A 57671-nucleotide genomic window follows, 5' to 3' on the forward strand; every position below is an offset into this window, starting at 1 on the left:
AACAATAACAATCCTTGTCTTAGATCCTTAATATCTCTTTATTCTATCTTATCAGCACGTCAAAGAACTCTTTTATCAAAAAATCGAATCAATCAATCTTCTAATATCGCCGTCAAAACTCTTTCGTCTTAACTCTTATTTTTTTACTCTCTCATCGTTTGGGAGTGCAAAGGTAAGAAGCTTTTTTTTAAAAACAAAAAAATATTTAAAATATTTTTTCAGCCTACCCTCTCTATCTCGCTCTCCTAACCCGCTAAACCTATTCTCTCTCTCCTCAACCTCTCTCGTTCCCGCCGTTTGGGAGTGCAAAGATTCACCTCTTTTTTTTATCCACCAAACCTTTTTAAAAAATATTTGCAACTTTTTGACCTAACAAAATCCAACTCCCTAAGAAACACTCATTTACACCTTGAAAAAAAATTGAACTTTTTTGCAACAAGAACACTCCCTACCACACTACCTTTTTCAACCATTATATTTATTCTCAATTTTCTCCTGTTTCTATCCCCCCCCACCCTCCATTTACCACAACATCAACCTCTCTCTATACCTAATAAAAATACCTAATACTTCCTCTTTTAACAATCCCCACAATCCAATAACCCCTGAAAAATTCAAAATCCCCACAAAAAAAATCCCCAGCTTATCGATTGCCCGATAATTGGGGGATTTTAAAATGGCTTTTCTTTTAGAAATTACGCATTAAGAAAAGGATATTTATAATCTGTCGGAGGAAGAAAGTTCTCCTTGATTGTTCTGGTCGATACCCATCTCAACAAATTCAGCATAGATCCTGCCTTATCATTGGTCCCAGAAGCACGTGCTCCACCGAAAGGCTGCTGGCCTACGACTGCTCCTGTTGGCTTATCATTAATATAAAAGTTTCCTGCAGAGTTTACCAGCTTTTTACTTGCCAGTTCTATCGCATATCTGTCCTGGGACAATACGGCACCGGTAAGAGCATAAGGAGATGTATTATCTACAATATCCAGTGTTTCTTCGAATTTATCATCCTCATATATATATATAGTAAGAACAGGCCCGAAAATCTCCTCACACATGGTTGTATAATATGGATCTGTGGTAAGGATAATAGTAGGTTCTACAAAATATCCTTTAGATTTATCTACATTTCCTCCGGCAAAGATTGTTACTTTATCTGAGTTTTTAGCATTCGTTATATATGTTGCAATTTTATCAAATGCTCTTTCATCAATAACAGCATTTATAAAATTAGAGAAGTCTTCCGTTCCTCCCATTTTTATCTCCTGCAAATCAGCTTTGATATAAGCTGCTGTTTCATCCCAGATACTTTTCGGAATGTATGCTCTCGAGGCAGCTGAACATTTCTGTCCCTGGTATTCAAATGCCCCACGAACTAAAGCAGTTGCTACCGCCTTAGGGTTTGCGGATTGATGCGCAATAACAAAATCTTTTCCCCCGGTTTCTCCCACAATTCTCGGATAAGACTTATACATATGTATATTCTCTCCAATTGTTCTCCAGATTGTCTGGAAAACTTTAGTAGAACCTGTGAAATGGATCCCCGTAAAATCCTTGTGCTTAAAGATCACTTCTCCGGCCAATGGTCCATCAGTATATATAAGGTTAATTACACCATCAGGTAATCCGGCTTCTTTCAAAACCTGCATTAATACATTTGCAGCATAAATCTGTTGCGGAGCAGGTTTCCATACAACTACATTACCCATCATGGCAGGAGCTGCAGGAAGGTTCCCGGCAATGGCTGTAAAATTGAAAGGAGTAAGTGCAAATACAAAACCTTCCAATGGCCTTTGTTCTACCCGGTTCCAGACGAATTCGGAAGACTCCGGCTGCTGAGTATATATCTGAGTGGCAAAATTCACATTAAATCTCAGAAAATCTACCCATTCACAAGCCGAGTCAATTTCTGCCTGATACGCATTTTTCGATTGCCCCAGCATTGTTGCAGCATTCAGCTTCATCCGATATTTAGTAGCTGACAAATCTGCTGCTTTCAAAAATATTGACAATCTGTGCTCCCATGATAAATTCGCCCAATTTTCCCGGGCCTTCAAAGAAGCTTCTATGGCTTTATGAACATGACTTGCATCGCCTTCATGATAATATCCAAGAATGTGCTGATGATCATGAGGGCAAATAAGCGGCTGCTTATTCCCGGTTCTAACCTCCTCTGAACCTATATACATCGGAACGTCGGCAACGCTACTGCGCATCGCTTCAATTTCTGCTTTTAGTGCAGTTCTCTCAGCCGTATTGGGAGCATAGCTAAAAATGGGCTCATTTTTAGGACTAGGTACTTTGAAAAATCCTGTTGACATTGAATGAAGTGTTTTATTTCAGGTAACAAAGGTAGCAGGTAGATTCTGGCTTTACAAATCCACAGAGCAGTGATACAAATTGATTATTTTCCTTTCAAAATTCCAAATACGGATAAATACGATCCAATGTTTTTGCATCAAGCACCTTTACTTTTTCAAGGTCTTTTCTGGATGTAAAGTTCCCGTGTTGTATGCGATACATAATAATAGCTTTAGCGATATAAGGTTTAATATAGAAATGCTTAAATTCCTCAACCGAAACCGTATTGATTTTAATAGTCTTCAGTCTCGGGTTCTGTACCCTTCCATATTTGAGCAGTTCCTCCACTACAGCTGAATCTAATCCATATACTTCTCTGATCTGGGAAACATGATAAAAACCTCCCAGGTTATCACGATATTTAATAATTCTGGCGGAAAGTTTCGAGCCGATACCTCTTATTTCTTTCAGGTCAGAGGTATCGACAGTATTTAAATCAAAAAAGACGGGCTTTTTATCTTCTTTTAAAATTTTCCTGTGTTCAACTGTCTGTAACTCCGTTCCGGAATAATTATTTTTAAGAGGGTTACTTATGTTAATGTAAGGCTCCCATTTATCATACAAACTCTTTGGGAAATTGTAGATCTTCAGTAAGTCTTCTTTTTTTCGGAAAACACCACCTTTTTCACGAAAATTAACAATCCTTCTGGCAAGCCAGTCCGGAAGTCCAAATTGCTGAAACATTTCTTCTGAAATCCTGTTAGGATCAAATAGAGATAATTGAACTTTTTTTGTTGTAAAATGCTTATTATCAATATAATTTTTCCTGAAAGAGTATGTGCTTTCTTGCTGTCTTATTTCAATACCGGCCATTATTTCTTCCAGTTTTTTCTGATCTATAAGAGATATCGGCTCTGTTTTTTCGGGAAGAAAGTTCAGTAGGAAAGGCGTCAGCAAAAGGGCGATCAGCAGGCATAATAACACTACAAATCCTTTGGTTTCTGTAGAATTAAATGCAAAATAGTTTCTGGCGTAAAACTTTATTTTCTTTAACATGTGTAGAATTTTTTACACTAATTACCTCAAAACTTTTGACATTTTCAAATGCACTGCTTTTTTTAAGAAAAAACACAATTAACTATTTGAAAATCAAACAAAAAATATTAATTTTGCAAACTATTTCAGGCTTAACCTGAGAAATTACACAAAAACAATCGACGAGTCTTTACCTGAAACACGTTTTCTTTTCGTAGGGAAAGCGCAGAGGGGTTAAAGAAATTCACTTCTACGAGGCTTCATTTTGGGTATTTTTACTCAATTTTTTCGAAAGTCAGCATTGCATTATTGCAATACAACCAATTGAAAATAAGCAACTTATTTTCACTGATTCTTCGGATCAGATTAATGTAAATTACAACTTTTAAACTTTAATAGCCTTGACTAACATCACAGCAACAGGCAGACACACGTTTGCTAAAGTAAAGAATGTGATTGAATATCCTGACTTTCTGGATATTCAGGTGCAGTCGTTTCAGGATTTCTTCCAATTAGAAACACCTGCCGAGAATCGTACTGATGAGGGTTTATTTAAAGTTTTTGCTGAGAACTTCCCGATTGCGGATTCTCGTGAAAACTTCGTCCTCGAATTTATTGATTACTCTGTTGACCCGCCAAAATATTCAGTTGATGAGTGTATTGACCGTGGTTTGACATACTCGGTACCATTGAAAGCGAAATTGCGCCTGATTTGTAACGACACTGATAACGAGGACTTTGAAACAATTGAGCAGGAAGTGTTTTTGGGAAATATCCCTTACATGACCGAACGTGGTTCTTTTGTAATCAACGGAGCTGAACGTGTTATTGTTTCTCAGTTGCACCGTTCTCCGGGTGTATTCTTCGCTCAGTCGAAGCACACAAACGGTACGAAACTGTACTCTGCCCGTATTATTCCTTTTAAAGGTTCATGGATTGAATTTGCTACTGACGTTAACAACGTTATGTATGCTTACATTGACCGTAAAAAGAAGTTCCCGGTTACTACCCTTCTTCGTGCTATCGGTTTTGGTTCAGATAAGGAAATCCTTGATTTATTTGGTCTTTCTGAAGAAATCAAAGCTGATCAGGCTAATTTGAAAAAAGCCGTTGGCCGTCGTCTCGCTGCAAGGGTTCTGAGAACCTGGCAGGAGGATTTCGTTGATGAAGATACAGGGGAAGTTGTTTCAATCGATCGTAACGAAATTTTGATGGAGCGTGACTCTACTATTTCTGCGAGCGATATTGACACCATTTTAGATGCAGGTCTTTCTACTATCATTCTTCATAAAGAAGATATGAACGTAGCAGATTACAATATCATCTATAATACCTTACAAAAAGATTCATCTAACTCGGAAAAAGAAGCGGTTGAGCAAATCTATCGTCAGTTACGTAACACTGAAGCACCAGATGAGCAAACTGCCCGGGATATTATCCAAAACTTATTCTTTTCTGACAAACGTTATGATTTAGGAGAAGTTGGCCGTTACCGTATCAACAAGAAACTGGGACATGATATCCCGATGGATACCAAGGTATTAACGAAAGATGATATCATTTCTATCGTTAAATATCTGATCGGTCTTATCAACTCTAAAGCGGTTGTTGATGATATTGACCACTTGTCAAATCGTCGTGTACGTACAGTTGGTGAGCAATTGTATGCACAATTCGGTGTTGGTTTGGCTCGTATGGCCCGTACAATCAAAGAACGTATGAACGTTCGTGATAACGAGGACTTTAAACCGGTTGATCTGATTAACGCACGTACTCTTTCGTCTGTAATTAACTCATTCTTCGGAACTAACCAGCTTTCTCAGTTCATGGATCAAACGAACCCATTGGCTGAGATTACTCACAAGCGTCGTATGTCGGCACTTGGACCAGGCGGTCTTTCACGTGAGCGTGCGGGTTTCGAGGTTCGTGACGTTCACTATACTCACTACGGTCGTCTTTGTACAATTGAAACGCCGGAAGGTCCTAACATTGGTTTGATTTCATCACTTTGCGTTCACGCAAAAATCAACTCAATGGGCTTTATAGAAACACCATACCGTGTTATTGAAGATGGTAAAGTAAAAGTTTCTACTGATGTTCAGTTCCTTACGGCTGAAGAAGAAGACGGAAAGAACATTGTTCAGGCGAATGCTCATTACGATGAATCAGGTAATTTCTTAAGCGATAAAGTTAAAGCACGCTACGAAGGTGACTTCCCGCTGGTGAATCCGGCTGAAGCGCAATTAATGGATATCGCTCCTAACCAGATTGTATCTGTTGCAGCCTCTTTGATTCCGTTCCTTGAGCATGATGATGCTAACCGTGCCCTGATGGGTTCCAACATGCAACGTCAGGCCGTACCATTGTTACGCCCAGAAGCTCCAATTGTTGGTACCGGTCTTGAACACCGTGTGGCAATTGACTCCCGTACTTTAGTAGTTGCTGAAGGAGAAGGAGTTGTTGAATATGTAGATTCATTCAAAATCATTGTTAAATATGATTTAACTGAAGAGCAAAAGCTTGTAAGTTTCGACGGAGAATCTAAAACTTATAACCTGATCAAATTCCGCAGAACCAACCAGGATACTACAATCAACCTTAAACCAATTGTTTTCAAAGGAGAAAGAGTAACCAGGAGTCAGGCGCTTTGCGAAGGCTATGCAACACAACAGGGAGAATTAGCCTTAGGTCGTAACATGAAAGTGGCGTTCATGCCATGGCAGGGTTACAACTTTGAGGATGCGATTGTAATCTCTGAAAAAGTTGTTCGTGATGATATTTTCACCTCTATCCACATTGAGGAATTTGAACTGGAAGTTCGTGATACAAAACGTGGTGAAGAAGAGTTAACTTCTGAAATCCCTAACGTATCTGAAGAAACCGTTAAAAATCTTGATGAAAACGGTGTGGTAAGAGTTGGTGCTGACATTAAAGAAGGCGATATCCTGATTGGTAAAATCACTCCTAAAGGAGAATCTGATCCAACTCCGGAAGAGAAACTTCTTCGTGCCATCTTTGGTGATAAAGCAGGTGATGTAAAAGATGCTTCCAAGAAAGCACCTCCATCATTGAAAGGTGTTGTTATTGACACTAAATTGTTCAGCCGTCCTAAGAAAGACAAAGATGAACGTGAAAAAGCAAAAGCTCAGTTAAAAGTTCTTTCTAAGCAATATTCTAAAGATCTTATTTCAATTAAAGGAGTAATGATCGGTAAAATGGTTGATTTGCTTGAAGGTAAAACTTCAAACGGAGTCAAGCATAAATTCGGAACAGTTATCGTAGAAAAAGGAACTAAATTCACAGCACGTAACATTGAAGATTCATTGTTCCCTGAGAAAAACCTTTACCGCGATGAAAGTGCTTACAACGTTCCTGAAGAAGCTAACCTTTTAGCAGATCTTATTCTTGAAGATGCTACGACTGATGCGCATACAAACGTTGTATTGTTGCAATTGGTAAAAAATTACAATGTTCGTCGTAACGAAATTTCAGGACGTTATAAGCGTGAGCGTTTCGTACTGGAAGTAGGTGATGAATTACCAGCAGGTATTGTTAAACTTGCCAAAGTTTATATCGCTAAGAAACGTAAGTTGAAAGTAGGTGATAAAATGGCTGGTCGTCACGGTAACAAAGGGGTTGTTGCCCGTATTGTACGTGAGGAAGATATGCCATTCCTTGAAGATGGAACTCCTGTAGACATCGTGTTGAACCCACTAGGGGTACCTTCACGTATGAACTTAGGTCAGATTTATGAAACCGTATTAGCCTGGGCTGGTCAGAAATTAGGTAAGCGTTATGCTACACCAATCTTCGACGGTGCCACTGAGGCTGAAGTTGCGGCGGAATTAGCATTGGCTGGTTTACCGGATTGGGGACGTACTTACCTTTATAATGGTTTGACCGGAGACAAATTCGATCAGCCAGTAACAGTAGGTATTATCTACATGCTGAAACTTGGTCACTTGGTTGATGATAAAATGCACGCACGTTCAATCGGACCATACTCACTTATTACGCAACAACCTCTTGGTGGTAAAGCACAATTTGGTGGTCAGCGTTTCGGAGAGATGGAGGTTTGGGCATTGGAGGCATTTGGTGCAGCCAACATTCTTCAGGAAATTCTAACAGTTAAATCCGATGACGTAATCGGTCGTGCAAAAGCATACGAAGCGATCGTTAAAGGAGAAAACATGCCGAAACCAAATATTCCGGAATCATTCAATGTATTGATTCACGAATTAAGAGGTTTAGCATTAGAAATTACCTTAGAGTAAGGAAATCTGCCAAAAGATATGTTATCCGGTCTAAACACCTGGTAACATATTCATTCTGAAACAGGTCTCCCAAAACAAAAGAACCATTTTCACAAAAAATCATATAGAAAATGTCATTCAAAAAGACTAAAAAATTCTCAAGTGATTTCCAGAAAGTAACGATCTCTCTGGCATCGCCTGAGTCTATCCTTGAAGGCTCACACGGGGAAGTTACTCAGCCCGAGACTATCAACTATAGAACTTACAAACCAGAAATGGGAGGTTTGTTCTGTGAGAGAATCTTCGGACCAACTAAAGACTGGGAATGTCACTGTGGTAAATACAAGCGTATTCGCTATAAAGGTATCATCTGCGACCGTTGTGGTGTAGAGGTTACAGAAAAGAAAGTTCGTCGTGAGCGTATGGGACACATCGAATTGGTGGTTCCTGTAGCACACATCTGGTATTTCCGTAGTTTACCTAATAAAATCGGTTATTTGTTAGGCCTTTCTACCAAGAAGCTTGACCAGGTAATCTATTATGAAAGATATGTAGTTGTTCAGCCGGGTGTAAAAGCTGAAGATGGTGTAAGCCAGATGGACTTCCTTACTGAGGATGAATATCTTGACATCATTGATAAGTTACCTCGTGAAAACCAATTATTACCTGACGAAGATCCAAATAAATTCATCGCCAAAATGGGTGCTGAAGCATTAGATATGTTATTGTCAAGAACTCAGCTTGATGATCTTTCTTATCAGCTTCGTCACAATGCTGCCAATGATACTTCTCAGCAACGTAAGGCTGAAGCTTTAAAACGCTTGAAAGTTGTTGAAGCTTTCCGTGAGGCAAAAGGCCGTATTGATAACCGTCCTGAATGGATGATTATTAAAATGGTTCCGGTTATTCCACCGGAATTACGCCCTCTTGTACCTTTAGATGGCGGTCGTTTTGCAACTTCCGATCTTAACGATTTATATCGTCGTGTTATCATCCGTAACAACCGTTTGAAGCGTTTGATCGAAATCAAAGCCCCTGAAGTAATCTTACGTAACGAAAAACGTATGTTACAGGAAGCTGTTGACTCTTTGTTTGACAACTCCCGTAAAGTAAATGCCGTTCGTTCTGAAGGTAACCGTGCCTTGAAATCTCTTTCAGATATGTTGAAAGGTAAGCAAGGACGTTTCCGTCAAAACTTACTTGGTAAACGTGTCGATTATTCGGGTCGTTCGGTAATTGTGGTTGGTCCGGAACTGAAGATGCATGAATGTGGTCTTCCAAAAGATATGGCCGCCGAATTATTCAAACCGTTCGTTATCAGAAAACTGATTGAGCGTGGTATTGTAAAGACGGTAAAATCTGCGAAGAAAATTGTAGATAGAAAAGACCCGGTAGTTTGGGATATTCTGGAAAACGTAATGAAAGGACATCCTGTTCTTCTGAACCGTGCTCCAACTCTTCACCGTTTGGGTATTCAGGCTTTCCAGCCAAAATTGATTGAAGGAAAAGCTATTCAGCTACACCCGTTGACTTGTACGGCATTTAACGCCGACTTTGACGGTGACCAGATGGCGGTACACGTACCACTTGGTCAGGAAGCTGTATTGGAAGCATCATTATTGATGCTTGCCTCGCATAACATTCTTAACCCTGCTAACGGTGCTCCTATCACAGTACCTTCTCAGGATATGGTTTTGGGTCTTTATTATGTAACTAAAGGCCGCAGATCAACTCCTGACCATAAAGTTAACGGAGAAGGAATGAACTTCTATGGTTTTGAGGAAGTAGTAATTGCTTTGAACGAAGGTAAGGTTTCAAAACATGCCAACATCAAAGTAAAAGCGAAAGTACGTACAGAGGATGGAACATTGGTAGAGAAAATGGTAGAGACCGTTGCCGGCCGTGTTTTATTCAACCTTTGTGTTCCTGAAGAAGTTGGTTACATTGATGAATTGCTAACCAAGAAGAAACTTCAGCAAATCATTTCTCAGGTCTTCAAGATCTCAGGAATGGCCCGCACTGCTCAGTTCCTTGATGATATTAAAGAATTAGGTTTCCAGCAAGCCTTCAGAGGTGGTCTTTCAATGGGTATTGGCGACGTTCAGATTCCTGAAGAAAAAGCTACCCTTGTAGAACAAGCTCAGAAAGATGTTCAAAGTGTTTGGGATAACTATCTGATGGGTCTTATCACAGATAACGAACGTTATAACGCTGTTATTGATATCTGGACCAAAGTTAACTCGAAAATCACCGAGACTTTGATGAAGCAGATGGAAGCTGATAATCAGGGCTTCAATGCGATTTATATGATGATGCACTCAGGAGCCCGTGGTTCCCGTGAGCAGATTCGTCAGCTGGGTGGTATGCGTGGTTTGATGGCTAAACCTCAGAAGAACTTACAAGGTTCGGTTGGTGAAATCATCGAGAACCCGATTCTATCTAACTTTAAAGAAGGTCTTGACGTACTTGAGTACTTTATCTCTACTCACGGTGCCCGTAAAGGTCTTGCGGATACAGCCTTGAAAACTGCCGATGCGGGTTATCTGACCCGTCGTTTGCATGATGTTGCTCAGGATGTAATTGTAAATGAAGAAGATTGCGGAACATTACGTGGTATTCAGGTTGCTCCTTTGAAAGATAACGATGAAATCATCGAGCCACTTTCTGAGCGTATTCTTGGCCGAGTATCTGTACATGATGTATATGATCCTGTTACCGGTGAATTGCTGATTACTGCCGGTGAGGAAATCAGAGAAGAAATCGCTCTTAAAATTGATGAAACTGCCATTGAATCTGTTGAAATCCGTTCGGTATTAACTTGCGAAACCCGTAATGGTGTTTGTGCTAAATGTTATGGACGTAACCTTGCTTCAGGTCGTATGGTTGGTATCGGAGAAGCAGTTGGTGTAATTGCCTCTCAGTCAATTGGTGAACCTGGTACACAGCTTACCCTTCGTACATTCCACGTTGGGGGTACTGCCCAGAACGTTTCCCTGGATGCTACTATCAAAGCAAAATTTGACGGTATCATTAAATTTGAAGAAGTTCGTACAGCATCTTCAACTGATCCAGACGGAAACCCGACTGAAATTGTAATGGGTCGTTCAGGTGAAGTTCAGATTCTTAACCCTGCTAATGGTCAGGTATTCATTGCGAATAACGTTCCGTATGGTTCATTCCTTCGTGTGAAAGATGGTCAGAAAGTCAGCAAAGGAGATGAAATCTGTGCATGGGATCCATATAACGCTGTAATCTTATCTGAATCTGAAGGTAAAGTTGAATTTGATGCAATCGAAGAAAACATTACTTATAAAGAAGAAGCTGATGAGCAGACAGGTTTGCGTGAAAAAGTAATTATTGAATCTAAGGATAAAACCAAGAACCCTGCTATTATCGTAATGAGTAAAGGTGGTGAGCCAGTTACTTATAACGTACCGGTAGGTGCACGTCTGGCAGTAGAAAACGGCGCTAAGATTAAAGCTGCTCAGATTCTTGCTAAAATTCCTCGTGCTGCAGGTAAAACCCGTGATATTACAGGGGGTCTTCCTCGCGTAACGGAATTATTCGAAGCTCGTAACCCATCTAACCCTGCGGTAGTTTCAGAGATCGATGGTGTTATTACTTATGGTGGTATCAAACGTGGTAACCGTGAGATCTATGTAAGAGCGAAGGATGGTGCAGAACGTAAATATCTTGTTCCACTTTCTAAGTTTATCCTGGTTCAGAATAATGACTTTGTTCGTGCAGGTATGCCATTATCAGACGGAGCTATTACTCCTTCAGATATCCTTGCAATTAAAGGACCAACTGCCGTTCAAGAATATCTTGTAAATGAAATTCAGGACGTTTACCGTCTGCAAGGTGTGAAGATTAACGATAAGCATATCGAATCAATCGTTCGCCAAATGATGCAGAAAGTAGAAATTCTTGATGCCGGTGATACCATGTTCCTGCAGGGACAAATGGTTGACCGCTTTGTTTTCCGTGAGGATAACGATAAGATTCTTGACAAAAAAGTGGTAATAAATGCAGGAGAATCTGACAGAATGAAAGAAGGTATGATTGTTTCTGCCCGTGCGTTGCGTGATGAAAACTCTTCACTAAAACGTCGTGACCTGAAACTTGTACAGGTTCGTGATGCTCAGGCTGCTGTATCTTCTCCTTGTTTACAAGGTATTACACAGGCTTCATTGGGTACTGACTCATTCATTTCTGCGGCATCCTTCCAGGAAACAACCAAAGTATTGTCTGAAGCATCTATCCGTGCAAAAGCTGATGGTCTTGAAGGCTTGAAAGAAAACGTAATTGTTGGTCACTTGATTCCTGCGGGTACCGGTGTAAGACGTTATGCAGATATCATCGTTACGCCAAAAGAAGAATTACAAACCATTCAGGAATCTGTAAATTCAAGAACGGCTCCGCTTCCGCGCGTAGGTAACTACCGCAAAGCCCGCTGGATTACAGACTAAGGAATCTGATATATTCTTAAAAAACAGAAAACCCCGGTTAGCTCGTCTGACCGGGGTTTTTCAATTATTCTGCTATATTTTTTGTATGTTTGTTTCATTAATCCTAAAATTTCAGAAATCATTTGAATTCTTCTCAGACATGGTATCTGATGAAAACTAATTATGAGAAGATCTCGTTTTACAAACAGTTCAAATGTCTGTTTAAAACATCAAACCAATGGCAAAAAATCAAGAAGAAGAACAAGACCCGAATCAAATCAATGTTGAATTGACTGAAGAAATTGCGGAAGGAGAATATGTAAATCTTGCCATGATAGCACATTCCCAAAGTGAATTTGTAATGGATTTTATCAGAATGCTGCCCGGAATTCCTAAGGCGAAAGTTAAGTCCAGGGTAATTATGACACCGGATCATGCATACAGACTTTTAAATGCTCTCAGAGAAAATATTGAGAAATATGAAGAAGCTTTTGGCTCTATTTCGGAAGATAAAGGGCAAAACGGCTTTCAGTTTCCTATGAATTATCGTGGACCAATCGGTGAGGCTTAGTGTATAAAACCCTCAGAAAAAGCATCGGAATCTCATTCGATGCTTTTTTTACCGGCTCATCTCAGATTTTCCATCAAAAATCAGTATAATTTCTACTGTCAAGGCTTTTATCAGTACAAGACAAAATTCAGATGTAATGATTAAGTCCAATTTATCTAAAGACGCAATAAGAGGAGAATCCTTTGCACCTCAAGTCAACTTATCGGTACCTAACGAGGAAATTTATAATTATCCGGAAAAGGTCCTTCAATTTGGAACAGGAGTTCTATTACGCGGTTTATGCGATTACTTTATCGATAAAGCCAATAAACAGGGTGTTTTCATAGGAAGGATTGTAATTGTAAAATCAACAGATAAGGGCGATTCCAGTGAATTTCAAAACCAAAACGGTTTGTTCACTCATTGTATCAAAGGGGTTGAAAATGGTGAAATTATAGAAGAATTTATTGTAAATGCTTCTGTTTCAAGAACCCTCTCGGCCAGTAAAGAATGGAATGCTATTCTCGACTGTGCTCAGAATCCGGAAATGCAGGTCATAATTTCCAATACTACTGAAGTTGGCATCCAGCTGGTTGCAGATGATTTAATTTCAGGAAATCCTCCAAAATCTTTTCCTGTTAAGCTTCTGGCTTTCCTGCATCATCGCTGGAAACACTTTAACGGAAGCCCGGAATCCGGAATGGTTATAATCCCAACCGAATTGATCATTGACAATGGTGATACTTTGCAGGAAATCGTTTTAGAGCAAGCTCACAGAAACGGACTGGAACCTGAGTTTATTGACTGGATTGATAAGCATAATCATTTCTGTAATTCTCTTGTTGACAGAATTGTTCCGGGAAAACCTGATGAACAAATCACTCAAAAGACGCTTGACTTACTGGGTTATCAGGATAAGCTATTGATTATGTCAGAATCATACAGTCTCTGGGCAATCCAAGGAGATGATTTTGTAAAGGAAAAGCTTTCTTTTGCACAGGTCAATCCCGGCGTTGTTATCACTCCGAATATTGATTCTTACAGAGAATTAAAATTGCGACTTTTGAACGGCACCCATACACTCATGTGCGGAATGGCTTATTTATTAGGTTTCCGTCTTGTAAAAGATGTAATGGCTAACGGATATTTAGGCCGTCTGGTTACCAATCTTATGCTTGGAGAACTGGCTTTGGCTATTCCTTATAAGATGGATTCAAAAACTGCTGACCGATTCGGGAGATCTGTTCTTGACAGATTCAGGAATCCGTTTATCAATCATAAGCTAATTGATATTACAGTTCAGTACACTACCAAAATGCGCATGCGTAATGTTCCGATTTTATTCCAGTATTACCGTGAATTTGGTAAAGCTCCTGAGCTTTTTGCAATGGGTTTTGCAGCATATCTTCAGTTTATGCACGTTGTGAAGGTAGAAAACGGGAAGTTTTACGGAGAATCTAACGGAGAATACTATCCGATCAATTGCGATTTTGCAAACTATTTTCATGAGGCATGGAAAACAGGAGAACTCGATCTTAAAAAAGTGCTCTCTGATAAAACCCTGTGGGGAGAAGATTTAAACCAGTTAGCAGGATTCAATGAAGCTATCTCTAAGTATATTTAATTCCATCCTTCCTGCGAAAAAAACTAAAAGATGAAACCTTTCTTAGATCAGAATTTTTTACTTCAAACAGAAACCGCAAAAACGCTTTATCATGATTTTGCGGCAAAAATGCCGATTATTGATTATCATAATCACCTGATACCTCAGCAAATTGCTGAAAATCACCAGTTTTCAAACATTACTGAAGCCTGGTTGTATGGCGATCATTATAAATGGAGAGCCATGAGAACGAATGGTATCAATGAACATTTCATTACAGGAAAGGCCTCTGATGAAGAGAAATTCATGAAATGGGCAGCTACGGTTCCCTATACCATGAGAAACCCATTGTACCATTGGACACATCTTGAATTACAGAGATATTTTGGTATTACTGAAGTTTTGAACGAAAAGTCGGCACAAAGAATTTATGAAGATTGCTCTTCAAAACTTAATTCTCCGGATTTTTCTGTAAAAAACCTTCTGGGAAAAATGCAGGCTAAAGTACTTTGTACGACCGACGATCCGATTGACTCTTTAATTTTTCACCAGAAAATCCGTGAGTCAAATTCAGACATTAAGGTATTCCCGACTTTCCGTCCGGACAAAGCTATGGCAGTCGATGATTTGATTTCATTCGACGTATATGTTAATAAGCTGGCGGAAGTAACCAATATTAATATTTCCAGTATTGGTGATTTTCAGAATGCTATCCGGAAAAGACATGATTTCTTTGCAGAAATGGGTTGTATGCTCTCAGATCATGGTTTGGAGCAAATTTATGCTGAGGAATATACTGAGAAAGAGTTAGAATCTATTTTTACCAAAATAAGATCCGGAAGAACTGTTTCACATCAGGAAAAATTACAGTTTAAATCCGCGATGCTGATTTTCTTTGCTCATCTTGACCATGAAAAAGGCTGGACACAACAATTTCATCTCGGGGCTTTACGTAATAATAATGATCGTTTGTTACGCACATTAGGGCCAGACACAGGTTTTGATTCTATCGGAGATTTTGAGCAGGCAAGAGCTTTGTCCAAATTTCTGAACAAATTGGATAATACTAACCAATTAGCTAAAACGATTCTATATAACCTGAATCCCAGAGATAATGAACTTTTTGCAACCATGACCGGTAACTTCCAGGATGGAACGATAGCAGGAAAAGTTCAGTTCGGATCAGGCTGGTGGTTCCTTGATCAGAAAGATGGAATGGAAAAACAAATCGATGCTCTTTCAAATATGGGCTTGTTAAGCCGGTTTGTGGGAATGTTAACTGATTCAAGAAGTTTTCTTTCATTTCCCCGTCATGAATACTTCAGAAGAATTTTATGCAATGTTCTCGGAAATGACGTTGAAAACGGAGAATTACCAAACGATATTGAATGGTTAGGACAAATGGTAGAGAATATAAGCTATAAAAATGCCAGTGAGTTTTTTGGCTTTAAATAGACATATTATCCATCGTTTTTCTTAAAATTCTGATGGCCTCTCCCATTTCCTGAATATTCATGGAAGCAAAACCCATTCTGCAAGCGTTAAGATTTCCGTTCTCCGAACGAAAAGTTTCTCCGTCATGCAGATAAAGACCATATTTACGACAATTCGGGGCTAATTCAGATAAAGGATATTTCTTGTCGAAATTAGCCCAGATTGCCATTCCTCCATCAGGTTTACGAAATTCTATTCTTTCTCCTAACTCTGATTTCAATTGCTCACAGGCAAAATCTCTTCTTTCATGGTAAACTTTTAAAGACCTTATGGCATGTCTTTTCAATGTTCCGTTCTCAATCATATCAGCAAGGCATAACTCCATTATTGTATCGCTCTGCCGGTCAATAATTCTCCTCCATTTTGATAATTCCTGAATAAAATCTTCTGAAGCAACTACATAGCCAATCCTGAATGTAGGGGCAAGCCATTTTGTGAATGATCCGATATAGATTACCAATCCGCTTTTATCAGCACTTGCTAAAGGCAATATCGGGTTGTTGGTATAATGAAAATCATAATCGTAATCATCTTCAATAATAGCAAAACGAAATCTTTCCGCCAAGGCCAGAAGCTTAAGCCGCCTTTCCGGTTTCAAAGTTACCGTTGTAGGATGGTAGTGATGTGAAGTTACATAGATTGCTCTGATTGTCTTGCGCAGACAAATTTCCTCAATAGCCTCAACAACAAGCCCATCACCGTCTACCGGAATCGTATTGATATTTGCCCCCAGAGCTGTCAAAGTCAAAGTAGCTGCCCTGTAACTCAGTTCGCCTACAATTATCTCATCATTCGGCTTAATCAAAGCCTTTCCAACCAGATAAATTGCCATTTGGCTCCCTCGTGTTGAAAGTATATTTTCTTTAGAGACAGAAAGACTCCTCGTTTCATTTAATATTCTGGCAAAAACCTCTCTGAAATGCGAATTTCCCTGAACATGCGCATATTGAAAAACCGAAGGTTCTCCATTTTTAAAGTAAAAATTATACAGTTTGGCCAATTCCTCTCTGGGAGCCAGCCGCACGTCAGGAAGTCCGTCGTTGAAAGCAAGTTTTTGTGTGATTACTTCAGGAATAACAATCTTACTTTTTTCGAAATAAAATCCTGCATTTTTAAGATTGCAGCCCATGTATCGTTCCATTTCCTGAAAAGAAACAGGCTTTATCTCCGGCAAGTTTTTGATGACAAAAGTTCCTTTTCTTGGAATCATCTCTATCCAACCCTGCGAATTCAATTCCTCAAATGCCGCAATTACAGTCTTTCGGTGAACTCCTAATAAATCTGCCAATTGCCTTGTACCTATTAACCTTGAACTCGTAGGAATCCGACCGGTCTGAATATTCTGAATAAAGCTGTTAGCGATCTGCCGATATACCGGAAGATCGGAAGACTTGTCAAAGTTGATCAGGCTCTTAAAGGGGATATCCATCTGGACTACATGATTGATTAAAATTGGATTACTATAACCATCCAATAAAAATATAGATTTGTCACAAAAAAAGAAAATGAAAACATTAGCAATTACTGAAAAAACTAAAATCAGCAGATCCGCTAAAAGAGGTAGTTATGAAATTGATACCATAAATGCTATTCTGGACGAGGGTCTGTTCTGCCATATTGCTTACGAACATGATGGTCAGCCGATGATGATACCAACTGCTTATTGCAGAATTAATGACAAAATCTATATTCACGGTTCTGTAGGTAGCCATTTTATGAGAATGCTGGCGGAAGGAAAAGACATTTGTTTTGTCGTCTCACTCATAGATGGCTTAGTATTAGCCCGGTCAGCTTTCCATCATTCTGTAAATTATCGGTCTGTGATTGCTTTTGCAAAGGCTGAGGTTGTCACCGATGAGGATGAACGCTGGAATGCGCTGGAACAAATTACTGAACATTTGGTACCAAATCGCTGGGCAGATGTAAGAGAGCCTTACAAGAATGAGATGCAAAAGACAATGATTTTGTCATTTACCTTAGATGAAGCTTCAGCTAAAATCAGAACCGGGGACCCAATAGATGATGAGGAAGATTATGCTTTGCCGGTATGGGCTGGAATATTGCCTTTGAAAGTACGGGCTTCAGCACCCATCCCCGATCCTCGTCTGATTCCGTCGGTCTCTATTCCTGAATACCTTCATAATTATAAAAGAGGGGAAAAATAATCCGATAATAATCTGTCTGCATGATCGGGTTAATAAATGCAAATGGAATCCAGACCTCTAAACCTTCTTCTTTAGGAATTTGTATGTTATTATCGATTTTTAAGCTTGAAATATTATGAAAAAGCCTGATCAGGATGAATATCCTTCAACTTCTTATTTCCCGAATTACATTAATAAAGTAGAAAATGAGAACATTTTAGAAGCTTTGACAATTCAATCCTCTATAGTTTATGATTTATTTAAAAACCTGACACCCGATCAACATTTTTACGCATATGCTGCAGGTAAATGGAGTTTACAGGAAGTTCTGGGACATATTACGGACGTGGAAAGAGTCTTTTCATACAGAGCACTTTGCATTGCCAGAGGAGAAAAGCAAAACTTACCCGGATTTGATGAAAATGACTATGTTGAAAAATCCCATTTCAGAGAAATGTCTTTTGCCTCTCTCCTGCTGCAATATAAATTAGTAAGAGATAGTTCTCTGGCCTTATTCAGTACATTTTCAGAAGAAACCGGAAACAGAAGAGGAAATACAAATGGAAATGAAGTAACGGTCAGAGCATTAATCTGTCTGATTGCAGGTCATGAAATGCATCATTTAGACATTTTAAGAGAAAAGTATAACATTTATTAAAATAAATGCAGCAAACCAGTAAAATGCTTGTCTATAGGATATAGTTTAAGGTATTTTAAAAAGAAATAGGTTAGAAAGCAAAAAGCCACAACAATCGTTGTGGCTTTTCTATAATACTTAAGCTATCAGCTAATTACTTAACTTCAACTACAGCTCCAGCTTCTTCCAAAGATTTCTTCAAACCTTCAGCTTCGTCTTTCGCTACACCTTCTTTAACAGCCTTAGGAGCTCCGTCAACTAATTCTTTAGCTTCTTTCAAACCTAGACCCGTTAAGTCTTTAACCAATTTAACTACTGCCAACTTGTTAGCACCAGCTTCTTTCAAGATTACATCAAATGAAGTTTTTTCAACAACTGCCTCAGCATCTCCACCAGCAGCAGCACCACCAGCAACCATTACTGGAGCAGCAGCAGCAGGTTCGATACCATACTCATCTTTCAAAATAGTTGCTAATTCATTTACTTCTTTTACAGTTAAGTTCACCAATTGTTCAGCGAACGCTTTCAAATCTGCCATTGTATTGAAAATTTTAAATGTTTACGAATTTAATTAATATTTAGTATTACTTGGAAGCCATTTTGAGCGAACAAAAAACGGAATAACGAATATTGTTCAGCACAAACTGACAGGTGATTACCCTTCTTTCTCAGAAAGAGTTTTAAGGATACCAGCCAACTTGTTTCCACCGCTTTGTAAGCCAGAAATAACATTTTTGGCAGGTGATTGTAACAAGCCGATGATTTCACCAATCATTTCTTCACGTGATTTCAGACTTTCCAGAGCTGCTAATTGGTCTTCACCAATGAATACTCCTCCGTCAATCGAAGCACCTTTGAAAGTGATTTTTGTTTTGCCAGCTTCTTTTTTGAAATCTTTAATAAGTTTTGCAGGAATTTTAGCATTTTCAGGTGAGAAAATAACACCTGACATTCCTTTTAAAACTTTCTCATTGAATTCAGTATAGTCATTTCCAGTAGTCTCAAGTGCTTTTGCAATAAGAGTGTTTTTGATGATGCGATATTCAACACCACGTTCAAAACACATTCTACGGAAATTGTTAACTTCTGCAACAGACAAACCAGCTGTATCAGTGATGTAGAAGTATGGAGTTGCAGCGAACTTTTCGCTCAACTCGGCGATAACTATTGCTTTTTCTTCTTTAGTCATGATTACAAGCCGTTTATTGTTCCTTTATCAATTTGAACGCCAGGAGACATAGTTGAAGAGAGATTAACAGACTTCACATAAGTTCCTTTTGCTGAAGACGGCTTCAGTTTCAACAAAGTGTTGATAACTTCCTGCGCGTTCTCTGCAAGTTTAATAGGGTCAAATGAAACTTTACCGATTGATGTGTGGATAATACCTGTTTTATCAACTTTAAAGTCAATTTTACCAGCTTTTACCTCTTTCACAGCATTTCCAACCTCTAAAGTAACAGTTCCTGATTTAGGGTTTGGCATCAAGCCACGAGGACCTAATACACGACCCAAACGACCAATCTTAGCCATAACTGTAGGCATAGTGATGATTACGTCGATATCAGTCCATCCTTTTTCAATTTTCTGAATATAGTCATCCAAACCTACATGGTCAGCACCAGCAGCTTTAGCTTCTTCCTCCTTATCAGGAGTACAAAGTACAAGCACACGTACGTCTTTTCCTGTTCCATGAGGCAAGGCAACTACACCACGTACCATTTGGTCAGCTTTACGTGGATCAACTCCTAAGCGAACATCAATGTCCACAGATGAGTCAAATTTTGTATAAGAAATCTCTTTCAAAATCTCAGCAGCCTTTACAAGCGAATAAGCCTGCGACTGATCATATTTAGTAAGAGCCTCTTTTTGTTTCTTAGTTAATTTTGCCATTTTCTTGTTGAGTGATTAGTGAATATTGATCAGAATAATCTAATCTCTATCCTACTTTTCGCTAAGTTCTTAAAAAGGTTTTTCTCCTGATACTGTAATACCCATTGAACGAGCAGTACCAGCTACCATACTCATAGCAGCTTCAACTGTAAAGCAGTTTAAATCTGGCATTTTAGTTTCAGCGATCGTACGAACCTGATCCCAAGTAACAGAACCTACTTTTTTCAAATTCGGCTGAGCAGAACCAAGTTTAACTTTGGCAGCTTCCAGAATAAGAATTGGTGCCGGAGGAGTCTTAACTACAAAGTCAAATGTTTTGTCTTTGTAATAGGTAATCAATACAGGAAGAATAACACCTGGTTTATCTTGTGTTCTGGCATTGAACTGCTTGCAGAACTCCATGATATTCAAACCCTTAGAACCCAAGGCAGGACCAATTGGTGGTGAAGGGTTTGCTGCACCACCTTTGCATTGCAACTTAACGTAGCCAGCTATTTCTTTTGCCATTTCTTTTGAATCTTTTAAGTTTTTGATTGGAGGTATTTACTTCTCTGATGAAAGACCCTGATAAAAGGACTTCATTTCAAAGTAAAAACCTGATTGAAAACTCTCTGCCAACAAGGGTGGAAGCTTCCCTGCCTGAGAATTTTCAGAAACTGAATCAAAGGTGTGTAACGAAGCCTCTGATTTACAAAGTCTTATTAACTTTTGAAGTAAAAAAGACCATCCGTCTATGAAACGGACTGCAAAATTACGGCTTTCATCTTAATTTACAAATAGTTATACAAGTTTTTGTATCAAATATTGCTAATATTCTGTGATATCAGCTCATTCTTCACAAATCCTAACCTTTCAGATACACTTCTTTGTAAAATCAGATACTCATAAAATACAAAATGCATCCCATGAAGAGATGCATTTATATCAAACCTAAAATAATAACTATTTTTCTACCTGTGAATAGTTCAGCTCTACCGGAGTATTTCTACCGAATATTTTAACCATCACATTTAATTTCTTCTTATCATCAAAGATTTCTTCAATAGTTCCTTCAAAACCGGAGAATGGCCCATCCACAACTTTAATCGTTTCACCTTTTGAAAAGGCTACTACAGCTACTTCTTCGATTGTTGCAACTTCATCAAGTTTACCTAAAATTCTTTTCACTTCTGAAGAGCGAAGAGGGATAGGTGTTTTTGAAGTTTTACCATCATTCCAGCTAAGGAAACCAATTACCCCGGGCATTGAAGTAATAATGTGGCTAACTTCACCGTATTTAATATCAGCTTCAACGAAAATATATCCGGGAAACAAAGATTTCTCACGAACGACTTTTTTGCCGTTACGCATCTCGTAAATCTTTTCTGATGGTAACAATATCTGAGGAACAAAGTCTTGTAAGCCTTGACGAGCAACTTCATTCTCAAGGTATGTTTTTATTTTTTTCTCTTGTCCTGATACTGCTCTCAGTACATACCAATTAGTTTCTGCCATGTCTTAATGTTAAATCTAAAATAGTCAGACCTTATCGTTCAATTGTAATACAATCAAAGACATCGGGCTTTACTGTTTACAACTTAACAAAGGAATGACGCATCAGGTGAATATTAGAATGATTGATAGAATAAATCTAAACCAGACTTAAATGCCAGGTCAATCAGACCTACCATCATGGCGAAAATTAAAGAAGCTATCAATACCAGAAATGAGCTTGACTGAAGTTCAGAAAATTTAGGCCATGTTACATTCTGAGTAACTTCTTCCCATGAAGCTTTAACGAAATGTGATAATTTGTCCATCGTTATAATGTATGAATGTCTTTAAATTTTTAAGTTCCAAGATTTAAAGTTTCAAGATAGTTAATTTGGCAGAAATAATGGTTACATTATTTAACTGACACTAACCTGAAACTTAAAAACCTGGAACTTAAACTAGCACGGGCACCAGGATTCGAACCCAGACCGAAGGTTTTGGAGACCTCTGTACTACCCTTATACTATGCCCGTAAATAATGCATATTCCGAAGAATATGCATTAAAAAATATTAGTCTAAGATTTCTGTAACCTGACCAGCACCTACTGTACGCCCCCCTTCACGGATAGCGAAACGAAGACCTTTATCCATAGCAACTTTGTTCAACAAAGTTACACCGATAGTCAAGTTATCACCTGGCATACACATTTCAACGCCTTCTGGCAACATAATTTCTCCTGTTACGTCAGTTGTACGGAAATAGAATTGCGGACGATATTTGTTGAAGAATGGAGTGTGACGTCCACCTTCTTCTTTAGACAAGATATAAACCTCAGCTTTGAATTTAGTGTGTGGTTTAACTGAACCTGGCTTACAAATAACCATACCACGACGGATAGATTCTTTGTCAATACCACGTAACAATAGACCTACGTTATCACCAGCTTCACCACGGTCAAGGATCTTACGGAACATCTCAACACCAGTTACTGTTGATTTCAAACCTTCAGCTCCCATACCAAGGATATCTACTGCATCACCAGAGTTGATGATACCAGTTTCGATACGACCTGTAGCTACAGTACCACGACCAGTGATCGAGAATACATCTTCTACCGGCATCAAGAATGGCTTATCAACATCACGTTTTGGAAGTGGAATCCAGGTATCAACTGCTTCCATTAATTTTTCGATAGTCTCAACCCATTTCGGCTCTCCGTTCAAACCACCAAGAGCAGAACCCTGGATTACCGGAATATTATCTCCGTCGAAGTTGTAGAATGACAACAATTCACGGATTTCCATTTCAACAAGTTCTAATAACTCAGGATCATCTACTAAGTCAACTTTGTTCATGAAAACAACCAATTGAGGTACACCTACCTGGCGAGCTAAAAGGATGTGTTCACGAGTTTGTGGCATTGGACCGTCGGTTGCAGCCACAACGATGATAGCACCGTCCATTTGGGCAGCACCCGTTACCATGTTCTTAACATAATCCGCGTGACCAGGACAGTCAACGTGAGCATAGTGACGATTTTCTGTTTGATATTCTACGTGAGCAGTATTGATAGTAATACCACGTTCTTTCTCTTCTGGAGCAGAGTCAATCGCTGAGAAATCTTTCTTTTCTGCAAGACCTTTTTCTGACAACACTTTAGTGATAGCAGCAGTCAAGGTTGTTTTACCGTGGTCAACGTGACCGATTGTACCGATGTTTACGTGGGGCTTACTACGGTCAAAATTCTCTTTTGCCATGATATTTAGTTCTTAATTAGTTATTTTTAAAAAGAATGAAAAAATTGTTCAATTTCAAAAATCTGAAATTTGTTCATTTCGAAAATACTGAAAAAACAATTCTCAAATTTTCAAACTGACTTAATTCTCAAATTGAGCCGAGCCTTTGAGCAGGATTGAACTGCCGACCTCTTCCTTACCAAGGAAGTGCTCTACCACTGAGCTACAAAGGCTTAACTTGTGAGGGATAAGCCCAAAACTTAAATTCAAAAATTCAACTTGATGAAAAATTAAGTGGTTAATCGTTAATCGTTTTTAGCTAAAACTCTTAACTATAACTATTAACAATTAACCACTTTGTGGAGCGGGAGACGGGGCTCGAACCCGCCACCTATAGCTTGGAAGGCTATCGCTCTACCAAATGAGCTACTCCCGCTTTTTACTCTAATTGATAATCGAAGAATTTACCGGGGATAAAATTACAAACAAATTATAATATCTCAACTATAAACTTTCAATTATATTGTGGGGGCGGATGGATTCGAACCACCGAAGACATACGTCAGCAGAGTTACAGTCTGCCCCATTTGGCCACTCTGGTACACCCCCTTTTTGCAGTTTCACCAAGCGTTTTGGTGAAAGAGTGTGCAAAAGTATATCCTTTTTTTCTTTTGTCAAAGCACCTCTTGAAAAAAAATTTAAAAGTTTTTTATTTTTCTCATGCTTTGAATGCCTCAAATCAGCCCGTTTTGGCGTTAAATACTCTTTTAACTATTTAATTTACAATGATTTGCTACAACTTTATACCAAAACTTATTGCTGTAACTTTAGGGCTCTTATTTTCCTGAAATAAATTTCCTAAATCATAATTCACAAACAGGTCTGGGAAATTTTTTAGTCCTAATTCCAATCGAAGACCGTAACGCACATTGTTCAGATAAAGGCTGGAATGGTCTCTCCTCAATTCATCAGATTTTTGTTCGATCGTCTTGATATAACTATCCAACCGGTATCCTACATAAACTCCCGCACCTATATAATTAAAGACATTATCTTTGCTAAATGCTATATACGGAACAATAGGCAGGTTCACATATGCTACAGTCATTTTATTCTTACTGAGCGGAATTTCCTTACCGGTATTATCCAGATAACTGGCAAATTCTATCTCATTTTGCCCCTTCAAGATATATTTATTTCCGTCAAACATAAAGTTGTACCAGGAAAATTCAAAGCCATATCCAAGTTTTAAGGCACTTTTCCCATTTCTTGATAAAGTTGCGCTTCTGGCCATTTCCAAAGCAAAATATCTTGAACCGAAGGGCGATAGTTCGTAATTAGGGTTACCTGCCGGGGAAGATGAAAATGCATTCAATCCGAAATAAATATTAAACCCGCCTCTTCCGCTGTAAGCCCGTTCATAAGCCGGAATTTTTGTACTATCCTTCCCCCAGATGACTTTAGTTTCTTCATTGCCATCCTTTACATACACACCATTCCATCCGACATGTACTTCATCAGAGCCATCTTTTACATGTACTCCCTTAATGCCGACTTTTACATAATCTTTTACTCCGTCAGACGTATTATCCCGCTTAAGGTATCCTTTATCCGAATTTCCTGAATTAATTACCTGATTTTTAACCGTCGCATTAATTGCAAGCCTTAATGCTTTATCATTTTGCTTTATCAATAAAACAGTATCTCGCTCAAGGTCACTGTTTATTACTTTCCGGATACCTTTCCAGGTTTCATCATCGAGAGTCAGTCCTGAACTCTGAAACAGGTCTGTTAAATCTTCTCTTAACGTCCGGCTTTTTGACTTTTCTGAGCCAATAACCACCTGATTACGTTTATCGATATTAACAATAGTTGAGTCATTGTCGTTAGAACTGGCAAAACCTTCCAGAGCTAATAACAACATAGTGGTTAAAATGAGGATTGCTTTTTTCATGGCGCTTGAGGTTATTCTTTATTTTTTTCAGAATCACTTTGATGAGGTCTGGACAGTTTTTCGATACTTTCATCAGCTTTTGCCAGTATTCGACCAGGATTTACTCCAACTTCGTCCCAATTAACTTCATCTCCATTTTTTACATTTTTCAATTGTTTCCAGATTCTACTGAATCTACTTGCTTTTTTTGTTTTAGGAGATTCTGCAACCGCAGTGGTTAATGAATTATTTTCCTCCTGAGTATCAACGAGATTAATAATAATAGTCTCCTGCCGTGCTAAAACCGGATTCGATTCAACTTTAGGAGTCAATGTGTTACCTGTTTTTATCTCCGGAATATTTGAGCTCATTTCTATTCCTTTGTTTTCAGGCTGAACTTTTGCTATACTTTCTTCTTTCGTCTGTTCAGTTTTTAATCCTGTTCTCTCTAAATCAGATTTCTCAGCATTTGTTCGTTTCAGGGATTTCTCCCCGGTATTTGCAATTGTAAAGGTGGTATTACTTTGTTTCAGATCAGATTTATCTGCCACTACACTGCGGCTTTCCGGAACCGCTGTTATATCTATAGATTTTTGCGATTCTCCCTGACTTACTGATTGTTTTTGAATTTTGTTGTTATTAGTTGTTGCGACTACTTTTCCCAAATCTGAGTTTGTTTGATTTGAAGCGATCCAGATGCCTGCTCCGATCAGCAAAGCAATTGAAGCGGCAGCACCATATTTCCACCACATCGGTAAAACTTTACTATGCTTTTTCTCCAGTCTCTCTTCCAGTTTTTCCCAAACCTGCGGCCCTGGCTTTTTAGTGTAATCCCTGAGCTTATCGGCAAAGAGCTTATCTAATTCGTTTTGGTCCATATTTTCTGGCGAATTAATTCATTCGCGTTAAACATTGTTTCTTTATTTTATGATACCATTTTTACATCTGATATAACCTTCATGGATCTGAATCAGACTTTTTTATGCATTTTTTCCTGAAGGAGGACTCTCGCTCTTGAAAGCTGGGATTTAGAAGTACTTTCCGTAATTCCCAATAATTTAGCAATCTCTGCATGAGAATATCCCTCTATTGCATATAAGTTGAAGACTGTTCTGTAACCCGGAGGTAATTCTTCAATCAGTTTTAGTAAATCCTGGACTTCCAGGTCGGTTTTGAATTGTTCCGGCTCGGGTTCATAGAGAATTTTATCGTAGCTGATTTCAAAGTTCTTTTTCTGTCGTAAAAACATAAGTGCCTCATTGACCATAATTCTTCTGATCCAGCCTTCAAAACTCCCTTCTGATTTAAACGTGCCAACTTTTTCAAAAACCTTCATAAAGCCTTGGATAAGAACTTCCTCAGCATCGAATTCATCAGAGGTATAGCGATAACATACTGCCATCATCTTCGACGAATACTTTTCATAAAGTCTTCGCTGAGCCTTGGGATCCCCTTGTTGGCAGGCTTTCACTATATGTTCCTCCGAAGAGAAGATTTGTAGAATTTTCACGAATATACTTTTGGGTTTTGGTTTATCGGTTATTCTGAATACTAGATGAAAAAGTTCCGGAAAAGGTTGCGTGAAGATTAAAATTTATGAAAATAATCATTATTTGTTAAATATAATCAGATGTGCGATATTAGGTGAATAAAGAAAATATCCGGCAATAGGTTCGATAAGAGACCTTTTTCCCCAATTCAATTTAATATAAAATGAATGCTTCTTCTCCGATAGGAATCTTTGACAGCGGTATTGGCGGACTAACCGTAGCGCATGCTGTTACGAGGCTTTTGCCAAATGAGAATATTATTTATTTCGGTGATACGGCTCATCTGCCTTATGGAGATAAGTCCTCTGCCGCTATCCAGGCATATTCTATAAAAATCTGTAATGTTTTGTTACAGCAAAAGTGTAAAGTTATTCTTATTGCCTGTAACTCCGCTTCTGCAGCTGCTTATGAGTTAGTAAAAGAATATGTTGGAAGTAAGGCAAAAGTAATTAATGTTATTGATCCGGTTATAGATTATATTGACCACCATTACCGTGGAAAAACAGTTGGATTAATCGGGACAAAACAAACTGTTAATTCAAATATTTACAGAAAAAAGACCGATGCATTAGGAAAAGATATCGTGTTAAAATCGCTTGCCACTCCTCTTCTTGCTCCAATGATTGAAGAAGGTTTTTTTAACAATAATATCTCTGAAAGTATCATTTATCAATACCTGGCAAATGAAGAACTTTCAGGAATTGAAGCATTGATTTTAGGCTGTACACATTATCCTTTGATTAAATCTCAGATAGATAGTTTTTACAAAGAAAACATTACCATTCTGGATACTTCTGAAATAGTAGCTGCGGCTCTTAAAAAATATCTTTCACAAAGCAGTCTTCTTAACAATCTGAATGCTTATATCAGGCATTTTTATGTTTCTGACTATACACAGTCATTCGAAAGGTCAACACAGATATTTTTTGGTGAACAGATCAGACTGGAGCATTATCCGCTTTGGGAATAGAATAAAAAAGGGCTTCAGAAAACTGAAGCCCTTTTTTATATTCTACCAAGAACCTGATTTAGCCTGCGCTGAACCAGATTCATATTTTCTCTTCTTTTCACTTCTTTTTTACTATTCCTATACCATAAAAAAGCAACTCCTGCTACAATAAGGTATGGTGCAGAAAGTAAATAAAGAATCCCTGTATTCAATCCGGTCGCTGCCAGGTTTCTACCATTAGACATGGTACTTTCAACGGTGGCTCTGCACATTGCACATTGTGCAAATGAGGCAGTATTACTTATTAAAAGCAATAAGATTAAAACCATTAATATCTTTTTCATAAACCTTATATCAATTCACACAATCCTGTGATCCTGAATTTTAAATTATCAATGAATAAAAAATCTTAATCTAGTTGTAATAAGGACTAATCATTAAATAAACAATTACTCCTGTAACAGAAACATACAACCAGATCGGGAAAGCCCATTTTACTACTTTTTTATGCTCGGCAATCTGATTACTTAAAGCATAATAAACAGCCTTCAGCACAAACCACACTACACCTACTGATAAAACTATATGAGAAATCAATAGAAAATAATATATCGGTTTTAAAATACCTTCTCCTCCAAATGAGGTTGAAGGATTCGAAACATGATATAAAATGTATAAAATCAAAAATAATGCTCCCTGAAAAAAAGAGATAAGCATTAGTGTTCTGTGTGCAGCTATATTTCCTTTTCTGATAAAATAAAATCCCAAAATAAGGGTAATCGAAGTGGTCGAATTAAGTAATCCAATAATATGAGGAAGCACTTTCGTCCAGGCACCTAAATCGATTTTTTGTCTTATTCCAATCAGTAATGCAACCGCTAACGGAATAGCCAGCGAAAGCGCATTAACCAGTTTATCATTTTTAGGATTCTTATCTAAAATCAATGAAGCCATATTTATTACTTGCTATTTAAAAACATCACTTTTCGGTTTCGTAAATTTTTTGCAAAACCTTAATTTCCATCATCAGGCGATCAACCTCTTTTTTGTTGGTTCCGTCATAAAAGCCACGGATAAAACCTTCCTTATCTACCAAAATCATCTTTTCTGAGTGAATGAATGTTTCATCAGGCGTTTTTACAGCCTTATCATATTCAGATGCATCGGCCACCGGTACATAGAAGCCCTTTACGGCCAAAGGATAAATTTGTTTTCTGTCACCAGTTAAAAAGAACCATTTTCCTTCCTTCGCATCATACTCCTTCGCATATTTTTTCATTTCTTCCGGCGTATCGTGTGAAGGATCAACGGATAATGAAATAAATGTTACTTCAGGACTATTCAGAAAAACATCCTGCAGACGAGTCAGCTGAGAAGACATTTTAGGACAAATAGAACCGCATCTCGTAAAAAAGAAATTGGCTACATAAATCTTTCCCTTCAGCCCTTCACTTGAAAATGTTTTGCCATCCTGGTCTGTCAAAGAAAATGAAGGAATCGTATGAAAAACCGTATCCATTTTTGGTTCATTCCATTTTGGATTCGGATTCTCTTTCATCATCACATTTCCTGAGGTAGAATCAATCAGCGGAACGAATTTGGGAAGCGTATAATGGTTTTCACCAAATGTCTTCAAGTATAAAAAAACCAAGGCTGGAACTACTAATACAATGATTAATAATCCAGCCTTCATATATTTTTGCATAATTTCTATTAATTGTTACTATTTAAGCAAAATACTTAAACGGTCAACATGATTTTGCAAAAGCAGATCACATTAATACAAGTGACCACCTTCATACATTAATGCAACCAATAACCAGCAAACAAATACTGTTGGAACTAAAATCATCCAGATCAAAGTCTTTACTTCATGCTTAAGGTGCATAAATTCACCTACAATATAAAAGGCTTTAACAATAGTCATTCCTGCAAAAATTGCAACCCGAATATGATTTGCCGGTAAAGTAAAGGCGATAATAAATTCAATTACTGTAAGTCCCAATAATATCCAGAAAGTTCTCCAGATAGCTTGCGTTTGTGGCGCAGGTATTACTTTTGCCTCTGTCTCATGTGAAGAATGTGCGTGAGCCATAATTCTTTTATCAGTTATTAGTTAACGATATATTTTATGAATATTCCTCAATTCAGTTTCCCGGATTGAGGAATCATGTTTTTAAACCAGGTAGAAGAAGGTAAATACGAATACCCATACAAGGTCTACAAAGTGCCAGTAAAGACCAACTTTCTCAACCATTTCATAATGACCTCTTTTTTCATATAAGCCTGTAGCAGTATTAAAGAAAATAAGGATATTCAGAATTACACCGGAGAATACGTGAGTACCGTGGAATCCGGTAATAAAGAAGAATAAGTCAGCAAATGCCGGAGGGCCGTAAGGGTTACGAACAAGATTTGCACCTTCAATTGGCAGATTGGTAGCAAGATCCTTCGCTGCAAGAGCAAGTTCCTGTGGTCCGTGAATAAAGTGAGTCCATTCCCAAGCCTGAGATCCTAAGAAGGTGAAACCTCCTAAAATAGTCCAAAGCATCCATTTTTCAACATCTGCACGATCACCACGATGTCCGGCTTCTACTGCCAATACCATAGTTACAGAACTGAAAATCAGAATAAAAGTCATGATACCAACAAATACCAGAGGAAGTTCCATTCCATGTAAGAATGGGACAGCTTCAAATACTTTTTCCGGAATTGGCCAGTGCGTGGTAGCGAAATAAAATTTATCATGAGCTCCTTGCCAGGCTGGCTGGCTAAAACGAATCATGCCGTATGTTACCAGCAAAGCAGAAAAGGTAAAGGTATCTGAGAGCAGGAAAAACCACATCATTAATTTTCCGTAGCTCGCTTTCAAGGGTTCTGAACCACCCGACCATGTCAACTTCTCAGGAACGGCAGGTGCAGCGTGTAATGCAGACATCTTTTAAACTATTTTAGAAATTAAAAATTAACAGACTATTTCTTTTAATTATTATATATTAAAAAGAAAAACAAATACAACCAAAGAATATCCAAAAAGTGCCAGTAAGTAGCACAGATCTGAATTTGATTTAAAGCTTTTGCATGTATTTTCAAACGAAATGCAGAGACAAAAGCAAAACAAAGTACAACTAATCCGGAAATGAGGTGTAAGCCGTGTAAGCCGGAAAACACATATACAAACGAACCAGATGGATTTCCTACAAAATAAACATTAACCGCTACTAACTCTTTCCATCCGAAAAGTTGCATTACTAAAAATACTAACCCAAGCACAAAAGTAATAGAAATAGCGATGCGAAGAGTATTGATATTGTCTTTTTTTGCAGCTAAATATGCAATATGCATAGAAATACTGCTTATTAATAAAACGGCAGAACTATACCAAAATAAAACCGGCAATTTAAATTCTAACCAGTTACCCTCAGCCTTTCTTACCAGATAAGCACTGGTAAATGCTGCGAACATCATCATAATCGATACAATGAATAACCACAGCAAAAATTTCTTTGGATTCATTGAGAGCGTTTCTTTCGGCTCGTCAATATAGTTAATATTTTCTAAATCAGTTGTCATTGTAATTTCAGTCGTTTTTAACCAGAATCAGAATTTAAATAAAATCCGTCCTGTTATTCACAACTATTAAATCTTATCCACTAAAAATGCAATCTGTACTATTGGTAAATAAATGAATGAACCAAACATCATCATCAGGGCAGCTTTATCCGTCGGTTTCATCATTAAATAAAATGTCTGTGACAAAAATAATACCCCACATAACACAGCGACCATTGCAGAATTTACGCCTGTCATGTGCAATAAATAAGGAACAAATCCGCATGGAACCAAAAAGATGGTATAAATCATAATAGTAATAGCGGTCCTTAAATCTTTATGTCCGTTATTAGGCAACATTTTAAACCCGGCTCTTTGATAATCTTCATCTGCTACCCAAGCAATGGCCCAAAAATGCGGAAATTGCCAGAAAAACTGAATAGCAAATAATATACCCGGCTCCAGTCCAAAATGATTTGTTGCCGCAACCCAGCCAATCATCGGAGGAAATGCTCCGGGAATTGCACCGGCAAATACAGAAATCGGTCCGACTCTTTTCAAAGGGGTATAAACAAATCCGTATAAAACGAAAGAGATTACACCTAATAAACCTGCCCGGACATTAAATTCTATAAAAAGGATATAGCTTCCCAAAGCAAGAAGTAAGATGCAATAAATTATTGCTTCACTAACGCTCAGTCTTCCTGTCGGAAGTGGACGTAGCTGAGTCCTTTTCATTAATTTATCAAACTCAATTTCTTTAAGCTGGTTAACAATACTTGCGGCACCTGTTATAAAAAATCCACCAAGACTGATATAAATCAATCTGTTCCATTCCACCACATCCACTGCCAAAGAATATCCGAAAGCACCTGAAAAAGCTACTAAAAAGGATAATCTGAATTTAAGCAGTTCGTAATAAGCTTTTACCTTCCCGGCAAAACTAATATCAAAATTATTCTGTGTACTGATCATTACTTCGTGGAGCTTAATTCAACTCTGCTCCTTTTTTAAACACTATTTCTGAATTAAGTAATAATAAAATTACAAACTGAATACCTAATGCCAGTAAAGCTAAAGTTAAATGTACAGGCTGCACTAAAGGAGGAACACCCAAATAAGCCATAATCATCCCCGTTGCAATCTCAATAATTACCATGAGCAACAGGGCAAAAGCAAATCTGAATAAAATACCTTTGGTCTGAATACTTTTGTTTAGCTTCCAGATTACATAAAAGTGTAATCCCAAGAGTACTAATGAAAACGATCTGTGAATATAAAAGGATAAGCCCATTTGCTCTATCCATACATATCGGTTTTCATAACCAAATATTGAAACTACTTTATCTATTGCCTCTCTGACCTGTGTCCCAAGTAAGACCTGGGCGGTAGAAAGGATTAAGGTCACAATCAAAATTCTATTTAATCCGGGTCTGTCAATCACTGACTCTACTTTCGTAACACTTGACCAGGACCTCGCAATGGCATACAATAACACAAAAATCACTAACACTGCCAGCAACATGTGAGCCGTAACAACACCAGGCTTCAAAAATGAATCTACAACAAACTTCCCGAGAGCACCATTGGCTCCAATTAAAACTACTGCTAAAAACGAGAGGTAAACTATGGTTTTATCTTTTTTAAGATATGGAATAGAGGCGATGAATGTTGCAAAAACGATTATTCCGGTGAAAGCCCCCAATAAGCGATTGACATATTCAATCCATGTTTTTACCGGGTTAAACTCAACTTCACCATGTAACTTTTTAGCATAAATCTGCTGATAATTTAAAGGAAGCTCAGAAACCTGAGTAGGAGGAACCCATCTTCCAAAACACTTTGGCCAGTCAGGGCATCCCATTCCTGAACCAGTACTACGTACAATACCACCTGCCAGAACCAACAAGTAAACTGTAACTATTGTTAAGATACCAAGTTTGCGAAAAAGCATATCTTAATATATAAAACCTTAATCAGATAGATAATCCGAATGGTAGAAAATCTAACCTAACCACCTTATCAGAAGAAAAATTGAGAATATGCTAGATATTGAAACTAACATATTCTCAATCTGAAACTCAATTTATATTCTTGAAATAGGTTATTCAAGAAAAGTATTTGAAAAACAAATCTTAGTGATTGTAAACTCCGTTCTGAGTTTCCAATAATCCTTCTATTTCTTTCTCCTTAGCAATCTCCTCATTTTCCTCCGGTAAGTTAGACTCAGGAGTTGCAGAGAATGGTACGTTCTGAGGAATGAAATCTGAAGCAGAACCTGGTTTACTGTAATCATATGGCCAGCGGTAAACTGCCGGAATCTCTCCTTCCCAGTTTCCATGTCCTAATTCAATCGGAGCTGTCCATTCCAAAGTATTAGAGTTCCAAGGGTTCTGAGTAGCTCTTTTACCTTTAAAAATCGAATAGAAGAAGTTCAAAGCAAAAAGCAATTGAGACGAGAACGTAAGAATTGCAGCAATCGAAATGAACATGTTCAAATCGGTAAATGAGTTCTGAGCATCATTTGCCAATGCTGTAAATGAATAATATCTTCTTGGGAAACCTGCAATTCCGATATAGTGCATCGGGAAAAATACGCAATAAACGCCAACGAATGTACACCAGAAATGAATATACCCCATTGTTCTGTTCATTGTTTTACCGAACATTTTAGGGAACCAGTGATAAACCCCTGCCATTAATCCAAAGAATGAAGCAGCACCCATTACAAGGTGGAAGTGAGCTACTACAAAATATGTATCGTGTAAGTTGATATCAAGAGCAGAGTTACCTAGAATAATACCAGTCAAACCACCTGAAATAAACAAAGAAACCAAACCAATTGAGAACAACATTGCAGGCGTGAAAATAATATTACCTTTCCACAAAGTTGTAATATAGTTAAATGCTTTTACCGCTGATGGCACTGCAATAATCAGGGTAAGGAACATAAATACAGACCCAAGGAACGGGTTCATACCTGTAATAAACATATGGTGAGCCCAAACGATGAATGCAAGTAACGTAATACCCATCATTGAACCAATCATCGCACGGTAACCGAAAATAGGTTTTCTTGCGTTTGTAGCAATAATCTCAGAAGTAATACCCAATGCAGGAAGTAATACGATATAAACTTCAGGGTGACCAAGGAACCAGAATAAGTGCTGATAAAGAATCGGGCTACCTCCCATATTCGGAAGTGCTTCACCTTGAATATAGATTTCTGACAAATAGAATGACGTTCCGAAACTACGGTCAAAAATCAACAATAATGCTGCTGACAATAGTACAGGGAATGACAACAAACCTAAAATAGCAGTAAAGAAGAATGACCAGATTGTCAATGGAAGTTTGGTAAACGACATACCTCTTGTACGAAGGTTAATGATCGTACAGATATAGTTAATACCACCCATCAATTGAGAAACGATGAAGAAGGCCATACTTGTTAACCATAAGGTCATCCCCAAACCAGAACCCGGCATTGCCTGTGGCAAAGCACTTAACGGAGGATAAATAACCCATCCGCCTGAAGCTGGTCCTGTTTCAATAAATAATGAAGAAAACATTATAACTGAAGCAAGGGCGAAAAACCAGAAAGAAAGCATGTTAATAAATCCGGATGCCATATCTCTCGCACCAATCTGCAATGGTATCAGGTAGTTCGAAAACGTACCGGAAAGACCTGCTGTCAGTACAAAGAATACCATGATTGTACCATGCATGGTAACAAGAGCAAGATAAAATTCTTTATCCAGTTTACCTGATTCATCAATCCATCCACCTAATAATGGTCTTAACCATTCAAGGTTCATATCCGGAAAACCAAGTTGAAGACGGAATAAGATAGACAATCCACCACCGAAGAAAGCCCAGATAATACCAGTAATTAAATACTGCTTTGCAATGGTCTTATGATCTTCGGAGAAGACATACTTTTGTATAAACCCTAGCTCATGATGCTCATGCTCGTCGTGTGCATGTGCGTGAGCGTCGTGTGCGTGTAATTCAGCAGTTGCCATAGTTTTTTAATCTTTTGCTATTGAACTAATTTCAAATTGAAACAAATTAACGAAGTGCTGAGCTTGTACCTGCTACCGGAGCGGCTTCAGTTTCAGCAGTAGAGCTATCTGCAGGAGCAGCAGCTTCGATGTATTTACCAGCTTTAGCCTTCAAATTCTCAGGTACTTTAGCCAAGTACGTTGGGTTTTGAGTCAAAAACGGTTTTTGTTGTTTACACCAAGCAGCATAATCTTCAGGCTCATCTACAAATACAGTAATTGCCATACCAAAGTGACCTCTACCACAAATCTCTGTACAGTTTAATTTGTAATTGAAATCAGCTTTACCCAATTCATAACGCATTTCTTCCGTTGACTTATTAGCAACAAACCAGAATTTAGTAGGCATTCCCGGAACAGCATCCATTTTCACACGCTGATATGGAAGATATACAGAGTGTAAAACATCCTGTGCGTGGATTTTCAACAATACAGGTACTCCTTTAGGAATATGCATTTCATTTGCTGTAAAATCATCAAATGAATTCTGATCTGTATAATCAATACCAATGTTATTGGTATCATCAATTAACTTATAATTGTAGTTACCCAACTTGCTGTCATCATTACCAGAATAACGAACATACCATCCGAACTGATGACCAGTTACTTCAATAACTACTGCATTTTCAGGAGCTTTAGAAGTAATATCTCTCCAAGTTCTCCAACCAGTAAATACTAAAACAGCCATTACAATAGCAGGAATTACAGTCCAGATAAGTTCCAGTTTATGGTTTACAGGATAGAAAACTGCTACATTATTTTTCTTCCAACGATAGCGGAAAGCAAAAATGAACAACAAAGCATTGGTTACAAAGAATGCAAAGGTGATAATACCCATAGAGATCCAGAACATTCTGTCTGTAATCAAACCATGTTCTGAGGCTGCTACCGGAAGAAAGTCAGGTTGTGAATGTAAAAATGACCAGGCTGCCCCAATAGATCCTAATACTAAGAATAATACCATTCCAACAGCATTAAGGTTATTCGCTCCATCAACAGGAACCTCACTCTCCGAGTCTTTTTGAATGCCCTTTGACAGAGCCATACTTTTGTTGACAATCATAATTGCCAGCACCAGAAAAACTACCGACAAAAGACCAATTAGATATGTCATGACCTTGAAATTTTAGATTTTTGGTTGTCTATACTTAAAACAGTTCATTAAATGATGAACCTTGATTTTTCAGAAAAATTTATCGGATGTCTTAAGACATCCGATATTATTATCTATGCTATTATTACCTTATTGAATAATTATTCAAATTTAGTAATTAAATATCATGATGTAATGCTTCCTCCAGGAATGGGTGATTTTTTGCTACCAATGAAGCTTTTGTTAATTCTCCTGAGATAACATAAATAAATGCTGAAGCAAAAATAGTAACCATTCCAAATTCAACTAAACCGTATCCTCCATTTGGTCCAAGGGTTCCTGGCATAATCATTTGATAAAAATCAAGGTAATGACCAACGATGATGAATGCACAACAGATTTTCAGGAAAATCGGTGTACGTTTTGCATCACGAGTCATCATGATTAAGAATGGGAAGAAGAAGTTGAAAAATACATTCAGAATTTCAGTCGCCTTATAAACTTTGTCATGACCTTCCCAACGCTCAAGGAAATAGATTGTTTCTTCAGGGAAGTTAGCATAATAGATCAAAAGGAATTGAGCAAACCAAACGTAAGTCCAGAAAATAGAGAAGGCAAACATAAATTTACCCAAATCATGCAAATGATTCGCATTTACATATTGCATATAGCCTTTATCTTTAAGGAAAAGAACTGTTAGCGTAATTGTTGCCAAACCTGTAACATGCCAGCTTGAGAACATATACCAGCCGAACATTGTAGAAAACCAGTGTGTATCAATTGACATAACCCAGTCCCATGCAGACATTGAACTAGAGATACCCATTACAACGATAAATCCTGTAGCAATTCTAACCATTGAATAAAAGTTAGTAGTTCCACCATTCAGATCTTCATCTAATGAGCGTTTACGCATACTTCTCCACAAGATCAGCCACAGGGCAAAAAAGACAACCATACGAATAAGGAAAAATGTCTTATTCAGGTATCCTGATTTTCCGGCAATAATTTTATCATAGTGCTCACTCGCAGGATCAGTGATTCCATGGTGCAACCAGTGGAAAATAACATCTCCTTTGAAAATGAATACTAACAACAATACTGGAAATGTAACGAACAAGAATTTAGGGAAAGCCTCAGGAATTCTTTTTAAAACAGAAGACCAACCAGCTTTTGCCAAATACTGAATCGAAACAAAGAACATTCCGATGATTGCAATACCTGTAAAAAACACTCCGTTTAGCCAAAGGTTAACCCAGATACGATTTGTCCAGTCGTACGCCGCACTATGATGAGAAACGGCTCCACCCGACAGATGTCCTCCGTGCTCAGCACCATGAGCCGCTACAGCATGAGCTGCTTCATGTCCTTCTCCTCTTGACAACAAAAATATTCCAATTACCAGAGCCACTACTCCCGCCACAAAAGCCAAAATAACTCTTTTGCGACCTTCCGACGTGAACTCAAAATGTTCTTCGACGTTTGCTGGGGAAAAATGTGAATGTCCCGCCATATCTTTTATTTGAAAATTTTAAAATTTAATTTGAATATCCGAGAATCAGAAGATTTAAAATTCGAAAGCAAAGACAGGTTTTAAAACAAACTCTATTTCTTTGAAATCAGATTCTAGAATCTTCGAACTGCAAAATTATTGTTTCTGAAGTTCATGAACATATAATACAATTTTCCAACGGTTTTCAGGAGTGATCTGAGAGCCATGAGCCCACATACGTCCTTTTCCATAAGTAATTGTATGATAAATATGCCCGTCATTGACATCTTTCAAAGCGTCACTTGAATATACAGGAACACCTTTGTACATTTTTCCAACCAACCCGTCTCCTTTTCCCGCCTCACCATGGCAATGCTGACAAAAACGCTCATACTGCAATTTCCCAGCCTCGATGTTTTCAGGAGTAGCTGTAAAAGGGTTTTTCAAAATAGCTTCTGACATAGCAATACTGTCAGATGGTACAAGACGAGCTGTTAAGTCTTCCTGTAATAATGCTCTTTTTACTGAATCGCTCAGATTTGCAGGATAGTAGCGACGAGCAACTGTTCCTTTCACCGGCAAACGCATATTCATTCCGTGAGGATTGATAGTATTTGTATCACCTTCTGATTGGGTCATTGGCTCATATGCCACCGAATGGTACATATTAGGAGCAAATTCAGTACCTGGATTATTGTGGGTGTCTCTACACGAAGACATTGCTATTGCAACTGCTCCGGCGACTAGGAAACCCTTTGTTTTTATGGTAAACATATTCTTAGAAATATTAGTCGTTGGTCATTGGCTTTTGGCGATTAGGCTCAGCCTATTTACCAAAACATTTGCCTACTATTAAAACTGCTTCACGTTTACTTCGATAGCACCTGACTCTTTCAATACAGATTCGATTTCATTTTCAGACAATCTGTTACTACCTAAGTTAACAGCCATGATAAATTTATCATCTGTTCCTCTCAAATCGAAAAGTCTTGGCTCTTTACCTGGCCACAAGCCATTAGAAGCTAAAAATGTGAATACCATACCAAAAGCGGTAAAAAGTACAGTCCCTTCGAAAGATACGGGAATCCAGTCAGGCAACGCAAAAGCATCTTTACCCCCGATAATCATTGGCCAGTCAAAAACCATTGTATAACTAATCAATGACAAAGCACAGGTTAAACCGGTTAGTCCAAAAAGGAAAGCAGCTTTAGGAATACGAGTTCTTGGATGACCTAATGCTACATCAAGTCCGTGAATCGGGAATGGTGTATAAACTTCTTCAATTTTAACACCTTTGCCTCTTACTTCACTAACAGCATGTAATACTTCATCCTCATCTTCGTAAATTCCAACTAAATATTTTTGATTCGTATCCATTGTGTATTTACTGTTGTAATGTTGTTATAAATAGTGATTAGCAAGCTGTGATTTGAGAATTATGATTTTCCTGTTCCGGTAGAGTATAATTCTCAAATCACCAGTCACTAATTAATGAGTCGTCGTCTTGGCTTTTCCACCACCGTGAGATTTCTTATGCGGGTAATTCGAAGAAACACCCTTCATTACGGCTTTAACCTCAGCCATGTTTACAACAGGAAGGAATTTAGCGAATAAAAAGAAAAGTGTAAAGAATAAACCGAATGAGAAAATATAATCACCCATGTCATACATTGTTGGTGAGAACATTGCCCATGAAGATGGCAGGTAGTCACGGTGTAATGAAGAAACGATGATTACAAAGCGCTCGAACCACATACCAACGTTTACAACGATTGACAAGAAGAATGAAACCAAAAGGTTCGTACGAATGCTTTTGAACCAGAACAGCTGTGGAGAAATAACGTTACAAGTCATCATCATCCAGTAAGCCCACCAGTATGGACCTGTAGCACGGTTGATAAAACAGTAGCTTTCATATTCAACACCTGAATACCAGGCAATGAAAAACTCTGTCAAATATGCAATACCTACAATGGAACCAGTTACCGTCACAATGATGTTCATCATTTCGATATGTTCAATTGTAATATAGTCTTCAAGTTTAAATACAACCCTTGTGATTAACAACAAAGTCTGTACCATCGCAAATCCTGAGAAGATCGCACCGGCAACGAAGTAAGGAGGGAAGATTGTAGTATGCCATCCCGGAATTACTGAAGTTGCAAAGTCCATTGATACAATTGTATGTACAGAAAGTACAAGAGGTGTTGAAATACCTGCAAGGATTAATGATACGTATTCGTAACGAGCCCAGGTTTTAGCGGATCCCGTCCAGCCTAAGCTGAATAAACCATACCAGAATTTAGAAGCCTTGGTTTGTGCACGGTCACGGATTGTTGCTAAATCAGGAACAAGACCGATATACCAGAACACTAATGATACTGAAAGATATGTCGAAATCGCAAATACGTCCCAAACCAACGGAGAGTTAAAGTTAACCCAAAGAGATCCGAATGTATTAGGAAGAGGTAATGCCCAATAGAATAACCATGGACGGCCCATGTGAGCAAGGATAAAAGAAGCTGCACAAAGTACGGCAAAAATAGTCATCGCTTCAGCTGAACGGTTGATTGAAGTTCTCCATTTCTGACGGAACAACAATAATACGGCAGAGATAAGTGTACCTGCATGACCAATACCAACCCACCATACAAAGTTAGTGATATCCCAAGCCCAACCTACAGTTTTATTTAATCCCCAAACTCCGATTCCTTCCCACCAAGTCCAGAAAAGACAATAAGCTCCGTAAGCAAAGATAACGCAAGAAACACCAAAGGCAATTTTCCACTCTTTCGTTGGTGCTCCTTCTACTTGCTTACAAATATCGTGTGTTACGTCGTGATAAGATTTGCCCCCGTCAACGAGATGCTCTCTTATAGGTGATACTACGTGCGACATATTTTAGAAATTATAAATTTTGAATTATAAAGTTTTGAATTACAAACTGAAGAATGATGAATCGGTTTGCTGCTCTCCTCATCATTATTCATTTATAATTAATTATGCATGCTCTTTGTGTTCAACTTTCGCTTCTTCTTTCTTAGCTTCTTTTTCCTTATTACGGATTTTAACAAGATAAGAAACATTTGGCTTGATATTGATTTCTTCAATCACTCCAAATGCACGTCCTTCACGTTCAACTTCTAATAATTTAGAGATTTCTGATGACGGATCATTCATATCTCCGAATGTAATAGCATTAGTTGGACAAGATTGTGAACAAGCAGTTTGTATTTCGTTTGGACCTGGTCTTCTTTTCTCTTTCTTCGCTTCCAATTTACCTGCCTGGATACGCTGAACGCACATAGAACATTTTTCCATAACCCCACGTGAACGAACCGTTACGTCAGGGTTAATTACCATACGTCCAAGGTCATTGTTGAAATGGAAATCGTAATCATCAGTCTGGTAATAGCGGAACCAGTTGAAACGACGAACTTTATATGGACAGTTGTTAGCACAGTAACGAGTACCGATACAACGGTTGTAAGTCATTTGGTTCAACCCTTCAGATGAGTGAGTTGTCGCCAATACCGGACAAACTGTTTCACATGGAGCGTTGTTACAGTGCTGACACATCATTGGCTGGAAGACAACTTCAGGATTTTCTGAAGCATGCTCCAATCCTTTTAAATCATCAACACTAGCATCAGAAGAGTAATAACGGTCAATACGCATCCAGTGCATCTCACGACGGTTAACAACTTCCTGACGACCAACTACCGCAACGTTATTTTCTGCTGAACATGATACGATACAAGAACTACATCCTGTACAGGTATTAAGGTCGATAACCATACCCCAGGCATGATTATTATATTTATGTCCATTCCAGATAGAAATGTCCATTGCAGACTTTTTACCTTCAGCAGTTGTAATTTCCGGTCTGAAACGTCCGGCTAAAACATTTTTCTGATATTCAGCCAATACGGTTTCCTGAACTACCGCTTCACGGGCCATTACAGTATTGTGTGTCTGCGTACGCGCTAGCTTTCTGTCTTTTCCGGTAAGTTTAATCTGAACGTCACCAGTATTGAAAAACGCTAAGGTATTATTTACTTTAGTAATAAAAGGATAAGCGTTTACTCCGACACCATTTGCAGACTTCCCTGCTGCGGTACGGCCGTAACCGATAGCAATTGCAATAGTATCATTTGCCTGACCCGGTTGAATCAGCAATGGCAATTTTACTGATTTACCATTCACAGAAACCTCAACCTCCTGAGTATCAAGTTCAACTTCACCTTCAAAATTTAATTTCTTGGCAGTGGCAAGTGAAACTGTTGCATAATTATCCCAACATGCTTTAGAGATAGGTTCAGGACATTCTTGCAACCATGGATTGTTTGCCTGAGAACCTGTTCCCATAATTACCTTCTCATAAATAGCTAATTCCAGTTTATCAGAAGGTTTGTAAGCAGCAGCAATTTTAGCTGAGGCATCAGCAAGATCAACTGCCGGAACTGCTGAAGACGAAGCGATACCTGCCGGTTCGAAAACGCCATCATGTAAAGCATTACTCCAGGCAAGTTTACCACCTTTTAGAAGATTAGTTTTCCAGTTACTTTCAAGATATGAAGCATAATCTCCATTCAAACCAGCCCAAACCAAAAGGCTTGATTGTGTCTGACGGGTCTTGAAAATAGTTGAGATTGTCGGCTGAGTTAAAGAGTAGTATCCTTTCTTCGGTTCAGCATCATTCCATGATTCAAGATAATGAGAATCAGGAGTATTATATTTACAAAGAGAACCAGTCTCATCTGCTCTGTCGTTGGTAGAAATAGAAAGGGCAACTTTTGGAAGAGCCTCTGCTAATTCAGCACCCAGCGGGTGATTATAAACAGGGTTTGCATTATAGAAAATTACCCCTGCAATTTGTCCTGCTTTAGCTTCGCTGATAAATGAAGCCATCTCAGCATCATTCCCCTGACGGTAGTTAGTTGAAGCAGCCAAATCGATTGTTACACCATAAGAACCTAAAAGGGCATTAATAGCAACAACAACTTTCTGAACTTCCGGATCATTTGAACCTGATACTACCAAGGCAGCACCTTTAGAAGCAACAAGATCAGCAGCAGCTTTGTCTAAATGATCAATTTTAACAGAAGGAGCAGAAACAGGAGCAGCACCTAATTTATGAGCAACAGCATTATATAATGATGTTACTACCAATCCTTCCTGTGAAGGTTTATAAGCAGAACGATAGTCAGCGTTACCTCCGGTCATTGACATAATTGTCTCAAACTGATAGTGACGTGACATTTCTTTGTTACCTCCTTTAGCAGAGCTTACTCTACGTCCTTTTGCCCATTGTGCAGCATAATCATCAGAACCTAACCATGTTCCCAGGAAATCAGCACCAATTGAAACAATAGTTTTTGCTTTACTGAAATCAAAACTTGGTAAAACACCACCATTTGCCTGAATCAGACCTGATGCAGAGTTTGCATCATAAGTAACGTGTTTTGTGGTTGGGTATTTAGTAATGAAGTCAGCTATTACCTTTTTAGTAGTAGGAGAGAGGATTGTATTAGAAACAATTCTGATCTGTCCACCCTGAGCAGCAATTCTGCCTAGTTCAGCAATAATTGCTTTATCTGCAGAAGCCCAATCCGAAGCTTTTCCGGAAACCTGAGCTCCTTTTAATTTTTCGTTATCATAAAGACTCAATACCGATGCATGAACGCGGGCAGAAAGACCTTTGGTAAGAGATGAAGAAGGGTTAACTTCTAATTTGATAGGACGACCTTCACGGGTTTTAACCAGCACTGAAGCATAATCACCCCCATCTGTAAATGTTGATGCATACCAGCTTGCGATAGTCGGCTCAACATCTTCAGGTTTATTTAAATAAGGGATTGTGTTCTTTACAGGCGCTTCGCAGGCGGCCAATGATACAGCAGCAACTCCGAAACCTAATACCTTAAGAAAATCACGGCGATGAGTACTTGTTCCATCCACCAGACTTTCACCCTTATAATCGTTTTCAGAAGGCTTACTTCCGAATTCGTTATGAATGTTTTTTACGAAATCAGCATCGTTGGTTAACTCCTCTATACCTCTCCAATACCTTTTTGTAGTATTTTCCATATTATATATATGTATAAATCTTCAATTAAGTTAATTCAAAAACCAAACCTTTTTGAAAAGATTTGGTATTTCATGTACGTATTAATAGTGACACTTAGAACATTCTAAACCACCGATATTCTGAACTTTCAATGGCTCTTTATGATCTTTATTGTGAATTTCAACCAACTTATCATAGTAAGCGTTGCCTTTAGCATTGACATCCGTCTTTCTGTGACAGTCGATACACCAACCCATTGTCAGAGAAGAACGTTGTTCAACTACTTCCATTTTCTCAATTTCGCCATGGCAATTCTTACACTCAAGTCCTCCGACATTAGTATGCTGAGAGTGGTTGAAATAAGCTAAGTCAGGAAGATTATGAACACGTACCCATTGAATTGGCTCATCTTTTTCAATAGCACGATAAATTTTCTGAATTTCAGGAGATTCACGCTTGATGGCATTGTGACAGTTCATACAAATGTTTGCAGAAGGAACGTTTGCACCTTTTCCTTTATAAACGCCTGTGTGACAATAGTTACAATTGATCTGATACTGACCAGCGTGTAATTTGTGAGAGAATTGAATTGGTTGCTCAGGTGCATAACCCTGATGAATACCTACTCCGTAAGCAGCATCAATGGTAGCTTTACCAATCAAGAGTGTAATTAACAATGCCGCACCGGTTTTAAAGGCATTGTTACCTGCTAACTTTTTTCCGTTTTCAGCAAGTCTTTGAAGAAAAGGAACATTTTGAGCTGCTTCAGATTCAGGATCAACTGAAGCAAGTTTTGAAAGAGTAGTAACAATTGACAGAAGTGCTACTAAAACTAATACCATTACTAATAACAATGCTACCAGAATGTATTCCATCATACCTCCGTTAGAAGCACCTGCCGCCGGAGCTGCCTGAGTACCTCCTGCCGGAGCGGCGCCCGCTTGCGGAGTTGCCGGTGCAGCCTGAGCATCAATATAAGCTACGACACTTTTAATCTGAGCCTCAGAATATCCAGGATAAGGAGTCATCTGTGCCTTATTGAACTTATTGTAAAGGTCATTGGCATATTTATCTCCAGAAGCGATAACTGCCTGCGGGTTATGTACCCATTTTACAATCCAATCAATTGGTCTTCTCTGACTTACACCCTGAAGACCAGGCCCTACTAAAGTTTCTGCATTCGTATTGTGACAAGCAGCGCAGTTATTTTTGAAAATCTGTTCGCCCTCGGCTGGGTCTTGAGCATTCACTCGAACAACTAAGGCGAGAATGCCTAAAACTGCCGTTAAAGCAACAATTTTCAAGCGTTTCATGGTTATCATAAGAATTATATAACTTATTTATTAAATAGTAAACACAAATTATTCTGAACTGATAATTTTTTAAAATACACGTTAAAACTTCAAGAATTAAACTTCAATGAGTCATCGATTGAGCCGTAAAAACGTAATTTACCCACCATTTCGGGTCACAAAAGTACAATCGGATTTTTTATGAACCAATTAATTTTTTATTCATTTTATGCAAAAACAGCCCTTCTCTTTCAAATTTAGAATGATTCTGAATTGCAATCAGGGCCATCAAATCAAGCATTCTATTTATTCTGTTAAAAATAGGATAATAAAAAGATTGCATTCATTTTACACAAAAATATTTTCCATGAAAAGTATTTTGATTCTCAAATAGTTAGCCTAAAAGAATTTGAATCTAATAATTATCTGTGGAATAGCCAAAACAAAAGTCTGTCATTGAACTCAAACTTTTGTTTTTAAATCGTAAAAAAATCAATATCAAATTATTTTCTGACAACTTTTCATTTGTCCGAATTGTTACACAATATTCCTTAGTCCATTCTTTCCTTATAATGGTCTGTCTTCAAATCATGCGATTTTTATTACCATCACAAGACAATCTCCTGCATTTCGGTTTTCAGAAAATACAGATAAAGTTTTTAAAACATCGGACCTGAAACAATCCGGTTAAAACATTATCCGTTAAAGTACATTTTGCCGAAATTCTTAAAATTCCCTGAAAAAGCAGCGTAACAGAAATGAAATGTCAAAAATAAGGGATGATATACTGTCAGAGTAAATTATCGGAAAAGAGTTTAAGAAAGAATCCGATTATAAAAATTCCGGGAAAGGCAAAAAAAATACCTCTGATTGCTCAGAGGTATTTTAGGAAGAGGTCTCGAGCGGATTCGAACCGCTGTAGAAGCTTTTGCAGAGCTCTGCCTAGCCACTCGGCCACAAGACCATTTATTTGTGTTTCCAGAATGCAAAATTACGGCATAAATTTAAAAATTAAAAATAATGTTTTTTTAAAATATCACTTTTTTAATTCATTTCTATCTAACTACCTGATTTTTAAACATATCGAAATTAATATTTTTCAACAATTTTTTCAAACGGTACTAAAAGCAAAAGCGATAGCCATTTCCGGCTACCGCTTTCAGGTATTTAATCAAAAATTTCAGAGATTATTCGCTTTTCGCTTTTTTCTCCAATTTTTTAATAGCTTCTTCACGAGCAGCGCCTTCCATTTGTTCTTTCAAAGCTGAAAGAGCATCAAGATCACCCATTGTTGATTTCTCAACGGTAGCAGCTACTTTTTCTACTGCTTTCGCAGTTTTCTTTTTCTCCTCCTGAACTGCTTCTTCTTTCACGTCAGAATGAATCTTTGTGTGAGAAAGCATGATCTTACGATCTTCTTTAGAGAACTCAAGAACTTTGAAATCTAATGACTCACCAACTTCAGCGATTGAACCATCTTCTTTAGTCAATTGCTTGATCGGAGCGAAGCCTTCAATTCCGTAAGGCAATTCTAAAGTAGCAGTTTTGTCATTTTTAGACGTAACTGTAGATTTATGAATTGAACCTACTGTAAAGATTGTTTCGAAAGTATCCCAAGGGTTTTCTTCCAATTGTTTATGTCCTAAAGCCAGACGACGGTTTTCAGCGTCAAGTTCTAAAACAACAACATCTAAACCTTCACCTACTTTAACGAATTCTGAAGGATGTTTTACTTTCTTAGTCCATGAAAGGTCAGAAACGTGAACCAAACCATCGATTCCTTCTTCCAACTCAAGGAATAAACCAAAGTTAGTAAGATTACGAACAGTTCCTCTGTGTTTAGAACCTACTGCATATTTAGAAAGTAAATCTTGTTTAGTCCAAGGATCTTCAGTCAATTGTTTGATGCCTAATGACATTTTGCGCTCAGCACGATCAAGCGTTAAAACAACTGCTTCGATTTCATCACCAACTTTCAAGAAATCCTGTGGATTTCTCAAATGCTGAGACCAAGACATTTCAGAAACGTGGATCAAACCTTCAACGCCCGGCAATACTTCCAAGAAAGCACCGTAATCAGCAACGTTAACGATTTTACCTTTTACTTTAGATCCGACTTCTACTTCAGAAGCTAAAGCTTCCCAAGGATGAGCCTGAAGTTGTTTCATACCCAAAGAGATACGTTTTTTGTTCTCATCGAAATCCAAAACAACAACCTGAATCTTCTGATCAAGTTTAAGCAACTCCTGCGGATGATTGATACGTCCCCATGAGATGTCTGTAATGTGCAATAAACCATCTACACCACCCAAGTCGATGAACACACCGAAGTTGGTCATGTTTTTGATAACACCTTCCAAAACCTGTCCTTTTTCAAGGTTTGTCAAAATTTGTTGACGTTGTTGCTCAAGATCTTTCTCGATAAGTACTTTATGAGATACAACAACGTTATCGTTAGCGTGGTTGATTTTCACAACCTTCACTTCCATTTTCTTACCTACGAAAATATCGAAATCACGAATTGGTTTCACGTCGATTTGTGAACCTGGTAAGAATGCCTCAACGCCATAAATATCAACGATAAGACCTCCTTTAGTACGACGCTTAACAAAACCATCGATAACGATATCCGTTTCAAGTGCTTTTTCAATATTAGACCAAGCAGTCATCACTTTCGCCAGTTTGCGGGAAAGAATTAACTGACCATTTGAATCTTCCTGATTTTCTACGTAAACCTCAACCTGATCACCAACTTTTAATTCCGGCATATCACGGAATTCAGTAGTAGAAACCATACCATCTGATTTAAATCCGATGTTTAAGATTACTTCTCTGTCCGTAATACCAACTACTGTACCTACAACAACCTCTTTTTCAGTAACCTGATTAAGAGTACCATCAATAAGAGCTTCTAATGTTGCTCTTTCTTCAGCAGAGTAACCTCCACCGAAACCTTTACTACCGACTAAATCCCAGTCGAAATCTGCAGCTTGCTTGTTAGCCATGTTTTTTGTGTAAAGCCCGGGATACATCAATGCGGTGGGCTAACGCATTGAAATTAAGTTGAATACCTTGTTTTCCTGAAGAATTTATTATCAGGGGTGCAAAGGTAAGATTTTTTTGTGAAAAATATGATATCTGAACAGAAATATTTCCGTTAACTACTTCTTTTTGAGGGCATAACCTTTCTTTCTCCTGTTTTAACCTATTCGTTAAAGCAATTTGCTCATCCGATAGTTTTCCGGATATTTAAAATGAGGCATTTTATCAGACTCAGATTATTTACTTTTAAGGAGATAAAATTTCATTTTTCTGCTCCGCGCAGGGCAGAACATTTTGAAAAGAAAAACTATTTGTGCAACTTTGACACAATTCAAATTCAATCCTTTTTAACTGAAAAATTGTAATTATGAAAAAAATCACCGTAATGCTATCGCTGGTCCTGATAACTGCTCTTATCAGCTGCGATAAAACTAAATCGAAAAGCGACTCAGAAACAACAAAAGACTCATCAAAAGTGGAATCAGCTGGTAATAAAACTGTTTTCGGTAAACTTCCTGACGGAACGGAAGCCGACCTTTACACACTTAAAAACAAAAATGGTATTGAGGTTAAAATCACCAATTACGGCGGTATCATTGTTTCATTAAAAACACCAGATAAATCAGGAAAATCAGAAGACATTGTACTTGGCTTTGATTCTCTCAGCTCATATCTGCAAGACCCTCCTTATTTTGGCGCCATCGTTGGCCGATATGGTAATCGCATTGCGAAAGGGAAATTCACACTTGACGGAAAAACTTATACTTTAGCACAAAATAACCTTGGCAACCACCTTCATGGAGGATTGAAAGGTTTTGATAAAGTATTATGGACTGTCGAAGAAGCTTCAGACAGCACTTTGAAACTTTCATATCTGAGCAAAGACCTGGAAGAAGGATATCCGGGAAATTTAAAAGTAAACGTAATTTATACGCTCTCGGAAGATAATGCTTTGAAAATTGATTATGAGGCAACCACAGATAAAGCAACGGTTGTTAACCTGACCAATCATACTTATTTCAACCTCACTGCCGGAAAAAGAGATATTCTTGACCATGAATTGCAGTTGCAATCTACCCAATTTGTTCCGGTCGATAAAACACTTATCCCAACAGGAGAATTAAAATCCGTAAAAGGTACACCTTTCGATTTTTCAAAATTCACTAAAATCGGGGCAAGAATTAATGAAAAGGACGAGCAGCTCAAACTGGGAAATGGATACGACCATTGCTGGGTTCTCGATCATAAATCCGGCGGACTGGAAACATTAGGAGCATTATATGAACCGGAAAGCGGGCGTGTAGTTGAATTTGCTACTACAGAACCGGCAGTACAATTCTATTCCGGGAATTTCCTGGATGGCAAATTTACAGGAAAAGCCGGCGTTAAATACCAATTCCGCTACGGTGCCTGTCTTGAAACGGAACATTATCCTGATTCACCAAATCAGCCGAAATTTCCGACAACGGTCCTGAAACCAAATGAAGTATATAAAACCTCAACGGTTTACAAATTTTCGACTAAATAGCGGTAAAACTTAAAATGGGCAGAGGATTTATCTCCTGCCCATTTTAGTTTGTTGCCAGGTCACTGGCCAAATCACCTGTTTTTTCTTTCTTTCCACTGACAAAAGGAATCCAGCTCTCCTCAACTGTTCCTGAAAAATCTCTTAAAAACATCACAAATGATGGTTTATAAGGCTTTACCTTGAGCGGCATTTTTGCTTCCTCCGGAGTGAGATCTCCCTTTTTAGAATTGCAACGCTTACAGGCTGTGGTCAGGTTATCCCATGATGTTTTTCCGCCTCTTGATTTTGGTATTACGTGATCAAGCGTCAAATCTTCTGTGGCTCCGCAGTACTGGCATCTTCCGCTATCCCGCTTGAAAATATTCTGACGTGAAAGCATAATCCCTTTATAAGGCAGATAAACGTAACGGTGAAGACGAATTACGGAAGGCATTGGAAAGGATTTCGAAATAGTGCGTAATTGTTCATTAGCTGACTCAGAGACCAAATCAGCTTTTTTAAGGTACACTAAAAGAAAAGCTTTGGGTATTGAACAAATCGTCAAAGCACTGTAATCCTGATTTAAAACTAAGACTTTCCTCCCCATAAGAACTATGTTGTTTTAGGTTTTACGAAAATTAGTTAATAATCCTGAAAAAATAACGGCTTGATTTAAAAAATAGTTTCAGTGTAATGCGCTTATAATCATCATTGCAATATTTTGACAATCAAAAGCTTTACTAACCATTTATGTTAACATTATGCTAACAAATTCTTAATTTTCACCCAGGCTTTCAAAAGCCTTCATTTCCCGGAAATAGCGGGGTATATTCTGAAAACACGCCCTCAAATGTGTAAATTAGGGCCAGGATTCAAATCACCTGAAAATACGTTCAAAATTTTTATCCTTTCTGATACAAAAGCCAGAGACAATTCTTACTTATTTTCAAACATGCTGCAGACTAAATCTATATTCGAAGAGCGTCTCGAAAAGTTCAAAACAGAAGAGAACTACTATCAAAAAAAATACAACCAATGGGCTTTATTAAGAGGGTTAATTTTTATTGGAGGGGTTGCGTTATGTTATCTGGTCAATCATTATTATAGTTTTGAATATACTATTCTCTCATTTGCGGCTTCCATTGCATTTTTTTTCTTTTCGATAAATAAACACCTCAGAATAAAGGCATTAAGAGATAAGTTCAGAAACCTTGCCGAATTAAATAAAGATGAGTTATCCAGACTTAACGGTATTTTTCTGAGACAGGAAACAGGAGAGGAGTTTGCTGTTAAAAATCATTTTTATGCTTTTGACATTGATCTGTTCGGAAAACATTCATTATTCAAATTAGTAAACCGGACGCGAACTTATGCCGGCGCAAAACTGCTGGCAGAATGGCTGCAAAATCCTTCGGATTATCAGGAAATTCTATCCAGACAAAATGCTGTTTCTGAACTAAAACCCTTAGTTGACTGGAGGCAGGACTTTGAGGTTTCGGCAACCCTCTCTCAGGAAACACATGAACCTGTTGACAGGCTTCTTGAATGGGTGATGAAACCTGAAAATGAGAAAATTCATTCTGAAAAATTCAGGTTATTAAGATATCTTCCTATTCTAACTTTATTACTATTAGCTGCCTGGATTTCAGGATTTCTTAAAATTGGATTTTTTCTTGTTTTTCTGGCTATTCATGGCTTGATTCTAAGGCAGATTATACATGCCGTTTCTCAGGCAATTGAAGATACCAATCGTATTTCCGGAACTCTCAGAGCATATGCTGATCTACTAGAGCAAATTGCTGATCAGTCATTTCAGAATGAAAAACTAAAATCTCTTCAAAACAAAATTTTGAATGCTTCACCGGAAGTATTCAAACTGGAGGATATTATCAGAAAATTAGGAAACAGGACAAATCCATTTTTTGCGTTGGTAGCAGGAGTTCCTCTGCTATGGGATTTACAATATTTTATAAAGCTTGAAGACTGGCGAAAAAAGAACCGGAATTTCTTAAAAACCTGGCTGGATGTTGTCTCTGAGTTTGAGGCATTAAACAGCTATGCAGGACTGGCTTTTGCCAATGCGGACTTTATTGCGCCATCACTCAATGATAATGCGCTGAATCTGAATGTCAAAAAAATGGGACATCCTCTTATTCATTTTGAGAAGCGGATTACAAATGATATCTCACTCAATGGTATAGGCAAAACCATTATCATCACAGGTTCAAATATGTCAGGGAAAAGTACTTTCCTGCGTACACTTGGTATAAATATAAGCCTTGCTTTATCAGGAGCTGTGGTATGCGCCTCGGCATTTAACTGCTCAGTTTTCCAGCTTTTCACCAGTATGCGGACCCAGGACTCTCTGGAAGAAAGTACCTCTTCTTTCTATGCAGAATTAAAAAGACTGCAACAGCTGATCGGATTAGTTTCAACTCCGAAATCAGACGAAAGTCTGCCGGTTTTATATTTTCTTGACGAAATTCTGAAAGGCACCAATTCAAAAGACAGACATTCCGGAGCAAAAGCTCTTATCTTTCAATTGCATCAAACTAACTCTTCCGGATTTATCTCTACTCACGATGTTGAGCTTGGAGATGAACTTGAAGGTTCAGATTTCATTGAAAATTTAAGTTTTTCATCAGAAGTAATTAATAATCAGTTAATTTTTGATTATACACTGCGTAAAGGCGTTTGCCATAGTTTTAATGCAAGCCAGCTGATGAAACAAATCGGAATCAGGATTGCATAAAAAACGGCGGAACATGATGTTCCGCCGGCTTACAGGCTCAGGCCTGTATTAACTTCATATTATCGTCACTATTGCTTCTTAACATATGGAGCCAAAACATATTTGTTTTTGACAGTAATAACCTCTGCAATTTTAGCAAAAACCAATTTCGGAACTTCAATTTTATGATCAGCAACTTTCACATCAAAATTTGACGTAAGGGTTATTCTCTGATTTTCAACCGTAATTACACCTTTCAGGTCTCTGTCCATTGTAACCCCATGAACGGTAAATTTTCCTCTTGCAGTTACAGGGTAAGATCCGTTTTTGGTATAATTAATTGTTTCCAGAATTTTACCGGTAAAAGTCGCAGTCGGGTAAGTATCAGACTCTATATAACTTTCATTAAAATGCTCCTGCATCAGATTATTAGGAAAGTCAAAACTAGACATTTGCATACTTACAGCTACTTCTCCGTTAGAAGTATTCAGGATACATCCGACTGTTTTACTCACAGCAGAGATATCTTCAACAGGAGTGGAAGAGAAAAAAGAAGTTTCTCCTGATTGGGTTGCATAAAGCTGTCCAAAGGACTGGGTCGAAATCAGTAACATTGTACTGATCAGAATAACATATAGTTTTTTCATAGCATTCACTTTAGTTGAATATACGATAAATATCACTATTTGGTTTGCCTTGATATAAGACAATTAAATATACATAAAATACATTTTATTTGTTCATTTTTTTCGCTCTTTTATCAAGGCTAAATGTTCTGGCAATATTAAAGCCATAAAAGATATCTCCGCTACCCCATTCTCCTAATGTCTGAGCTATAAAATGACGTTCTATCATACCACGGGAGTTGGTAAAATGAAGCTGAAAAACATGCCCGCCGGTCTCAATATCAAAACCTATTGCTAAAGAATTATGATAAAGTCCTTTGGTAGTACCTTCCGGTTCCGATTGCAGGTTTGATAAATAATACTCAGCATTTAAGCTAAAACGTTTGGTCAGCTTGTATCTTCCTCCGAATCCGAGAGCGATCTGGTTATTTCTTGTTTCAGGCGTTTCTGCTTTGTTAAAATGCAGGATAGTCGGCATAATTTGCAGTGAGAGTTTATCACTGAACTTTCTGGCTATCAGAATCTGTCCGCAATAGGTTTGTCTTTCAGAATTATCATAAAACTTTACGGTTGTCCCTGATGGCATCACATATCCGGTTGGCATGGTATTGATTGCACCACTGGCATAGACGGTAACTGTTACAGGGGTAAATTTAGATTGACGGATCAATTTATATTTTCCATAATAATCATAGGTTTTTTCCTGAGAACTTCTTCCTATTCCAACAGTGAACCTGTCTGTAATTCCATATTCCAGTCCCAAACGAATTCTGGCTTCATCCAGTCCAAAAAAGTTGTCAATAAAACCTGAATTAACCGCTCCGAATCTATGCGAAATCCAGAAATTCAAATGGTTTTTGCTTACTGTTTCTATCGTCTGGCCATTAATAAGTCGTGTTGATTTAAACGTAGCTCTTGTATACTCCGTTTTTTCAGGAGTATTTCCGGCTAACATGTTCATCAGACTATCCTGCTGAGCCATAACAGTCATTGATTGAAGCAAAATCAGGGTAATTAGAAGTTTTTTCATGAAATATGATTCGTTTTGTGAGTAAAATAGGCCCTAAATGAAGCATGAAGGGCTTTTGACAGAAAGAACTAAGAAACTTTAACGGTAAGAATATTACCGTTTTGTGTAATGGGGTAGGTTGTCAGATTATTTCGGCCTTCAGCATTTAACCCTTTTCCATTATTATCATATTGAGCACCGTGAGCTGTACAGTAAAACCTGTTAGTTGCATAAGTAATTTCCAAGCGTTGCTCATGGCTGCAAACCAATGTCACTGCTACATACTTACTATCGCTGGTATAAGCAATTACAAGGTTATTATTCCGGTCAACTATGTATCCCCCTTTTGTCTTAAGTGCTGCATTGGCGGTACTGGATAAATCATAAGTAAAATCACCGGAAGGCGTTACTGCAGCTTCATTTTTACAGGAAGTCATTGTGACTCCGCAATAAACAGCCATCAGACTGGCACCGCTTAGTCCGAGTTTTTTAAGAAATTGTAAACGATCAATTTTTTCTGTTTGATTTTGTACTGACATGGTTTAAGGAATTTTGGTGGCAAAATGGACAAAATAATTTCGGTGGATTTTGATTACGCTGATTAAACAAATGCAATTTCAGGCAACTTTAACAGCTGCTGTCAAAAAATAATTTCTCCTGGTAAATTAAGTTCGGGAGGAATCCCAATGAAACTGTTTAAAGGTAAAATGAAGAGAATCGCTAACAGAGAAAGTCCCCTATTTTTGACTCCGGTGAAAACATGATTTTACAGGCATAGCCGGAATAATCATTTAAAACAGATGCAATAAAGGGTCGTTTTAACTGAGAGCATTTTTCAAAGTTCATAAGAGTCGCGGTTTAATTTAGTGTCAGGTTAATCAATCCTGTCTATCTAACGAAAAAATCAGTCATTTTCTATAATACGTCAGGTTTTTTCAAAGGTTGCGTTGCAAAAAAATGTTTTTCGGTTAAATAACAAAGAAAAAGGCCGCAATTCGAAGAATTACGGCCGGGTTGATGTTTTTTCAAATACTTAAATCAGATCATTCAGTGTTGTTCTTTCAAGAACGGCAAGGTTGGCATCACGCCATTTTTCCATTACATTCCTAAGTGAGCAAGTCTCCTCATCAACACAGTCGTCACATTTACCATAAAAGTGAAGTGATACACAAAGAGTAGGCGCAATCGGCCCGTCAATAATTCTGATAATTTTAGCGAAATTAACCTGCTCAGGAGGCATTCTTAAATAATATCCTCCCCCTTTGCCTTTCTGACTTTGTAAAATTCCATGATTACGAAGTTCAAGCAAAATGGCTTCAAGAAACTTTTTGGGGATATTCTCAGATTCAGCAATACTTGAAATCAATAAGGGTCCTTTCTCATACTCACGGGCAAGAACTTTTAAGGCTTTTAAAGCATATTTGGCTTTTTTAGAAATCATTGCGAAGTTGTTCTATTTATTTTATAGACCAAATCTAATCAAAAGTAGGCAATTCTCATAAGACAGCACTCTTCACCATTTCCAAATCGAATCGCTAAATAATCCGTAAAAAATGACTTTGAGACTGTCCGATTTTCCAGGCCGCTTTCATCATAAATCTGATTCCGACTCAATTTTGTTTTTTTTCTATAAATTATCAAACTAAATCAACAAATAATAACAAATATCAGTTTTCAGAAATGTAAGACTCTCTGCAATCCAATAAGGTTTCTTATTCCATTTCATCAGGAAACTTTTGATAAACAGATCAATAAATCTGCAATCGTCTTTCCCCGGCTATTAAAGATTTTCAACGATTCTCTGTTTTAACAATATTTTAGGCATAATTATTGACCCGACTTTTATCAAAGAGACTTCATTTCTTCTAAACCGCTAAATGAATATTGAAAGACTCTTTTACCGCTAAAGGATATAACCTGATTTTTCAGGAATACTTCTTTCGTAGTAATCAAAAAGTTTTTCACATGAAACCTTTATTCAAAACGCTGCTAGCTGTATTTACAGCAATTATAATAATCATCTCCTGTCAGCGGATAGATGATACAGAGTATTTTTTGTCAAAAGTACAGGCAGACTTCCCCAATAAAGTCGGGAATCAATGGACATATCTTGTTAAAGACAACATACAAAATATTGAGGCGGAAGTGACAGTAAGCATCGTAGGAAAAACCACAATTCCCACCGGTGAACAGGCAACCATATGGAAATATGTATATTTCAACAGAATCGATACAAACTACGTAGTCCAGCTTAAAGATACCATTAAAGTATATGAAAAGTATTTTCTCAGGAATCCTAATTCGACAACTTACAGGGGTGTGCTGAAGAAATATTATCTCTATCCCTTAAAATTGAACAATACCTGGGGAAGCACATTGAAAAATGAAATCCCGACCAAGGTAATTGAGCAAAAAAGTATTACCGTGAAATCGGGTACTTATGATAAAGCCTTTCACTTACAGACAACCGGAACAGCCTGCTGTAATTACTCTCTCTCGGAAGATGCCTGGCTTACACCCGGTGTTGGTCTCCTAAAACTTGATCGGTTAGAGAAGAAACCTGCCGTTTCAGATGATTCTTCCTGGGAATTGATCAACTGTAAACTTAAAGAACAATAAAATCCCTAGAAAACCCGGGCTTATTCTGCCTTTATACTTCTTCAGAACACATTCTGAATATTCAATCTGGTCGTCAGAAATCCCTTTCCATAGCTTTGGAATATTCCAAGATACTTCCATTCGGGCTATCATCCCGTCCAATATTATTTCTTAAAAATCTTCGGTAACAAATACAGATTAACTATGTTTTTCTGTTTTTTTTTTTCATATTAAATGTCTTAAAGTATAAACACAGAATTATTTTAAACTTTAACTAAGAATTTTTCAAAATTGGTAAAACCATTATTCACGAACTTTATAACTATGTTTTCAGAAAATGACATTGCGCAAATTCAGTCTCATGGCACTGATTTAAAAACAGTTAACCAACAAATCAAGCATTTCGTAGATGGCTTTCCCTTTATGAAGCTGGAAAAAGCAGCGACCGTTAATTCAGGAATAACGAGATTATCTGAGTTGGATTTAGCGAAATACATCTCTTTGTTTGAAAAAGAATCTTCAACACTTTCTTTGCTGAAATTTGTTCCTGCCTCCGGTGCTGCAACCAGAATGTTTAAGGCATTATTTGGC

The 57671-nt window shown here is 37.9% G+C and carries 47 protein-coding genes and 5 tRNA genes (1 of these 52 running past the window's edge); 12 read left to right on the forward strand and 40 right to left on the reverse strand.

Annotated features, from left to right (window positions below):
- Positions 1-695 precede the first annotated feature (695 nt).
- Together pruA and BM179_RS17955 are read right to left on the reverse strand one after the other, a co-directional pair.
- Positions 696-2324: an L-glutamate gamma-semialdehyde dehydrogenase gene (pruA, locus tag BM179_RS17950; RefSeq protein WP_092018550.1), complete on the reverse strand. Its 1629-nt coding sequence runs from the start codon at positions 2322-2324 to the stop codon at positions 696-698.
- Between the two features lie 94 nt (positions 2325-2418).
- Positions 2419-3360, reverse strand: coding sequence for a ComEA family DNA-binding protein (locus BM179_RS17955; RefSeq protein WP_092018551.1), 942 nt, complete (start codon positions 3358-3360; stop codon positions 2419-2421).
- Between the two features lie 374 nt (positions 3361-3734).
- On the opposite strand from BM179_RS17955, the gene rpoB reads away from it, so the two are divergent.
- The 5 genes from rpoB (at position 3735) to uxaC (ending at position 15648) form a co-directional block, all read left to right on the forward strand.
- On the forward strand, positions 3735-7613 hold the full coding sequence (rpoB, locus tag BM179_RS17960; RefSeq protein ID WP_177219449.1) for a DNA-directed RNA polymerase subunit beta: 3879 nt from the start codon (positions 3735-3737) through the stop codon (positions 7611-7613).
- Between the two features lie 110 nt (positions 7614-7723).
- Complete coding sequence (gene rpoC / locus BM179_RS17965; RefSeq protein ID WP_092018553.1) at positions 7724-12061, forward strand: DNA-directed RNA polymerase subunit beta'; 4338 nt, start codon at positions 7724-7726, stop codon at positions 12059-12061.
- 217 nt (positions 12062-12278) lie between these two features.
- Positions 12279-12611, forward strand: coding sequence for a DUF3467 domain-containing protein (locus tag BM179_RS17970; protein WP_092018554.1), 333 nt, complete (start codon positions 12279-12281; stop codon positions 12609-12611).
- 136 nt (positions 12612-12747) lie between these two features.
- Entirely contained in the window at positions 12748-14214 is a 1467-nt protein-coding gene (locus BM179_RS17975; RefSeq protein ID WP_092018555.1) for a tagaturonate reductase, read from the forward strand.
- 30 nt (positions 14215-14244) lie between these two features.
- Entirely contained in the window at positions 14245-15648 is a 1404-nt protein-coding gene (uxaC, locus tag BM179_RS17980) for a glucuronate isomerase (protein WP_092018556.1), read from the forward strand.
- Here the strand turns inward: uxaC and BM179_RS17985 are convergent.
- Entirely contained in the window at positions 15641-17116 is a 1476-nt protein-coding gene (locus BM179_RS17985; protein ID WP_092018557.1) for an aminotransferase-like domain-containing protein, read from the reverse strand. The two genes, uxaC and BM179_RS17985, sit on opposite strands and share 8 nt — an antisense overlap.
- 76 nt (positions 17117-17192) lie before the next feature.
- On the opposite strand from BM179_RS17985, the gene BM179_RS17990 reads away from it, so the two are divergent.
- Together BM179_RS17990 and BM179_RS17995 are read left to right on the forward strand one after the other, a co-directional pair.
- Positions 17193-17852: a pyridoxamine 5'-phosphate oxidase family protein gene (locus BM179_RS17990; protein ID WP_177219445.1), complete on the forward strand. Its 660-nt coding sequence runs from the start codon at positions 17193-17195 to the stop codon at positions 17850-17852.
- Positions 17853-17967: 115 nt separating this feature from the next.
- The gene (locus BM179_RS17995) at positions 17968-18489 is read left to right on the forward strand and encodes a DinB family protein (RefSeq protein ID WP_092018559.1); all 522 of its coding nucleotides are present in this window, start codon (positions 17968-17970) and stop codon (positions 18487-18489) included.
- Between the two features lie 133 nt (positions 18490-18622).
- Here the strand turns inward: BM179_RS17995 and rplL are convergent, their stop codons facing one another.
- The 14 genes from rplL to BM179_RS18070 all read right to left on the reverse strand — a co-directional run bounded on the left by rplL (position 18623) and on the right by BM179_RS18070 (position 27012).
- Positions 18623-19006, reverse strand: coding sequence for a 50S ribosomal protein L7/L12 (gene rplL / locus BM179_RS18000; RefSeq protein WP_092018560.1), 384 nt, complete (start codon positions 19004-19006; stop codon positions 18623-18625).
- Positions 19007-19123: 117 nt separating this feature from the next.
- Positions 19124-19657: a 50S ribosomal protein L10 gene (gene rplJ / locus BM179_RS18005; RefSeq protein ID WP_092018561.1), complete on the reverse strand. Its 534-nt coding sequence runs from the start codon at positions 19655-19657 to the stop codon at positions 19124-19126.
- Between the two features lie 2 nt (positions 19658-19659).
- Positions 19660-20358 carry a 50S ribosomal protein L1 gene (rplA, locus tag BM179_RS18010; protein WP_092018562.1) on the reverse strand — a complete coding sequence of 233 codons (699 nt, stop codon included), beginning with the start codon at positions 20356-20358 and terminating at the stop codon, positions 19660-19662.
- Positions 20359-20427: 69 nt separating this feature from the next.
- On the reverse strand, positions 20428-20865 hold the full coding sequence (rplK, locus tag BM179_RS18015; protein ID WP_092018563.1) for a 50S ribosomal protein L11: 438 nt from the start codon (positions 20863-20865) through the stop codon (positions 20428-20430).
- Positions 20866-21300: 435 nt separating this feature from the next.
- Positions 21301-21852: a transcription termination/antitermination protein NusG gene (gene nusG, locus BM179_RS18025; RefSeq protein ID WP_092018565.1), complete on the reverse strand. Its 552-nt coding sequence runs from the start codon at positions 21850-21852 to the stop codon at positions 21301-21303.
- A gap of 113 nt (positions 21853-21965) precedes the next feature.
- A complete protein-coding gene (secE, locus tag BM179_RS18030) occupies positions 21966-22157 on the reverse strand; it encodes a preprotein translocase subunit SecE (RefSeq protein ID WP_092018566.1) in 192 nt (63 codons plus the stop codon).
- Between the two features lie 136 nt (positions 22158-22293).
- Positions 22294-22364: transfer RNA gene (locus BM179_RS18035), tRNA-Trp, on the reverse strand.
- Between the two features lie 38 nt (positions 22365-22402).
- Complete coding sequence (gene tuf, locus BM179_RS18040; protein ID WP_092018567.1) at positions 22403-23590, reverse strand: elongation factor Tu; 1188 nt, start codon at positions 23588-23590, stop codon at positions 22403-22405.
- 140 nt (positions 23591-23730) lie between these two features.
- A tRNA-Thr gene (locus tag BM179_RS18045) sits at positions 23731-23802 on the reverse strand.
- A 127-nt stretch (positions 23803-23929) separates the two neighbouring features.
- A tRNA-Gly gene (locus BM179_RS18050) sits at positions 23930-24005 on the reverse strand.
- Positions 24006-24095: 90 nt separating this feature from the next.
- Positions 24096-24178, reverse strand: a tRNA-Tyr gene (locus BM179_RS18055).
- A gap of 184 nt (positions 24179-24362) precedes the next feature.
- Positions 24363-25523 (reverse strand): outer membrane beta-barrel protein, encoded by a 1161-nt coding sequence (locus BM179_RS18060; RefSeq protein WP_092018568.1) that lies wholly within the window; start codon positions 25521-25523, stop codon positions 24363-24365.
- Between the two features lie 11 nt (positions 25524-25534).
- Positions 25535-26380, reverse strand: a complete 846-nt coding sequence (locus BM179_RS18065) for a hypothetical protein (protein WP_092018569.1) — start codon at positions 26378-26380, stop codon at positions 25535-25537.
- 92 nt (positions 26381-26472) lie between these two features.
- On the reverse strand, positions 26473-27012 hold the full coding sequence (locus tag BM179_RS18070; RefSeq protein WP_092018570.1) for an RNA polymerase sigma factor: 540 nt from the start codon (positions 27010-27012) through the stop codon (positions 26473-26475).
- Between the two features lie 203 nt (positions 27013-27215).
- Between BM179_RS18070 and murI the strand changes: the two genes are divergently transcribed.
- Positions 27216-28022, forward strand: a complete 807-nt coding sequence (gene murI / locus BM179_RS18075) for a glutamate racemase (protein ID WP_092018571.1) — start codon at positions 27216-27218, stop codon at positions 28020-28022.
- A gap of 35 nt (positions 28023-28057) precedes the next feature.
- Here the strand turns inward: murI and BM179_RS18080 are convergent, their stop codons facing one another.
- From BM179_RS18080 to rpsA, 18 genes are all read right to left on the reverse strand, one after another.
- Positions 28058-28345, reverse strand: coding sequence for a CAMCR motif-containing small membrane protein (locus BM179_RS18080; protein WP_092018572.1), 288 nt, complete (start codon positions 28343-28345; stop codon positions 28058-28060).
- 70 nt (positions 28346-28415) lie between these two features.
- A complete protein-coding gene (locus tag BM179_RS18085; protein ID WP_092018573.1) occupies positions 28416-28955 on the reverse strand; it encodes a DUF420 domain-containing protein in 540 nt (179 codons plus the stop codon).
- A gap of 25 nt (positions 28956-28980) precedes the next feature.
- Entirely contained in the window at positions 28981-29706 is a 726-nt protein-coding gene (locus BM179_RS18090) for an SCO family protein (RefSeq protein WP_092018574.1), read from the reverse strand.
- 72 nt (positions 29707-29778) lie between these two features.
- Positions 29779-30096, reverse strand: coding sequence for a cytochrome C oxidase subunit IV family protein (locus tag BM179_RS18095; protein ID WP_092018575.1), 318 nt, complete (start codon positions 30094-30096; stop codon positions 29779-29781).
- 81 nt (positions 30097-30177) lie between these two features.
- Positions 30178-30939 (reverse strand): cytochrome c oxidase subunit 3, encoded by a 762-nt coding sequence (locus BM179_RS18100; protein ID WP_092018576.1) that lies wholly within the window; start codon positions 30937-30939, stop codon positions 30178-30180.
- A 44-nt stretch (positions 30940-30983) separates the two neighbouring features.
- Positions 30984-31574, reverse strand: coding sequence for a cytochrome c oxidase subunit 3 (locus BM179_RS18105; RefSeq protein WP_092018577.1), 591 nt, complete (start codon positions 31572-31574; stop codon positions 30984-30986).
- Between the two features lie 66 nt (positions 31575-31640).
- Positions 31641-32528, reverse strand: coding sequence for a heme o synthase (gene cyoE / locus BM179_RS18110; protein WP_092018578.1), 888 nt, complete (start codon positions 32526-32528; stop codon positions 31641-31643).
- A 13-nt stretch (positions 32529-32541) separates the two neighbouring features.
- Positions 32542-33507, reverse strand: coding sequence for a COX15/CtaA family protein (locus tag BM179_RS18115; protein ID WP_092018579.1), 966 nt, complete (start codon positions 33505-33507; stop codon positions 32542-32544).
- A 181-nt stretch (positions 33508-33688) separates the two neighbouring features.
- Positions 33689-35578, reverse strand: a complete 1890-nt coding sequence (locus BM179_RS18120; RefSeq protein ID WP_092018580.1) for a cytochrome c oxidase subunit I — start codon at positions 35576-35578, stop codon at positions 33689-33691.
- 46 nt (positions 35579-35624) lie between these two features.
- Positions 35625-36734 (reverse strand): cytochrome c oxidase subunit II, encoded by a 1110-nt coding sequence (locus BM179_RS18125; protein WP_092018581.1) that lies wholly within the window; start codon positions 36732-36734, stop codon positions 35625-35627.
- A gap of 157 nt (positions 36735-36891) precedes the next feature.
- Positions 36892-38226, reverse strand: coding sequence for a quinol:cytochrome C oxidoreductase (locus BM179_RS18130; RefSeq protein ID WP_092018582.1), 1335 nt, complete (start codon positions 38224-38226; stop codon positions 36892-36894).
- A 135-nt stretch (positions 38227-38361) separates the two neighbouring features.
- Complete coding sequence (locus BM179_RS18135; protein ID WP_092018583.1) at positions 38362-38979, reverse strand: c-type cytochrome; 618 nt, start codon at positions 38977-38979, stop codon at positions 38362-38364.
- A 78-nt stretch (positions 38980-39057) separates the two neighbouring features.
- The gene (locus BM179_RS18140; RefSeq protein WP_092018584.1) at positions 39058-39582 is read right to left on the reverse strand and encodes a DUF3341 domain-containing protein; all 525 of its coding nucleotides are present in this window, start codon (positions 39580-39582) and stop codon (positions 39058-39060) included.
- A 111-nt stretch (positions 39583-39693) separates the two neighbouring features.
- Positions 39694-41103 (reverse strand): NrfD/PsrC family molybdoenzyme membrane anchor subunit, encoded by a 1410-nt coding sequence (gene nrfD, locus BM179_RS18145; protein ID WP_092018585.1) that lies wholly within the window; start codon positions 41101-41103, stop codon positions 39694-39696.
- Between the two features lie 102 nt (positions 41104-41205).
- Positions 41206-44295, reverse strand: coding sequence for a TAT-variant-translocated molybdopterin oxidoreductase (locus tag BM179_RS18150; RefSeq protein WP_092018586.1), 3090 nt, complete (start codon positions 44293-44295; stop codon positions 41206-41208).
- An 81-nt stretch (positions 44296-44376) separates the two neighbouring features.
- Positions 44377-45588 (reverse strand): cytochrome c3 family protein, encoded by a 1212-nt coding sequence (locus BM179_RS18155; RefSeq protein ID WP_229632979.1) that lies wholly within the window; start codon positions 45586-45588, stop codon positions 44377-44379.
- A gap of 872 nt (positions 45589-46460) precedes the next feature.
- Positions 46461-46531: transfer RNA gene (locus tag BM179_RS18160), tRNA-Cys, on the reverse strand.
- Between the two features lie 223 nt (positions 46532-46754).
- Positions 46755-48572: a 30S ribosomal protein S1 gene (gene rpsA, locus BM179_RS18165; RefSeq protein WP_092018710.1), complete on the reverse strand. Its 1818-nt coding sequence runs from the start codon at positions 48570-48572 to the stop codon at positions 46755-46757.
- Positions 48573-48976: 404 nt separating this feature from the next.
- Between rpsA and BM179_RS18170 the strand changes: the two genes are divergently transcribed.
- The gene (locus tag BM179_RS18170; protein WP_092018588.1) at positions 48977-50137 is read left to right on the forward strand and encodes an aldose epimerase family protein; all 1161 of its coding nucleotides are present in this window, start codon (positions 48977-48979) and stop codon (positions 50135-50137) included.
- Between the two features lie 43 nt (positions 50138-50180).
- On the opposite strand, the gene BM179_RS18175 is transcribed toward BM179_RS18170, so the two are convergent.
- The gene (locus tag BM179_RS18175) at positions 50181-50723 is read right to left on the reverse strand and encodes an HNH endonuclease (protein WP_092018589.1); all 543 of its coding nucleotides are present in this window, start codon (positions 50721-50723) and stop codon (positions 50181-50183) included.
- A gap of 345 nt (positions 50724-51068) precedes the next feature.
- Between BM179_RS18175 and BM179_RS18180 the strand changes: the two genes are divergently transcribed.
- Positions 51069-52868 carry a MutS-related protein gene (locus BM179_RS18180; protein WP_177219446.1) on the forward strand — a complete coding sequence of 600 codons (1800 nt, stop codon included), beginning with the start codon at positions 51069-51071 and terminating at the stop codon, positions 52866-52868.
- Positions 52869-52936: 68 nt separating this feature from the next.
- Here BM179_RS18180 and BM179_RS18185 read toward each other — a convergent pair whose 3' ends face one another.
- From BM179_RS18185 to BM179_RS18200, 4 genes are all read right to left on the reverse strand, one after another.
- Positions 52937-53494, reverse strand: coding sequence for a YceI family protein (locus BM179_RS18185; RefSeq protein ID WP_092018591.1), 558 nt, complete (start codon positions 53492-53494; stop codon positions 52937-52939).
- Between the two features lie 85 nt (positions 53495-53579).
- Positions 53580-54503, reverse strand: a complete 924-nt coding sequence (locus tag BM179_RS18190) for a DUF5777 family beta-barrel protein (RefSeq protein ID WP_092018592.1) — start codon at positions 54501-54503, stop codon at positions 53580-53582.
- A 68-nt stretch (positions 54504-54571) separates the two neighbouring features.
- Entirely contained in the window at positions 54572-55021 is a 450-nt protein-coding gene (locus BM179_RS18195) for a QcrA and Rieske domain-containing protein (protein WP_092018593.1), read from the reverse strand.
- Positions 55022-55515: 494 nt separating this feature from the next.
- Positions 55516-55923, reverse strand: a complete 408-nt coding sequence (locus BM179_RS18200) for an RrF2 family transcriptional regulator (protein WP_092018594.1) — start codon at positions 55921-55923, stop codon at positions 55516-55518.
- Between the two features lie 524 nt (positions 55924-56447).
- On the opposite strand from BM179_RS18200, the gene BM179_RS18205 reads away from it, so the two are divergent.
- Both BM179_RS18205 and BM179_RS18210 read left to right on the forward strand, forming a co-directional pair.
- Positions 56448-57101: a hypothetical protein gene (locus tag BM179_RS18205; RefSeq protein ID WP_143095263.1), complete on the forward strand. Its 654-nt coding sequence runs from the start codon at positions 56448-56450 to the stop codon at positions 57099-57101.
- Between the two features lie 303 nt (positions 57102-57404).
- Positions 57405-57671 carry the 5' portion of a DUF4301 family protein gene (locus tag BM179_RS18210; RefSeq protein WP_092018596.1) on the forward strand. 1206 nt of this gene lie beyond the right edge of the window, so the window shows 267 of its 1473 coding nt (coding positions 1-267); its start codon is at positions 57405-57407; the stop codon falls past the right edge of the window.

It is taken from the genome of Pseudarcicella hirudinis (assembly GCF_900115665.1).
GTDB classification, from domain to species: Bacteria; Bacteroidota; Bacteroidia; order Cytophagales; family Spirosomataceae; genus Pseudarcicella; species Pseudarcicella hirudinis.

Coding starts and splice junctions, on each gene's coding strand:
- BM179_RS18120 (WP_092018580.1), bottom strand. CDS start 35,578: ATGGCAACTGCTGAATTACACGCACACGACGCTCACGCACATGCACAC.
- BM179_RS17970 (WP_092018554.1), top strand. CDS start 12,279: ATGGCAAAAAATCAAGAAGAAGAACAAGACCCGAATCAAATCAATGTT.
- BM179_RS18125 (WP_092018581.1), bottom strand. CDS start 36,734: ATGACATATCTAATTGGTCTTTTGTCGGTAGTTTTTCTGGTGCTGGCA.
- BM179_RS18065 (WP_092018569.1), bottom strand. CDS start 26,380: ATGGACCAAAACGAATTAGATAAGCTCTTTGCCGATAAGCTCAGGGAT.
- BM179_RS18150 (WP_092018586.1), bottom strand. CDS start 44,295: ATGGAAAATACTACAAAAAGGTATTGGAGAGGTATAGAGGAGTTAACC.
- BM179_RS18105 (WP_092018577.1), bottom strand. CDS start 31,574: ATGACAACTGATTTAGAAAATATTAACTATATTGACGAGCCGAAAGAA.
- tuf (WP_092018567.1), bottom strand. CDS start 23,590: ATGGCAAAAGAGAATTTTGACCGTAGTAAGCCCCACGTAAACATCGGT.
- nrfD (WP_092018585.1), bottom strand. CDS start 41,103: ATGTCGCACGTAGTATCACCTATAAGAGAGCATCTCGTTGACGGGGGC.
- BM179_RS18060 (WP_092018568.1), bottom strand. CDS start 25,523: ATGAAAAAAGCAATCCTCATTTTAACCACTATGTTGTTATTAGCTCTG.
- BM179_RS17985 (WP_092018557.1), bottom strand. CDS start 17,116: ATGGATATCCCCTTTAAGAGCCTGATCAACTTTGACAAGTCTTCCGAT.
- BM179_RS17975 (WP_092018555.1), top strand. CDS start 12,748: ATGATTAAGTCCAATTTATCTAAAGACGCAATAAGAGGAGAATCCTTT.
- BM179_RS18170 (WP_092018588.1), top strand. CDS start 48,977: ATGAAAAAAATCACCGTAATGCTATCGCTGGTCCTGATAACTGCTCTT.
- BM179_RS18185 (WP_092018591.1), bottom strand. CDS start 53,494: ATGAAAAAACTATATGTTATTCTGATCAGTACAATGTTACTGATTTCG.
- BM179_RS18085 (WP_092018573.1), bottom strand. CDS start 28,955: ATGGCTTCATTGATTTTAGATAAGAATCCTAAAAATGATAAACTGGTT.
- BM179_RS18080 (WP_092018572.1), bottom strand. CDS start 28,345: ATGAAAAAGATATTAATGGTTTTAATCTTATTGCTTTTAATAAGTAAT.
- BM179_RS18200 (WP_092018594.1), bottom strand. CDS start 55,923: ATGATTTCTAAAAAAGCCAAATATGCTTTAAAAGCCTTAAAAGTTCTT.
- BM179_RS18130 (WP_092018582.1), bottom strand. CDS start 38,226: ATGGCGGGACATTCACATTTTTCCCCAGCAAACGTCGAAGAACATTTT.
- uxaC (WP_092018556.1), top strand. CDS start 14,245: ATGAAACCTTTCTTAGATCAGAATTTTTTACTTCAAACAGAAACCGCA.
- BM179_RS18095 (WP_092018575.1), bottom strand. CDS start 30,096: ATGGCTCACGCACATTCTTCACATGAGACAGAGGCAAAAGTAATACCT.
- secE (WP_092018566.1), bottom strand. CDS start 22,157: ATGGACAAATTATCACATTTCGTTAAAGCTTCATGGGAAGAAGTTACT.
- BM179_RS18090 (WP_092018574.1), bottom strand. CDS start 29,706: ATGCAAAAATATATGAAGGCTGGATTATTAATCATTGTATTAGTAGTT.
- BM179_RS18175 (WP_092018589.1), bottom strand. CDS start 50,723: ATGGGGAGGAAAGTCTTAGTTTTAAATCAGGATTACAGTGCTTTGACG.
- cyoE (WP_092018578.1), bottom strand. CDS start 32,528: ATGATCAGTACACAGAATAATTTTGATATTAGTTTTGCCGGGAAGGTA.
- BM179_RS18190 (WP_092018592.1), bottom strand. CDS start 54,503: ATGAAAAAACTTCTAATTACCCTGATTTTGCTTCAATCAATGACTGTT.
- BM179_RS17955 (WP_092018551.1), bottom strand. CDS start 3,360: ATGTTAAAGAAAATAAAGTTTTACGCCAGAAACTATTTTGCATTTAAT.
- murI (WP_092018571.1), top strand. CDS start 27,216: ATGAATGCTTCTTCTCCGATAGGAATCTTTGACAGCGGTATTGGCGGA.
- rpsA (WP_092018710.1), bottom strand. CDS start 48,572: ATGGCTAACAAGCAAGCTGCAGATTTCGACTGGGATTTAGTCGGTAGT.
- rplL (WP_092018560.1), bottom strand. CDS start 19,006: ATGGCAGATTTGAAAGCGTTCGCTGAACAATTGGTGAACTTAACTGTA.
- BM179_RS17990 (WP_177219445.1), top strand. CDS start 17,193: ATGAAAACATTAGCAATTACTGAAAAAACTAAAATCAGCAGATCCGCT.
- BM179_RS18135 (WP_092018583.1), bottom strand. CDS start 38,979: ATGTTTACCATAAAAACAAAGGGTTTCCTAGTCGCCGGAGCAGTTGCA.
- BM179_RS17995 (WP_092018559.1), top strand. CDS start 17,968: ATGAAAAAGCCTGATCAGGATGAATATCCTTCAACTTCTTATTTCCCG.
- pruA (WP_092018550.1), bottom strand. CDS start 2,324: ATGTCAACAGGATTTTTCAAAGTACCTAGTCCTAAAAATGAGCCCATT.
- BM179_RS18140 (WP_092018584.1), bottom strand. CDS start 39,582: ATGGATACGAATCAAAAATATTTAGTTGGAATTTACGAAGATGAGGAT.
- BM179_RS18205 (WP_143095263.1), top strand. CDS start 56,448: ATGAAACCTTTATTCAAAACGCTGCTAGCTGTATTTACAGCAATTATA.
- BM179_RS18115 (WP_092018579.1), bottom strand. CDS start 33,507: ATGCTTTTTCGCAAACTTGGTATCTTAACAATAGTTACAGTTTACTTG.
- BM179_RS18155 (WP_229632979.1), bottom strand. CDS start 45,588: ATGAAACGCTTGAAAATTGTTGCTTTAACGGCAGTTTTAGGCATTCTC.
- nusG (WP_092018565.1), bottom strand. CDS start 21,852: ATGGCAGAAACTAATTGGTATGTACTGAGAGCAGTATCAGGACAAGAG.
- rplJ (WP_092018561.1), bottom strand. CDS start 19,657: ATGACTAAAGAAGAAAAAGCAATAGTTATCGCCGAGTTGAGCGAAAAG.
- BM179_RS18195 (WP_092018593.1), bottom strand. CDS start 55,021: ATGTCAGTACAAAATCAAACAGAAAAAATTGATCGTTTACAATTTCTT.
- rplK (WP_092018563.1), bottom strand. CDS start 20,865: ATGGCAAAAGAAATAGCTGGCTACGTTAAGTTGCAATGCAAAGGTGGT.
- BM179_RS18180 (WP_177219446.1), top strand. CDS start 51,069: ATGCTGCAGACTAAATCTATATTCGAAGAGCGTCTCGAAAAGTTCAAA.
- rplA (WP_092018562.1), bottom strand. CDS start 20,358: ATGGCAAAATTAACTAAGAAACAAAAAGAGGCTCTTACTAAATATGAT.
- BM179_RS18100 (WP_092018576.1), bottom strand. CDS start 30,939: ATGTCTGCATTACACGCTGCACCTGCCGTTCCTGAGAAGTTGACATGG.
- rpoC (WP_092018553.1), top strand. CDS start 7,724: ATGTCATTCAAAAAGACTAAAAAATTCTCAAGTGATTTCCAGAAAGTA.